The sequence below is a fragment of the Streptomyces sp. NRRL F-5755 genome (genome assembly GCF_001279365.1).
GTDB classification, from domain to species: domain Bacteria; phylum Actinomycetota; class Actinomycetes; order Streptomycetales; family Streptomycetaceae; genus Streptomyces; species Streptomyces rimosus.
This window is the reverse complement of record NZ_LGCW01000022.1, coordinates 1-57,671: the sequence shown is the minus strand read 5'-3', so window position 1 is coordinate 57,671 and position 57,671 is coordinate 1. Positions and strand designations below refer to the sequence as shown.

General features: G+C 74.6%; 21 protein-coding genes and 3 pseudogenes (1 of these 24 running past the window's edge). 5 read left to right on the top strand and 19 right to left on the bottom strand.

What is annotated here, in order from left to right:
• From ADK86_RS04390 to ADK86_RS04380, 3 genes are all read left to right on the top strand, one after another.
• Window positions 1-834: the 3' portion of a GNAT family N-acetyltransferase gene (locus ADK86_RS04390; protein WP_078951792.1), read on the top strand. 123 nt of this gene lie to the left of the window's left edge; only the last 834 of its 957 coding nucleotides appear in the window; its start codon lies beyond the left edge, outside the window; its stop codon occupies window positions 832-834.
• Window positions 835-944: 110 nt separating this feature from the next.
• Window positions 945-1,931: a BtrH N-terminal domain-containing protein gene (locus ADK86_RS04385; RefSeq protein ID WP_053695374.1), complete on the top strand. Its 987-nt coding sequence runs from the start codon at window positions 945-947 to the stop codon at window positions 1,929-1,931.
• A gap of 157 nt (window positions 1,932-2,088) precedes the next feature.
• Entirely contained in the window at window positions 2,089-3,006 is a 918-nt protein-coding gene (locus tag ADK86_RS04380; protein ID WP_053695373.1) for an RNA polymerase subunit sigma-70, read from the top strand.
• Window positions 3,007-3,030: 24 nt separating this feature from the next.
• On the opposite strand, the gene ADK86_RS04375 is transcribed toward ADK86_RS04380, so the two are convergent.
• Window positions 3,031-4,161 (bottom strand): prephenate dehydrogenase, encoded by a 1,131-nt coding sequence (locus tag ADK86_RS04375; RefSeq protein ID WP_053695372.1) that lies wholly within the window; start codon window positions 4,159-4,161, stop codon window positions 3,031-3,033.
• Window positions 4,158-5,567: a PLP-dependent aminotransferase family protein gene (locus tag ADK86_RS04370; RefSeq protein ID WP_053695371.1), complete on the bottom strand. Its 1,410-nt coding sequence runs from the start codon at window positions 5,565-5,567 to the stop codon at window positions 4,158-4,160. The genes ADK86_RS04375 and ADK86_RS04370 overlap by 4 nt, the downstream gene beginning before the upstream one ends.
• A 388-nt stretch (window positions 5,568-5,955) precedes the next feature.
• Between ADK86_RS04370 and hppD the strand changes: the two genes are divergently transcribed.
• Both hppD and ADK86_RS04360 read left to right on the top strand, forming a co-directional pair.
• Complete coding sequence (hppD, locus tag ADK86_RS04365) at window positions 5,956-7,053, top strand: 4-hydroxyphenylpyruvate dioxygenase (RefSeq protein WP_053695370.1); 1,098 nt, start codon at window positions 5,956-5,958, stop codon at window positions 7,051-7,053.
• Window positions 7,046-8,197 (top strand): alpha-hydroxy acid oxidase, encoded by a 1,152-nt coding sequence (locus tag ADK86_RS04360; RefSeq protein WP_053695369.1) that lies wholly within the window; start codon window positions 7,046-7,048, stop codon window positions 8,195-8,197. Before hppD ends, ADK86_RS04360 begins: the two co-directional genes overlap by 8 nt.
• Before the next feature lie 127 nt (window positions 8,198-8,324).
• Here ADK86_RS04360 and ADK86_RS04355 read toward each other — a convergent pair whose 3' ends face one another.
• The 17 genes and pseudogenes from ADK86_RS04355 to ADK86_RS45150 all read right to left on the bottom strand — a co-directional run.
• Window positions 8,325-8,546, bottom strand: coding sequence for a ferredoxin (locus ADK86_RS04355; protein WP_030641906.1), 222 nt, complete (start codon window positions 8,544-8,546; stop codon window positions 8,325-8,327).
• 46 nt (window positions 8,547-8,592) lie between these two features.
• Window positions 8,593-9,807: a cytochrome P450 gene (locus ADK86_RS04350; RefSeq protein WP_053695368.1), complete on the bottom strand. Its 1,215-nt coding sequence runs from the start codon at window positions 9,805-9,807 to the stop codon at window positions 8,593-8,595.
• A 14-nt stretch (window positions 9,808-9,821) separates the two neighbouring features.
• Window positions 9,822-11,012 (bottom strand): cytochrome P450, encoded by a 1,191-nt coding sequence (locus ADK86_RS04345; RefSeq protein WP_053695376.1) that lies wholly within the window; start codon window positions 11,010-11,012, stop codon window positions 9,822-9,824.
• 32 nt (window positions 11,013-11,044) lie between these two features.
• The gene (locus tag ADK86_RS04340) at window positions 11,045-12,577 is read right to left on the bottom strand and encodes a tryptophan 7-halogenase (protein ID WP_053695367.1); all 1,533 of its coding nucleotides are present in this window, start codon (window positions 12,575-12,577) and stop codon (window positions 11,045-11,047) included.
• Window positions 12,578-12,625: 48 nt separating this feature from the next.
• Window positions 12,626-13,912, bottom strand: coding sequence for a cation:proton antiporter (locus ADK86_RS04335; protein ID WP_053695366.1), 1,287 nt, complete (start codon window positions 13,910-13,912; stop codon window positions 12,626-12,628).
• 66 nt (window positions 13,913-13,978) lie between these two features.
• Window positions 13,979-14,203, bottom strand: coding sequence for an MbtH family protein (locus ADK86_RS04330; RefSeq protein ID WP_030676798.1), 225 nt, complete (start codon window positions 14,201-14,203; stop codon window positions 13,979-13,981).
• Window positions 14,200-18,237 carry a condensation domain-containing protein gene (locus tag ADK86_RS44220; protein WP_234345697.1) on the bottom strand — a complete coding sequence of 1,346 codons (4,038 nt, stop codon included), beginning with the start codon at window positions 18,235-18,237 and terminating at the stop codon, window positions 14,200-14,202. Before ADK86_RS44220 ends, ADK86_RS04330 begins: the two co-directional genes overlap by 4 nt.
• A gap of 73 nt (window positions 18,238-18,310) precedes the next feature.
• Window positions 18,311-20,734 (bottom strand): annotated as a pseudogene (locus ADK86_RS44215) (non-ribosomal peptide synthetase); the annotation flags it as partial.
• A 45-nt stretch (window positions 20,735-20,779) separates the two neighbouring features.
• Window positions 20,780-35,680, bottom strand: a complete 14,901-nt coding sequence (locus ADK86_RS04320) for a non-ribosomal peptide synthetase (RefSeq protein ID WP_078951791.1) — start codon at window positions 35,678-35,680, stop codon at window positions 20,780-20,782.
• A 71-nt stretch (window positions 35,681-35,751) separates the two neighbouring features.
• Window positions 35,752-40,404 carry a non-ribosomal peptide synthetase gene (locus ADK86_RS04315; RefSeq protein WP_199834348.1) on the bottom strand — a complete coding sequence of 1,551 codons (4,653 nt, stop codon included), beginning with the start codon at window positions 40,402-40,404 and terminating at the stop codon, window positions 35,752-35,754.
• Window positions 40,401-47,231 (bottom strand): non-ribosomal peptide synthetase, encoded by a 6,831-nt coding sequence (locus ADK86_RS04310; protein ID WP_078951789.1) that lies wholly within the window; start codon window positions 47,229-47,231, stop codon window positions 40,401-40,403. Before ADK86_RS04310 ends, ADK86_RS04315 begins: the two co-directional genes overlap by 4 nt.
• A 128-nt stretch (window positions 47,232-47,359) precedes the next feature.
• Window positions 47,360-49,744: pseudogene (locus tag ADK86_RS44200) on the bottom strand (AMP-binding protein); the annotation flags it as partial.
• 114 nt (window positions 49,745-49,858) lie between these two features.
• The gene (locus ADK86_RS04300; protein WP_053695362.1) at window positions 49,859-51,925 is read right to left on the bottom strand and encodes an ABC transporter ATP-binding protein; all 2,067 of its coding nucleotides are present in this window, start codon (window positions 51,923-51,925) and stop codon (window positions 49,859-49,861) included.
• 479 nt (window positions 51,926-52,404) lie between these two features.
• Window positions 52,405-53,400, bottom strand: a complete 996-nt coding sequence (locus ADK86_RS04295) for a ParB/RepB/Spo0J family partition protein (protein WP_030180450.1) — start codon at window positions 53,398-53,400, stop codon at window positions 52,405-52,407.
• 428 nt (window positions 53,401-53,828) lie between these two features.
• A pseudogene (locus ADK86_RS04290) lies at window positions 53,829-54,314 on the bottom strand (winged helix-turn-helix domain-containing protein); the annotation flags it as partial.
• Window positions 54,315-54,625: 311 nt separating this feature from the next.
• Window positions 54,626-55,681 (bottom strand): 3-deoxy-7-phosphoheptulonate synthase, encoded by a 1,056-nt coding sequence (aroF, locus tag ADK86_RS04285; protein ID WP_053695360.1) that lies wholly within the window; start codon window positions 55,679-55,681, stop codon window positions 54,626-54,628.
• Between the two features lie 422 nt (window positions 55,682-56,103).
• On the bottom strand, window positions 56,104-57,671 hold a 1,568-nt coding region (locus tag ADK86_RS45150), incomplete at its 5' end, for a LuxR family transcriptional regulator (RefSeq protein WP_267888783.1).

The following is a 57,671-nucleotide window of genomic DNA, read 5'->3' as shown; positions in this document are numbered from 1 at the left end:
ACCGTCCGGCCCGCCACGCTCGACGAGTGGCGCGAGGTGGCCGCGTGGGCCGCGGCCGAGAGCTGGAACCCGGGCCGCGCCGACGTGGACTGCTTCCACCCCACCGACCCGGACGGCTTCTTCGTCGGCCACCTGGACGGGCAGCTGGTCTCGTCGGTCTCCGTCGTCAACTACTCCGCCGAGTACGCGTTCCTGGGCTACTACCTGGTGCACCCGGACTTCCGCGGCCGTGGACTGGGGCTGGCCACGTGGCGCGCCGCCGTGGCGCACGCCGGGGACCGCACGATCGGCCTGGACGCGGTTCCGGCCCAGGAAGCCACGTACCGGCGCTCCGGTTTCACCACCGCGTACCGGACCACGCGCTACCGGGGCCGCCCCGTGCGCCCCGGCACGCCCGCGGCGCCGGTCGTGCCCGTCACCGCCGACCGGCTCGACGAGATCGCCGACTACGACCGGCAGTGCTTCCCGGCCGGGCGCCGCGCGTTCCTGGAGCGGTGGCTGACGGCCGCCGGTCATCACGCGTACGCGCAGATACGGGACGGCCGGGTGGCCGGGTACGGCGTGCTCCGGCCGGCCCAGGACGGCTACCGCCTCGGCCCCCTGTTCGCCGACACCTCGCGCGGCGCCGAGGCCGTCTTCGACGCCCTCACCTCGCATCTCGGCCCCGAGGACGAGGTGCACATCGACATCCCCGACCCGCACCACAGCGCGCGGTCCCTGGCCCTCTCGCGCGGCCTGGAGCCGGACTCGCACACGATGCGCATGTACACGGGCCCCGTCCCGCCGGCCCGCGTCGAGCACGGTTACGCCGTGACCAGCCTGGAACTGGGCTGACGTACGGGGACAACGCACGGGGCCGTGACCGAGACGGGTCACGGCCCCGTGCAGTTCCCCGGCGGGGGAGACTGAGGCCACGACCGGCCGCCCCGTCGAGAGGAATCCGCATGCCCACGGTAAGAGGCGTCGAAACACGCGGTGCTCGGCACTGCGAGACCGCGGCCCTGGGAGTCCTGCTGCGGCACGAAGGACTCGACCTGTCCGAGCCCATGCTCTTCGGCCTCGGCTCCGGCCTGTCCTTCATCTACTGGGACGCCACGTACCTGGACTTCCCCTTCCTCGGCGGCCGGGTCAAGCCCTTCGAGCTGACCGGGAACCTGGCCGCCCGGCTCGGCCTGGACCTCCAGGTCCGGGAGACCTCCTCGCCCCGCAAGGCGTGGGAGCACGTGACGGCGCCCATCGGCGCGGGCCGCCCCGTCGGGCTCCAGCTGGACAGCTACCACCTGGACTACTTCGGGACGAAGGTGCACTTCGGCGGCCATGTCGTCGCCCTCTACGGATACGACGACCACGACGCGTACCTGGTGGACACCGAGCAGCAGGGCGGAACGGTCTCCACCGGCCTGGACAGTCTCGCCAGGGCCCGGGCCGCCCGCGGCCCGATGACCGCCCGGCACCGGTCCTTCACCCTCACCGCTCCGGAGAACCGGCCCGCCCTGGAGGAGCAGCTCATCCCGGCGATCACCGCCTGCGCCGACGCCTTCCTCCACCCGCCCATCGCCAACCTGGGCCACCGGGGCATCGCGAAGGCGGCCAAGCTGGTACCCACCTGGCCGGGGCGCACCGAGGCCCCGCAGCGGGACCTGCCGCAGGCCGCCCTCCTGATGGAGAAGGGCGGCACCGGGGGCGCTCTCTTCCGCGCCTTCTACCGCGACTTCCTCGCCGAGTGTGCCGAGTTGCTCGGCGACGGCCGGCTGCGCACCGGCCACCGGCTGTACGCCGAGGCGGCCACGCTGTGGACGGAGACGGCGACGCTGATCGAGGAGGCCGGTACGTCGGGCGACGCGCAGCCGCTCGTACGGGCCGGATCGGTGCTCGCCGAGCTGTCGCGCATCGAGCGCGAGGCCATGGAGGCGCTGAGCCGCCTCGGGTGACTCGTGTGCGCACGCCCCGGCCCGGCGGGGCACCCTCCTGTCGAACTCCTCTTCACCATACTTGAGTTCTTCGAATTGGTGAGGAGTCAACCATCGTCAGTACTCTCGCTGGCGAAAGGTGATCACGTGCGGGCCGGGTGGGGCCCAGGAGGCGGCGATGAGTGGCGGAGAGGTGGTCGGCGGGCCGGGCGACGACGACGCGGCGGCGTTCTCACGGCTGGTGGCGCGGTACCGGCCGGAGTTGCAGGTGCACTGCTACCGGCTGCTGGGGTCGTTCGAGGAGTCCGGGCGGCTGGTGACGGAGACGCTGTCACGGGCGTGGCGCGAGCGGGAGAGCTTCGCCGGGCACGCGACGTTCCGCACCTGGCTGTACCGCGTCGCGACGCATGCGTGCCTGGACTTCCTGGCCGCCGCGCCCCGTAGCCCGCTGCCCCGGGAGGTCCGCGCCGGCGGGCCGGTTCCGGCGACCGCGCTGCCCTGGCTCCAGCCGTGTCCCGACACGCTGCTGGAGCAGGTGCCGGCCCAGAAGACGGGGTCGGACGAGATGGTGGCCAGGGAAACGATCAGCCTGGCGTTCATGGTGGCGCTGCAGTTGCTGCCGCCGCGGCAGCGGGTCGTGTTCGTCCTGCGGGAGGTGCTGGGGTGGCCGGCGCGCGAGACGGCCGCGGCGCTGGGCGTCAGCGTCGCGGCCGTGAACAGCGCGTTGCAACGGGCCCGGCCCGCGGTCAGGAAGCGCCTGCCGCGCCCCGGGGAGCCCGCGGCCCCGGAGCGCGACGACTGCGCCGTACTCCGGCTCTACACCGACGCGTTGGAGCGGGGCGACGCCGACGCGCTCGCCACCGTGGTGCGCGAAGACGCCCGGGCCGCACGCCGCCCCGACCCGCCGGACTGCCGCCGCCTCCCCACCCGCATGAACCACCAGCCCGCCGTCGCCCGCTACGCCCGCGGGCCGGGCGAGCGCGTGTACCGCGCCCACGGCCTGGAAGTCCTCCGCGTCGAGGGCGGGCACGTCGCCGGGATCACCGTGTTCGCGCCCGGTCTCTTCCCGGCCATGGGGCTGCCGCTCGCGCTGTGAGGACGGGTACGCCCGCAGCGTCGTTCACGCCGACGGCAGGCCCGCCGCGTGCGCCGCGTGGCCGTCGTCCTCCGCGTCCCAGCCTTCGGCGGTGACACGGGCCAGCAGGGGCCCGGCCACGGCGTCGGGTACCGCGAGGCGGACCGTCAGGTCGTCGCGCGGCGCGGTGCCGGGGCGTACCTCGGCGTCCTCGGGACCGATGCCCAGCTCCGCGGTGGCGCGCAGGAGACGGGAGAGTTCGCCGGGGCGGTCGGCGATCCGGACGCGTACGGAAGCGGAACGCGGCGGGTGGCCCGGGTGGCCGGTGGCGATCTCGTCCAGGCCGGAGATGCCCCGGTCGAGGAGGTCCACGAGGGTTTCCATGCTGCGCGCGCTGCGCCGTCCGGGTGGTCCGGCCAGGTCGCGCAGGGCGACGAGGAGTTCGCCGAGGTCGGCCTGGAGGTCGGTGAGGACTCCGGCGACGGCGCCCGCGTTGGCCTGGAGGATGTCGCTCCAGAGCCGGGAGTCGCCGCCCGCGATCCGGGTCACGTCGCGCAGCCCCTGGCCGGCCAGCCGCGGCGCCTGCGGCGTGCCGTGGCTCAGCCGGGCCGCCATCAGGCTGGCCACCACGTGCGGTACGTGGGAGGTCAGCGCCACCGCGTCGTCGTGTGCCCGGCTCTGCATCACCACGGGTACCGCCCCGCAGAGCCCGATCAGGGCGAGCGCGCGGTCCAGTGCCGTCCGCGAGGTCAGCCGGGACGGGGTGAGCACCCAGACGCGGTCCTGGAAGAGGTCCACGCGGGCCGCGAGGGGGCCGGAGCGCTCGCGGCCGGCCAGCGGGTGGCCGCCGATGTAGCGCGTCGGGTCGGGCGCCCCGGCCAGGACCGCCCGTTCCGGTTCGGCCTTCACGCTGGCCACGTCGGTGTAGGTGCTGGCCAGCCCGCGTGCCTGCTGCTGGGCGAGTACGGCGGCGACCTGGCTGGGCGGTACGGCGATCACGGCGAGGTCCACCGGCTCGGACGGCGGCCCCGGCACCCCCGCGCCCAGGGCCGCCGCGGTCCGTGCGGCGGCCTCGTCCCGGTCCAGGAGGTGGACCGTGACGCCCTGCCGGGCCGCCGCGAGCGCCAGGGACGTGCCGATCAGCCCGGTGCCGACGACGGCCAGGGAGCGGATCACCGGGCACCGCCCGGCGGCGGCCCGGCCGGTGCGGCGGGCGGGGTGGCGGCCCCGTCCGCCGCGCCTTCCTCGTGGGCCGTCGCGCCGCCGTTGGCCCGCAGCCGTTCGGTGAGGAGCGCGGCGAGCCGGTCGAGGCCCTTGTCGATCCGCTCCGGGGTCAGGGTGCTGATGGACAGCCGCAGCTGGCGGCACCGCGCGGACGCGCCGTAGAAGTGGTGCATCGGGGTGAACAGCACGCCGTGCTTGCGGGCCGCGTACTCCAGGAAGTCGTCGGTGACGACGAACGGCACGCTGAGCACCACGAAGAAGCCGCCGGTCGGCTCGTTCCAGGTGATGCCGGGGCAGTCGGCGAAGCGCCGGGCCAGGCCCGCCAGCACCTGGTTGAGATTGCGCCGGTAGACGGCCGTCTCCCGGCGGTTGGCCTCGACCATGCTGCATCCGTGGCTGAGCAGCTTGCCGCCGATGACCGCCTGGGCGATCGGCGAGGTGTTGACGGTGAGCATGCTCTTGATCTTCGAGAGTTCGTCGGCGAGCAGCCCGTCGCCGTTCGGGCCGCCGGTCACGCGCTGGTCGGCGACCACGTAACCGACCCGGGCCCCGGGGACGCCGGTCTTGGCGAACGAGCCGAGGTAGACGACGCGGCGGCCGCGGTCCAGGGACTTCAGCGTCGGTGGCCGTTCGGCGGAGGTGTGGAAGACGCCGTACGCGTTGTCCTCCAGCAGCAGCAGGTTCTCCCGCTCGGCGATCTCCAGCAGGCGGTGCCGGTCGGCCAGGTCCATGCTGGAGCCCACCGGGTTGGCGAAGTCGGGCGTCACGTAACAGGCGCGCACCCGCCGGCCCGCCGCCCGCGCGCTGCGCAGCTGGGCGACCAGGTCGTCCAGGTCGATGCCGTGCTCCCCGCTGTGCACGGGCAGTACGGGCATGTCGGCGAGGAGCGCGGCGCCGGTCAGGCCGACGTAGGTGGGCCGGGGCGCGAGCACCGCGTCGCGGCTGTCGGCGCGCAGCGCGCGCAGCAGGAGGAACATCGCCTCCTGGCAGCCGACCGTGACGACCACGGACCCGTCCACGGCATCGATGCCCTCGTCCACCGCCAGGCTCCGCGCGATCAGCCCGGCGATGATCCCTTTGGTCTCGCCGTACTGGAACAGGGTCCGCGCGATTTCCGCTTCCGTCATCTTCCGTTCGGTGCCCAGGTGGTCGCAGAAGACCTGGAGATATTGATGCACCTGGGCTGCGTCATAAAATCCTTCGTACGGCCGCCCGGCCGCGAAAGAGATCGCTTCCGGATATGTGTCGGCGATCTGATTCAGAAGATTCATGGACTCCATCGAGGCGTCGGCCAGCGATGCGTGCAGGGTCGCGCTATTCAGCTCGGCGGCGGCGATTTCCGGTCGCATGATTTCCATGGCTGCCTTCTGTCAGTCAGGAAGGGGCAGGGCACGCGTGTCCAGGGCCCGCGGGCCCGCGTGCCGCGCCCTCAGCATCCCCCAGGGCCGGATCGACGGCAATGGTCGTCCGGGGCGTACGAGGGGTCAAGATGATTGCGGGTCGGCCGTCCGGCGGAGCGTCAATTCTTGACAGGTGCGACGGCACTGGCACCGGTGTAATGTCTGGCAGCACCGTAATTGTTCGCCTTCCGCTGTCCGGCGGCAGTGGCGAACTCGCTGAAGAGGTCCGCGGATTAGGCCGGTGCCGCCCGTCGGCGTGGGTCTACGGCAGGTAATCCGTCCGCTCCGGTAGGCGAGCCGGCTCGATGAGCCATGCCCAGATCAATCCTTCAAACGGGGACTCTCCATGACAGTTTCAGATTCCACAGCGGCAACGGCTGCTGTCGGCGACCTCGCGATCGACTACATCGAGATGTACGTGGCCGACCTGGACGCGGCGGCGTTCGCCTGGGTCGACAAGTACGCGTTCACCGTCATCGGCACCGGCGGCTCCGCCGACCACCGCAGCATCGCCCTGCGGCACGGCACGATCACCCTGGTGCTCACCATGGCGACCTCCGACCGGCACCCGGCGTCGGTCTACGTCGTCGACCACGGCGACGGCGTCGCGGACATCGCGCTGCGCACCGCCGACGTCGAGGGGGCCTTCGCGCACGCGGTCGCGGGCGGCGCCGAGCCGCTGCGCCGGCCGGCCCGGCACGGCGGCCCCGGCGCGGCCGTCACGGCCACCGTCAGCGGTTTCGGCGACGTGGTGCACACGCTCGTGCAGCGCGCCCCGGAGGAGGGCCCGGGGCTGCCGGTCGGCTTCGTCGCGACGCTCCAGTCCCGGCAGCCGGTGCCCAGCGAGGTGGGCCTGCTCGAACTGGACCACATCGCGGTGTGCCTGAACAACGGCGACCTCGACGGGACCGTCGCGTACTACCGGCGCGCCCTCGGGTTCCAGGAGATCTTCGAGGAGCACATCGTCGTGGGCGCGCAGGCGATGGACTCCAAGGTCGTGCAGAGCCCCACCGGCCGGGTGACCCTGACGCTCATCGAGCCGGACACCACGGCCGACCCGGGCCAGATCGACGACTTCCTCAAGAGCCACCAGGGCGCGGGCGTCCAGCATCTCGCGTTCTCCTGTGATGACGCCGTGCACGCGGTGCGCACCCTGACCGGACGCGGCGTGGAGTTCCTCAGCTCCCCCGCCGCCTACTACGACCTGCTGGGCGCGCGCATCCAGCTCAGCCAGCACAGCCTGGAGGACCTGCGGTCCACCAGCCTGCTGGCGGACCAGGACCACGGCGGCCAGCTGTTCCAGATCTTCACCGCCTCCACCCACCCGCGCCGCACGATCTTCTACGAGATCATCGAGCGGCAGGGCGCGCAGACGTTCGGCAGCTCCAACATCAAGGCGCTGTACGAGGCCGTGGAGCTGGAGAAGAAGGGCCAGCGTGTCTGACCCGGCGCCCGGCGGCGAAGCGGCGGCGGCCGAGCTCCTGACCCTGGAGGACGTGGAGCGGGCCGCCGCCGCGGCGCTGCCCGCCGGGGTGCGGGACTTCGTCGCGGGCGGCAGCGGGCGCGAGTGCACCCTCGCCGCCAACCGGGCGGCGTTCGACCGGGTCTTCCTGCGGCCGCGGGTGCTGCGCGACGTGTCGCGGTGCTCGACCGCGGCCGAGCTGCTGGACCGGCCGGTGTCGATGCCGGTGGCGATCGCCCCGGTGGCCTACCAGCGCCTGGTGCACCCCGAGGGCGAACTGGCGGCGGCGCGTGCGGCGAAGGCCGCGGGCGTGCCGTTCACGGTGAGCACGCTGAGCACCGTGCCGGTGGAGGAGATCACCGCGCTCGGCGGCGACGTCTGGTTCCAGCTGTACTGGCTGCGGGAGCCCGGCCGGGCCCTGGAGCTGGTGCGGCGGGCGGAGGACGCAGGCTGTACGGCGCTGATGCTGACCGTGGACGTCCCGTGGATGGGGCGCCGACTGCGCGACGTCCGCAACGAGTTCACGCTGCCCGATCACGTACGGGCCGCCCACCTCGACGGCGGCGGCGCCTCGGCGGCCCACCACCGCACCGCCGGTGCCTCGGCGGTGGCGGTGCACACGGGCCGGGAGTTCTCCTCGTCGCTGTCCTGGTCGCAGGTGGCGGAACTGCGCGCGAGCACCCGGCTGCCGCTGCTGCTCAAAGGGGTGCTGGCGCCGGAGGACGCGGTGCGCGCCGTGGAGTTCGGCGTGGACGCGGTCGTGGTGTCCAACCATGGAGGTCGTCAGTTGGACAGTGCGCTGCCGAGCGTCGAGGCGCTGCCCGAGATCGCCGAGGCCGTCGGCGGCGACTGCCGGGTGCTGCTGGACAGCGGTGTCCGCTCCGGTACGGACGTGCTCAAGGCGCTGGCCCTGGGCGCGTCCGGGGTGCTGGTCGGGCGTCCGCCGGTGTGGGGCCTGGCCGTGGCAGGGGAGGACGGCGTACGCCGGGTGCTCGGCCTGCTGGCCGGCGAACTGGCCGACGCGCTGGGGCTGGCGGGCTGCGCCACGGTCGCGGACGCGCGGCGGCTGCGTACGGCACGGGGCGGGGCCGCGGCCGGCGAACGCCGCCGGGCGGTGGTCCCGTAGCCCGCCGTAACCCCGAAGGCGCCCGGCACGGCGAAAGCTCCTGGTGGCCGGGGTCCCGGAACATCCGGGCCCCGAACCGCCAGGAGCTTTTCCCTGTTCGCGGCCGACGCCGACAGCTGCCGCGCGGCTACGTACCCGGGCCGTCCGCCTCCCCCTCGTGCACCGAGATCGCGCCGGCCGGGCACCGCAGCGCCGCCGTCCGCACCTTCGCCGCCAGTTCCGCGGGCGGCGCCGGATCGGCGAGCACCACCGTGCCGTCCTCCTCCGACTGGTCGAAGACCGCGGGCACCAGCAGCGTGCACATGCCGGACGCCGCGCAGATCTCCGCGTCGACCCGTACCTCGACCATCGTCCCTCCTCGTCCGCGGGCGCCGCGCACCCTGGCCGGGCCGCCGTCACCAGGCGACCGGCAGGCGCTCCAGGCCGTACGCGATGGAATTCGTCTTGTGCGGCACCTGGTCGGCGGGCACGGCCAGCCGCAGGTCCGGGAACCTACGCCACAGCGCCAGGTAGGCGGTGCGCAGTTCCATCCGGCCGAGCGCGGCGCCGATGCAGTGGTGGATGCCGTGCCCGAAGGCGATGTGCGGCAGCGGCTCGCGGTTGACGTCGAACCGGTCGACGTCGGGGGCGAGCACCGGGTCGCGGTTGGCCATCGGGATCGAGCAGACGACCTCCTCCCCCGCCTTGATCAGCTGCCCGGCCACGACCACGTCCTCGACGGCGGTGCGCGGGGTCGGCGCGTGCGCCACGGACAGGAAGCGCAGCAGCTCGTCCACCACCCGGTCGACGTTGTTCTCGGGGTCCGCCAGCAGGACGGCGAGCTGGTCCGGGTGTTCCAGGAGGGCCAGCACGCCGAGGCTGATCATGCCGTTGACGTTGTCCAGGCCGGCCAGCACCATCAGGCCGCAGATGCCGAGCAGTTCCTCGTCGTCGAAGTTGTCGCCGTGGTCGCGGATGAGCTGGCCGATGAACCCCTCGTCGGGGTCCTTGCGCTGCCGTTTGACCAGCGCGCGCAGGTAGTTGGAGGTGTACGCCTGGGCCGCGGCGCGCTCCTTGCGGCTGCGGTCCTGCTCCAGCTGCCACTGGTGCTTGACCAGGAACTCGCGCCGGTCGTCGCGGGGCACGCCGAGCAGTTCGCACAGCACCGCGCCGGAGATCGGGCTCGCGTACAGCTCGACGAGGTCGGCGGGCCGCCCCTTGCGCTCCATGGCGTCCAGGCAGCGTTCGGCGATCGCCTCGGTCACCGGCTTGAGCCGCTGGATGCGGCGGACCGTGAACTCCGGCGTGAGCATCTTGCGCAGCCGGGTGTGCTCGGGCTGGTCGTAGTCCATGAGGTGGCCGGACATCTCCTGCGGGCGGTGCTTGCTCCCGCCGCGGATGGCCTGGGCGCGAAACCGTCGCTGGTTGCTGAAGCGGACGTGGTCGCCCATGACCTGGCGTACGGCCTCGTAGCCCAGGGCCATCCAGATGGGCTCGGGTGCGGCGCCGGGCGCCGGGGCCACCTCTTCCCGGACGAGGGCGCCCTGGGCGCGCTGCCGGCGGATGTCGTCCGACGGGCCGAAGCCCGCCCGGCGGGCGTGGTCGAACTGGTGCTGGGACTCGTCCGGCATTGCTGCCTCTCCTCCTACCATGTGACGGGCAACGATTCCAGGGCGTACTGGCGGGACCGGGCGGGCCGGAACCGGACCCGCTCGTGCGGTACGGCGAGCCGCAGGTCCGGGAAGCGGCGCAGCAGGGCCGGGAAGGCGATGCGCAGTTCCATCCGGGCCAGCGGGGCGCCGAGGCAGTGGTGGATGCCGTGGCCGAAGGCCATGTGGGTGGCCGGCTCGCGGGTGATGTCGAAGCGGTCGGCGGGCTCGCCGGGGGCCGGTACGCGGTTGGCGGCCAGCAGCGAACAGGCCACGCTCTGCCCGGCCTTGATGGTCCGGCCGCCGATCGTCACGTCCTCCAGTGCCGTACGGGGCGAGGCGGTGTGGATGACCGTGAGGTAGCGCAGCACTTCCTCGACCGCGCGGTCGGTCAGTTCGGGCTGTGCGCGCCACAGGGCGAGCTGGTCGGGGTGTTCCAGCAGCAGCAGGGTGCCCAGCCCCAGGATGCTGGCGACCTGTTCGAAGCCGGCGGCCATCACCGTCGCGCCGATGCCCGCCAGTTCCGCGTCGGAGACGGCCGCGCCCTGTTCGCGGACGAGGCTGCCGAGCATGTCGTCGCCGGGGTTGCGGCGGCGGCGCTCGGCGAGCTGGCCCATGTACGCCCAGTACGCCTTCCCGGCGGCCAGCTGCTGTTCCTGGCTGCGGCCCACGTCCCGGGTGATGTCCAGGTAGCGCGCCAGTTCCGTCTGGTCGTCGCGGGGGACGCCGAGCAGTTCGCAGCTGGCGAGGCCCGGGATCGGCCAGGCGAAGTAGCGTACGAGGTCGGCCGGGCGGCCGACGCGCTCCATGGTGTCCAGGCAGTCCTGGACGATCTCCTCGATGCGGGGCTCCAGCCGGCGCATCTTGCGCACCGTGTACTCCGGCGTGAGCAGCTTGCGCAGCCGGGTGTGGTCGGGCGGGTCGTACTGGAGCAGGTTCCCGGCCTGGACCAGGCTCTCGGCGTCCTCCTCGCTGTCGGCGGGCGGGCGGGTGCTGAACCGCTCCGCGTCGGCCAGCACCGCCCGCACCTCGGCGTGCCCGGTGGCCACCCAGCCCACCTGCTCGGAGGGACCGATCGTGACGTCGGTCTCGACCAGCGGCGTCTCCCTGGCCATCCGGACGAGTTCGGGTACCGGGTCGAAGCGGTCCCGCCGGTAGTGCGCGGGAATCTCGGGTGTCTCGGGCATCCGCTGATCCTCTTCCTCGTCGTCGTCCGTGGTCACCCGCTGCCGGCGGGGAGCCAGAACATGCCGTCCGGCGACGACACCAGCCCGCCGGGCAGCAGCGGCGTCTCGGGCTCGGCGTCCGCGCCGAGCAGCGCGCGCATCTGCACCTGGGAGCCCTCCCGCGTCACCTGGCTGACCACCGAGGACTTGAACAGCGGCAGCATGCTGCCGTCCTCGCTGTGCGCCAGCTGGTCGACCGCGCCGGCGAACTCCGCGGAGTCCGCCCGCAGGCGCTCCGCCATCGCGTCGGCGTCGATCAGCGCCGCCTCGCCCGAGGAGACCCCGCCGACCAGGTCGACGAACGCCTCCATCTCGGAACGCCGGTGGTGGGTGACCTTCTTGGCCCGCCAGAAATAGGACTGCTCGCTGTGGTGCATCTCGTAGAACGAGAGCAGGAACTCGTAGAAGACGCTGTACTCCCGCCGGTAGCGCGCCTCGAATTCCCGCAGCGCCACCGCTTCGTCCACGAGTCCCGCCAGGACACTGTTGATGCTACGCGCCGCGAGCAGTCCACTGTAGGTGGCCAGGTGCACGCCGGAGGAGAACACCGGGTCCACGAAGCACGCCGCGTCGCCGACCAGCAGCATTCCGGGCCGGGAGAAGGTCGTCTGGTGGTACGAGTAGTCCTTGCGCACCCGCAGCTGCCCGTACTGCCCGGTGGTCACCCGCCGCGCGTTCGCCAGGTATTCGCTGATCAGCGGGCACTCCGCGATCAGTGCCCGCAGCGCCTCCTCCTGGTCGCCCTGGATCTTCTCCGCCATCTCCCGGCGCACCACGGCGCCGACGCTGGTGAGGGTGGGGCTGAGCGGGATGTACCAGAACCAGCCGCTGTCGAAGGCGACCGAGAGGATGTTGCCGGAGTTGGGTTCGGGGAGCCGCTTGCCGCCCTCGAAGTAGCCGAAGAGGGCGAGGCTGCGGAAGAATTCGGAGTAGGTGCGCTGCCCGCCGACGCGCTGGAACAGTCGGCTCTTGTTGCCCGAGGCGTCGATGACGAACGTGCCGTACGCCTCGCGTTCGGCCCCGTCGGCGTCGGTGTAGCGCACGCCCCGTACCCGCTCCTCGTCCGCGATCACGTCCGCGGCCGCGCAGCCCTCGCGGACCTCGGCGCCGCAGCGGCCGGCGTGGCGCAGCAGGATCTCGTCGAACTTCGACCGCTCGACCTGGTACGCGTACGACGTGGGGCCCGCCATGTGCTCGGAGACCGAGAACGAGAAGGTCCAGGGCTCCGGTGTCGCGCCCCACCGGAAGGTGCCGCCCCGTTTGCGTGTGAACCCCGCGGCCGCCAGGTCGTCGGCCACGCCCGTCAGCCGGCACACCCCGTGCACGGTCGACGGCAGCAGCGACTCGCCTATCTGGTAGCGGGGGAAGAATTCCTTTTCCAGTATCAGGACGCGGTGTCCCTGCCGTGCCACGAGCGCGCCGAGCGTGGAACCGGCCGGACCGCCGCCGACGATCACCACGTCGTATGTCTCCGGGTTCGCCGGGTTCCCTGCGTTCGCTGAATTCGCCACGGCCCTCTCCCCCATTCCCGGCGGAATGCATCTGTGCATTGCGCACAGATATCCGTCCGCCTGCTATTCGATTGTTAATTTTCCCTGAGAACCCGTCAAGGCAGTCGGTTTGACAGCGGGTCCGGGTGTAGTGCGCCGGGCGATCAGCGACAGCAGCGGTCCGGTTGTGAAGGTGGTGATCAGGGCCATGAGGACCAGGACGGTGAACATTTCGCGGCCGATGATCCCGGCCTCCAGGCCCACGTTCAGGACGATCAGTTCCGTCAGACCGCGGGTGTTGACCAGCGCGGCCACCAGCGCCGACTGGTGCCGGTCCAGACGGCTCAGCCGGGCCGCCGCGTACGCCGGGACGATCTTGCCGGCGGTGGCGACGGCCACGATCAGTGCGAGCAGCAGGACGGAGTCGCCGTTCAGCGACCCGATGTTGAACGACAGCCCGGTGGTGACGAAGAACAGCGGCAGCAGCAGGCCGGCGCTCTGCTCCATGGGGCGCAGCACGTCGGCGTCCGGTACGCCGTCGCGGCGCGGCATGGCCAGACCGGCCAGCAGCCCGCCGAAGACCGGGTGCAGGCCGAGCGACGAGGTGACCCAGGCGCTGCCCAGGGCGAGGGCCAGCGCGATGGTGACCTGGTTGGCCATCAGGGCCCTGGAGCGGTGCAGCCACCACCCGAGGACCGGCCGCAGGACCAGGAACATGGCGGCCACGAACGCGGTGACCAGCAGCAGGGTCAGGGCCCAGTGGCGGCCCGGCGCGTGGCCGGTGCCGACGAGGGCCGCGGCCAGGACCAGCCAGGCGGCCACGTCCATGAATCCGGCGGCGGTGGTCGAGACGGTGCCGGCCGGGGTGCCCGCGAGGCCGCGTTCGCGGATGATGGCGACCAGGACCGGCAGGGCGGTGATCGCCACCGCCACCATCATGAACATCAGGAACGACTGGCCGCCGGCGTGCCGCGGGTCGACCGACGAGAAGGCGCCGGGCAGCAGCTGCACCGCCCCGGCGCCGAGTCCGGCGGGCGTCAGCAGCGCGGCCAGTGCGACCACGGCGGCCGCCCGGCCGCCCCGGCGCAGCTGCCGCGCGTCGATCTCGTAGCCCGCCACGAACATGAAGAGCACGATGGCGACCTGGGACAGCACCGACAGGAAGGGCAGCACTTCCTTCGGGAACAGGTGGGCGGTCGGATTGCCGGGGAGCCGGCCCAGCAGGGTCGGTCCCAGGGCGATGCCCGCCACGATCTGGCCGATGACGGCCGGCTGGCCGCACCGGCGGGCCGCGGCCCCCAGCAGCCAGGACACCACGACGATCAGTGCGACGTCGCCGATGACGACGGTCACCACGGTTTCGGTATTCACCTGGGCCTCCCACGCGAGGGCGGCCGGCGTCCCGGCCGCCCTCTTCCCTGCTTTTCTGCGCGGGTGTCAGGACCCGCCGGCGTTCCCGCTCATTTCGGCGATGAGGCTCTTCGGACGCATATCGGTCCAGTGCTCGTCGATGTAGTCGAGGCATTCCTGCCGGCCGGCCTCGCCGTGTACGGAGGTCCAGCCCTCGGGAATTTCCGCGAAGGCGGGCCAGAGCGAATGCTGTCCCTCGTCGTTGACGAGAACCAGGAAGGTGCCGTTCTCGTTGTCGAACGGATTGGTCATGACGGGTTCCTTTCCCCTGTCGGCCGCACGGCCTGGAGCCTTTCCGCGACGATGCGCCCGATCTGGGCCAAGGGCGCGGGCTGGAGCATGCTGTAGTGGTCGGTGTCGATGTCGTGGGTCTCGATGGTTCCTGCGATGAAGCGCCGCCAGTTGCCGACGGCGTCCCACGCCTGGGAGTTCTCCGGCCGGTCGGCGGTCGCGACGAAGACGTCGAGATCGCCGCCGAACCGGGGCGGTGTGTAGCCGAACGAGAGCCGGCCCGCGTTGATGGTGACCTCCCGGATGTTGGCCAGCAACTGGTCGTCCAGGCTGCCGCCCTCGCCGTCCTGCGGGCCCTGTTCGCCCAGTTCGCGGCGGAGCACCACGTCCTCGCTCTCGCGGGCGGCGGGCGTCTCGGTGAAGACCTCGCCGGTGTCGCCGTCGAGGTAGGTGTCGAGCAGCGCCAGCAGCGCCACGTGCTCCCCGCGGGCCTCCAGGGCGGTGGCGACCGCGTAGGCGACCGTGCCGCCGAAGGACCAGCCCAGCAGGTGGTACGGGCCGGCGGGCTGGACGCTGCGGATCTGCTCGACGTAGTCGGCCGCCATCTCCTCCATGGTCAGCGGCAGCGGCTCGGGTCCGGCCAGGCCGCGCGCCTGGAGTCCGTAGACCGGCTGGTCGGCGGGCAGGTGCGGGAGCAGGCCCCGGTAGCCCCAGCTCAGGCCCAGGCTGGGGTGGACGCAGAACAGCGGCGGCCGGCTGCCCTGCGACCGCAGCGGCAGCAGGACGTCCAGGTCGCCCCGGCCCGTGCCGCGGGCCGCGGACCTGCGCGGGCGTTCGCGGCTCGGGTCGGCCAGGGCGATCAGGCCGTCGCCGGTGCGCCGGGCCCGGTCGCCGGTGCGCAGCATCCGCGCGCCCGGCGGGCCGAAGGGGCTGGCGACGAACCGTTCGCCGGTACGGGCAGGGCTGCCGGTGTAGCCGCGGGCCGTCGCCGCGCCCGCCACGTACAGGTCGCCCGCGACCCCGGACGGCACCGGCCGCAGCAGCTCGTCGAGCACGTACGCGCGGGTGTTCGCCACCGGGCGGCCGGTGGGCAGCGCGGCCGGTGCGGACTCTCCGGCGGTGGTGCGGAGTTCGAGCCAGGGGCCGCCTGTCTCGGCGGTGCCGTGGGCGGTGACCAGGGTGACGTCCGGGTGCAGGGCGTGCCACTTCAGCAGGTCGTCGTCGGCCGCCGGCGTACCCGTCGACACCGCGAGAACTGCCACCGGCCGCTGCCCCTCCGGGAGTTCGGCGAGCGAGGGCAGCAGCGCGCGGGTGGTCACCAGCAGCTGCGGGTCATCGGACCCGGTGGGCGTACGGACGTCCTCCGGTGCTCCGAGCCGTACGCCGCCGCCGCTGCACAGCGCCGCGAGCAGCGGTGTGACCAGGGCCGCGACCGGCGCCCGGGTGTCCAGCAGCGTGGTGCCACCGGCCGCCGGGGCGGCCTGGGCGCGCTGTGCCGTGTGGTGGGCCAGTGTCCGGTGGTCGATGACCGCGGCGGTGCCGTCCGGTGCCGCGGTGTCGAGCACCAGGGCGGGGTGGGCGGGCAGCGGCGGGCGGAGCCCGGCCGTACTGCCGGCGGCCCCGTTGGGCGCGGCGGCCACCGGGTCGTCCAGCGGCACGGCCGGCACCGGCCCGTCGGCGGCCAGCCGTCCGGCCGTGGCCGTCGTGCAGACCAGGGCGGCGGGCCGGGACTCGCGCAGGATGACCTCGATCTCCTCCACCGGCCGGTTGGAGTCCACCGTGCGGCAGGCGGCCCCGGCCTTCAGGACGCCGGTCAGGGCGACGAGGAAGGCCGCGGTGAGCGGTTCCGCCACGGCCACCACGCTCTCCGGCCCGGCCCCCAGCTCGGTGAGCCGTCGGGCCAGCAGGCTGCTCGCGGCGTCCAGCGCGCCGTAGGTGAGCGCGCCGCTGCCGTCCATGGCGGCCACCGCGTCGGGGGTGCGGGCGGCCTGTTCGGCCAGCAGCTCGACGACGGTACGGTCCGGCACCTCGGCCGCCGTGCCGTTCCCGTCCGTCACCAGGCGGCGGAACTCGTCCTCGCCCAGCAGGATGTCCACCTGGCTCAGACGCAGCTCCGGGTCGTCCGCGAGCTGTTCCAGTACGCGCACCAGCCGGTCGCCGATGGCCTGGGCGGTGTCCCGGTCGAACAGGTCGGTGGCGTACCTCAGCTGCCCGTCGAGGCCGTCCGGGCCGCCGTCGGCGCCCTGCCGTTCGGTCAGGTGCAGCACCAGGTCCAGTTCGCCGGTGGCGGCGCCCACGTCCAGCCGTGCGGTGCGCAGGCCGGGCAGCTCCCACGGGTCCCACAGCTCGACCTTGCCCTCCTCGATCTCCAGGCCGACCTGGAAGACCGGGTGCCGGTCCACGGAGGGCGGCAGGGGCAGCGCGTCCACCAGGCGCTCGAACGGCACGTCGTGGTTGTCGCGCGCGCTCCGGTCCGCCTGCTGGGCGCGGCGCAGCAGTTCGAGGAAGCCGGGGTCGCCGGAGGTGTCGGTACGCAGGGGCAGCGGCCCGTCGAACGGGCCCACCAGCCCTTCGAGGCCGTCCTCGTCCCGGCGGGGCTGGACGGTGCCGACGGTGATGTCGGTGCTCCCGCCGAGCCGGGTGAGCAGCAGGGCCAGCGCGGCGTGTACGACCATGAACATGCTGGCCTCGCGGGGTTCCGCGGCCTCGGCCAGCTTGGCGTGGGCCGCGGCGTCCAGGCGCAGCGGCACGCTCGCCAGGCGCCGGGAGGGTAGCGCGGGCCGCGGCCGGTCGGCGGGCAGCACCGGCTCGTCGGCCAGGTCGGCGAGGGTGTCCTTCCAGAAGTTCAGCTGATCGCTGACCAGGCTCTCCGGTTCGTCGGCGCCGCGCAGCAGCTCCTGTTCCCAGCGGGCGTAGTCGGCGAACTGCAGGGCCAGCGGTGCCCGTTCGGGTGCCCGGCCTTCGGAGCGGGCGCCGTAGGCCGCCGCCAGGTCGCGGAAGAGCGGGTCGAGCGACTGCTCGTCGGCGGCGATCCGGTGCACGGTGACCATCAGCACGTGCTCGGTGTCCGACAGGGCGAACAGGTGCGGCGCCCAGGGCGCCTCGCCGGTCAGTTCGAAGGCGTGGGCGGCGTGCGCGGCCAGCAGGTCCGGCAGTTCCTCCTCGGTCGTCTCCGTCACCGGCAGCCGCGGGCGGGCGGCGTCATCGGTGGCGGGCATGATGTGCTGGCGCAGTGCGTTGCGGGCGCCGGAGAAGGTGGTCCGCAGGATCTCGTGGCGGGCCGCGACGTCGCCGAGCGCCGCTTCCAGGGCAGCCCGGTCCAGGTCGCCCGTCAGGCGCAGCGCGGCCGGGAACTGGAACGCGGCGCCGCTGTCGTGCAGCCGGGTCATCAGCCAGGTGCGCAGCTGGGCGACGGTGGCGGGCGCCTCGCCGTCGTGGTCGGCGGGGGTCAGCACCGGGCGGGCCTTGGTGGCGAGCGTACGGGCCACCCCCGCCGCGGTCGGGGCGCTGAAGAACTGCCGCAGGTTCAGCGCCGCGTCGAACTCCTCCCGGATGCGGCCGATCAGCCGCATCGCCAGGCCGGATTCCCCGCCCAGCTCGAAGAAGTCGTCGTCGGCGCCGACCTGTTCGAGCTTGAGCACGTCGGCGAAGAGGCCGCAGAGCTTCTCCTCGGTCTCGTTCTGCGGGGCCCGCCGGGCGACCCGCTCGGCGAAGTCCGGCGCGGGCAGGGCCTTGTGGTCGACCTTGCCGTTGGCGGTGACGGGCAGCGTGCCCATCACCATCACCGCGGCCGGCAGCATGTAGCCGGGCAGGATCTTGGCGGCGTGCTCGCGGACCTCGTCGGCGTCCACCTCCTGGCCGTCCGGTACGACATAGCCGACCAGCAGCCGTTCGCCGGGGCGGTCCTCGCGGGCGGCGACCACGGCCTGGCCGACGCCGGGGTGCGCGGCCAGCGCCGCCTCGACCTCGCCGAGCTCCACCCGGAACCCGCGGATCTTGACCTGGTCGTCGGCCCGGCCGGCGAACAGCAGCGCGCCGTCCTCCGTCCAGCGCACCAGGTCGCCGGTGCGGTACGGGCGCGAACGGGCAGGCCACGAAGCGTTCCGCGGTCAGCCCCGCGCGGCCCAGGTAGCCCCGGGCCAGCCCGGTGCCGGCCACGTACAGCTCGCCCGGTGTGCCGGCCGGGACCGGCTGGAGGAACGCGTCCAGGACGTAGACCTGCCGGTTGGACAGCGGTCGGCCGATCGGCAGCACCGCGGCCGGGTCCTCGCCCGCCCGGGTCAGGTGCCAGGTCGCGCACAGCGTGGTCTCGGTGGGTCCGTACAGATGGCGTACGGCGGTGTCGGGGCAGGCCGCGCGCACCCGCGCGACGGCCGCGGCGGGCACCACGTCACCGCCGGTCAGCACCTCGCGCAGGCCGCGCAGGCACTCCGGCGCCTCCTCGGCCACCACGCGGAACGTGCCGGCCGTCAGGTGCACCGCGCTCACCCCGGCGGCCACCGCGGCGCGGATGTCCTGCGCGTCCACCGCGCCGGGCGCCGCGACCACCACGCGGCCGCCGGAGGCCAGCGGCACCCACACCTCGAACAGCGAGGCGTCGAAGGCGTGCGGCGCGTGCATCAGCACCGCGTCGCGCGGGCCGACCGACCAGCCCAGGTCGCCGACCAGCCCGGCCACGCTGCCGTGCGGCACCGCCACGCCCTTCGGCTGCCCGGTGGAGCCCGAGGTGTACATCACGTACGCGAGGTCCTCCGCTGCCACGCGTACGGGTACGAGGGCGTCGGCCGGGGCCACCGCGACGGCGGCCCGTACCCGGGCGTCGTCCAGCACGACCAGCTCCACGGCGGCGTCGACCGGCACCGCGTCGCGGGTGGCCGCCGTGCACACCACCGCCGACGGGCCGGAGTCGGCCAGCAGGAACGCGACCCGCTCGGCCGGGTAGCCGGGGTCGACCGGGACGTAGGCGGCGCCGGTCTTCCACACCGCCAGGAGGGTCACGAGGAGGTCCGCCGAGCGGTCCATCAGCACCGCGACCCGGTCGCCCCGCTGCACGCCGCGGCCGGCGAGGTAGGCGGCCAGCCGGTCCGACTCGCGGGTGAGTTCGGCGTACGACAGGGAGCGCCGCGGGTCGCTGACCGCGACCGCGCCCGGCACCTGCGCCGCCTGCCCGGCGATCAGCTCCGGCACCGTGGCGCCCGGGGCCTTGGCCGCGGTGGCGTTCCACCCGGCCAGGACGAGGTCGCGCTCCGGCTCCTCCAGGACGCCGATGCGGCCCACCGGCACCGTGGGGTCGGCGGCCAGCTGCGCCAGCACGCGGACCACCCGCTGCCCGATCCGCCGGGTCGCCGCCTCGCCGAACAGGTCGGGCCGGGCGGACAGCCGCAGGCTGATGCGGTCGCCGGGGAACACGCCGAGGGTGATGGGGTAGTGCGCCGCGTTGCGGGAGAGTCCGGCGGGCTCCAGCGTGAGGGCCTGCGGGTCGTCCGGCGCGGCGGGCGGGCGCGGGAAGCTCTCGTAGACGACGAGGGTGTCGAAGGACGCGCCGGGCCCGGCGAGCTGCTGTACCTCCGACAGGCCCAGGTGCTGGTGCGGGAGCAGTGCCGACTGGCGTTCCTGGAGGTCGGTGAGGAGGTCGATGGCGGGCTGCCCGCCGTCGAGCCGTACCCGTACGGGCAGGGTGTTGATGAACAGGCCGACCATGGACTCCACGTGCGGCAGGTCGTGCGGGCGGCCCGCGACGGTGGCGCCGAAAACCACGTCGGTGCGGCCGGCCAGCCGGGCGAGGACCAGCGCCCAGGCGCCCTGGAAGAGGGTGTTGAGCGTCAGCCCGTGGCGGCGGGCCAGGTCGACCAGATCGCGGGAGGGGCCTTCGGGGATGTCGATCAGGACGTCCTCGGGGACCACCGAGGCGCGGGTCCGGTCCGCCGGGACGACCAGCGTCGGTTCCTCGGCCCCGGCCAGTTCGGCCCGCCACGCCTCGCGGGCCGCGTCCTTGTCCTGGCGGCCCAGCCAGGCCAGGTAGTCGCGGTACGAGGCGGTCGGCGGCAGCGCGCCGCCGTGGCCGCCGTCCGCGTACGCCGCGGAGAGTTCGGCGAGCACGATCGGCATCGACCAGCCGTCCATCAGGATGTGGTGGCTGGTGACGACCATCCGGTGCCGGCCGTCCCCGAGGCGGATCAGCAGCACGCGCAGCAGCGGCGCGGTGGCGAGGTCGAAGCGGCGGGCCCGCTCGGCCGCGGCCAGCCGCTCCGCCTCGTCCTCCGCGTCGTCGGGCGCGAGGTGCGTAAGGTCGGTCTCCTGCCACGGCAGTTCCACCTCGCGGGCGATGACCTGCACCATGCGGGCCCCGCTGACCCGGCGGAAGCAGGCGCGCAGCGCCGCGTGCCGGGCGATCAGGGTCTCCCACGCCGCGCGCAGCCGGCCCGCGTCCAAGGGGCCGTTGACGGCGTGCGCGGACTGCACCGTGTAGACGTCCGGTCCCTCCTCGTCGAAGGTGGCGTGGAAGAGCAGCCCCTCTTGCAGTGGTGACAGCGGCCACACGTCCTCGACCATGGATCGGGTCATCGCTTTCTCCTCACAACGCCTCGTGGTGGGTCGTTAGCGCTTGTCGTCGGTGAACCCGGCCTCCAGCTCGTCGATCTGCTGCTGGGCGAGATCGAGGAGCCCGAAGTCGGAGGGGGTGTGGCCGCCCGCCGCCGGGTCGGTGGTGTGCACGGCCAGGCCGGACAGCAGGTCCAGCCATGCCCGGCCGATACGCTCGGCCGCCGCCGCGTCCGCGTGCGCGGGCAGGCCGAGCGCGAGGGTCAGTTCCGGCTCGTCGTGGGTGCCCCGGAGGACCGTGCTCGCGGACCCGGCGGGCAGGCCGGGCCGGGGCGTGCCGTCGGCCGCGGCGCCGGCCGGCTGCCAGGGTCCGTCCGCCGGTCCGGTGCGGGACCGGTCCCGGTGGGTGTAGGAGATGCGCGGTTCCGGCAGGGCGTCCGGGACCGCACCGGCTCCGGGGCGGGCGCGCAGCTGTTCCTTGACGGCCTTCACCAACGTACCGGCCGCCGGGCCGCCCGCCCAAGCCCCGTCCAAATCGGTGCCGGACAGGTCCAGGCGTACGGGCCTGAGGGCGGTGAACCGGCCGACGGTGCGGGCCAGTTCACCGCTGTCCCGGCCGTCCTGCTCGACCGCCACCACGACGGACGCACCGCTCCCGTCGCGCGCGACGGCGCCCGCCAGGGCGGCGAGCAGCACTTCGTGGGGCTCGCAGTGGTAGAGGGGCAGGGTTCGGTGGAGGAGGGTGACGGCGGTGTCGCGGGGTACGGTCCACGACCGGTGCGCCATAGCGCCCAAGTCCGTTACGACCGCCGGGCTCTCGCCGGTCAGTTCTTCGGCCCACCGCCGGAAGGACGTGCCTACAGGCGCGAGTTCCGGTACGGCACCGGAGGCCACGGCCGCGCAGGCCGCCGCGAGGTCGCCGACGACGATCCGCCAGGATGCCTCGTCCACGGCCAAGTGGTGGGCCACGAGCGCCAGTCGACCGACGCGTTCGGGTCCGGCGTCCAGCCACACGGCCCGGAGCACGGGACCCGCGGCCGGGTCCAGCTGCTCCGCCGTCTCCCGTCCGGCGCGGTCCGCGACGGTGTCCAGGTCGTCGTCGGAGATGCCCGTGGCGTCGACGCGGGTGAGCACCGAGGCGGCGTCGACCGTGCCGCGTTCACCGGCCACCAGCACCGGTCCGGCGTCGTCGTCCGTCACCACGCGGGACCGCAGCATGTCGTGCGTGTCCAATACGGCGGCGAGCCCGGCGGTCAGCGTGCGCGCCTCCAGACCGGCCGGCACGGTCACGGTGATCCACTCGGCGAGGCCCCGGTCGAAGGCGTGCCCGCCCAGCGCCCGCATCGCGGGGGTGGCCGCGACCGGGCCCGTACCGACGTTCCCGGCCGCCCGTGCGCGGTCCGCCGCCCGGTCCGCCTCCACCGTCTCCGCCAGGCGCTCGGGCGTCGACTGCTCGAAGACCTGGCGCGGCGTCAGGTCCAGTCCGGCGCGGCGGGCCCGGGAGGCCAGCTGCATCGACATCACGGAGTCGCCGCCCACCTGGAAGAAGTCGTCGTCGATACCCACCCGTTCGAGGCCGAGCACCTCGGCGAACAGGGTGCACAGCGTCTCCTCCACCGGGGTGCGCGGGGCGCGCCCGGAGACCTGCCCGGCGAAGTCGGGCGCGGGCAGCGCCCGGCGGTCGACCTTGCCGTTCGGGGTGAGCGGCAGCCGGTCCAGCGGCACCAGGGCCGCGGGGACCATGTACTCGGGCAGCCGCTCGGCGACGTGTGCGCGCAGGGCGGCCAGCAGCGCGCCGGTGTCGCGGCCCGCGGCCGGCGCGTTGGTCCACGCCGTCAGCGGCGCCTCCGGATCGGCGGTGCCTCCGGCCGGTACGTAGGTGTCCACCGGCGCGGCCCCGTCGGCCAGTTCGGCGCGGACGAACGTGAGGTCCAGGTGCTCCGGCGTACCGGCGGACCAGGTGGCCCCCACCCAGTAGCCCAGGCTCTCCCCCAGCTCGTGGAACGCCTCGACGTCGGGCCCGTCGGGGGCCGTGACCGGCACCCCGGCCGGGTCCCCGCCGTCCTGGACGGCGCGGGCGAGCGCCGCCTCGTACGCGACCCGGGTGTTGGGCACGCCGGTGACGCGCAGCCGGTCGGGCCGCTCACCGTCCAGGTGCCGCCGCAGCGCGGCGAGGCCGCCGTCGCGGTCCGCCCATTCGTGCTCCGGCGCGCCGTCGAGGGTGAGCACGGCGGCTCCCCGCTTGTGCAGCGTCACGTCGTAGCGGTAACGGGTCAGCTCGTTGTGGTGCCGGCCGCGCTTGAGCCGGATGTCCACGCCCGCGGCGTCCGGCAGCCGGTCGCCCAGCGCCGTGAAGAACTCCGGGTCGACGAGGAGTTCCTTCTCCAGGACGACGCCGCGCTCCACGGCCCGCCGCAGGGCGGCCGGGTCGCCGTCGTCCCCGGCGCGGTGTACGTGCACGGCGGTGGTCAGGGCGCGCAGCAGCCGTACGTTGCGCACGTCGCCGACGAACAGCGCGCCGCCCGGGGCCAGCAGCCGTACGGCCAGCTCCACGACCTCCCGGAGGTAGTCCGCGTTGGGGAAGTACTGCGCGACCGAGTTCACAACGATCGTGTCGAAGTACCCGGCGGGCAGGCCGTCCGCCTCATGGGCGGCCTGGGTGCGCAGTTCGACCCGTCCGGCCAGCCCGGGGTCGCGGCCGACGTGCCGCCGCAGTTCCTCGATCGCCGGCGCGGAGAAGTCGGTGCCCCAGTAGGTCTCGCAGTCGGGCGCGAGCCGGGAGAGGAGGAGGCCGGTGCCGACACCGAGCTCCAGCACCCGGCGCGGGCGCAGCGCGCGGATGCGCTCGACGGTCCGGGACCGCCACTCGCGCATCTGCTCCAGCGGGATGGGCTGCCCGTCGTAGCTGCTGTTCCAGCCGGCGAAGTTCTCGCCCAGCACGTCGGACTCGGGGTGGGCGTGCAGGGTGTCGTACAGGTCCTGCCACTCGCCGACCTGCTCCTGTTCGAGCCGCTCGTCCCGGCCTTCGGTGGCCGTGTCCGCGACCACGTAGCCGACCAGGCGGCGGTCGCCGGGGCGGTCCTCGCGGGCCACCACGACGGCCTGGGCGACGGCCGGGTGGGTGGCGAGCGCGGCCTCCACCTCGCCCGGCTCGACCCGGTAGCCGCGCACCTTGACCTGGGCGTCGGCCCGGCCGACGAAGACCAGCTCGCCGTCGGCTGTCCAGCGCGCCACGTCCCCGGTGCGGTACATCGGCTCCCCGGGCACGAACGGGCAGGCCACGAAGCGTTCCGCGGTCAGCCCGGCGCGGCCCAGGTAGCCGCGGGCGAGGTTGACGCCGGTGACGTACAGCTCACCGGCCACGTCCGGCGGCACCGGCTGGAGGAAGGCGTCGAGCACATACGCACGGGAGTTGGCGACCGGCCGCCCGATCGGTACCGGGTCGGCGTCCGGTGCCAGCGGCGCGCTCATCGCCGCGCAGACCGTGGTCTCGGTCGGCCCGTACGCGTTGACCATCCGCCGTCCGGCGGCCCAGCGGGCGGGCAGGCCGGGCGGGCAGGCTTCGCCCGCCACGGTCAGTGTCTCCAGCGTCGCGGGCAGTTCCTCGGCCACCGCCAGCACGCTCGGCGGGACGGTGGCGTGGGTGATGTCCCAGCGGCGCAGCGCAGCGCCCAGCGACACGCGGGGCGGCAGGCCCTCCGGGCCCGGGACCACCGAGGCGGCGCCGGACAGCAGGGCCATGCACAGTTCGGAGACGGCCGCGTCGAAGCTCAGCGACGCCATCTGGAGGACCCGCGACCGCGGTGTCACCGCGAACCGTTCGATCTGGGCCTGCGCCAGGTTGCCCAGGCCCGCGTGCGACACGACGACGCCCTTGGGCCGCCCGGTGGAGCCGGAGGTGTAGGTGACGTAGGCGGCGTGGGCGGTGCGCAGGGGCGCGGTCCGTTCGGCGTCGGTCAGGGGGCCGCCCGGCAGTGCTGCCACTTCGGCCGCCACCGCCGTGTCGTCCAGGACCACCACGCGCCCGCCGAACCCGTCCGGGACGACGTGCCGGGTCGCGGTCGTGCACACCACCGCCGACGGCGCGGCGTCCGCGAGGACGTACGCCACGCGCTCCGCCGGATGGTCCGGGTCGACGGGTACGAACGCGCCGCCCGCCATGGAGACGGCCAGCACGGCGGTCACCATGGCCGCCGACCGTTGCACGGCCACCGCGACGCGCTCCTCGGGACCGACGCCGAGACCGGCCAGGTGGCGGGCCAACTGCCCTGCCTGGTGGGAGAGTTCGCCATAGGCCAAAGTGCCGGTGTCGGTCACCAGCGCCGCCGCGTCCCGGGACCGTGCGGCCTGGGCGGCGAACAGCTCCGGCAGCGGCGCGTCCGGGGCGGGCACCGCCGTGCGGTTCCAGCGGTCCTCGACCCGCTCCCGTTCGTCCTCGCCGAGCAGCCGGATGCGGCCGACCGGCGTGCCCGGGTCCGCCACCACCTGTTCCAGGGCGCGGACGAGCGCAGCCTGCATGCGTTCGGCGCGTTCGCGCGGGAAGACGTCGGGCCGGTAGATGAAGTCGCCCTGGGTGCGCTCGCCGGGTGCAACGATCCAGGTCAGCGGGTAGTGGCCGCGGTCCTCGGGGACCCCGGCCGGGCGTACGGCGAGGGAGTCCGGGTCGGCCGGCGGCTCGGGCGGCTGCGGGTAGTTCTCGTAGACGACGAGGGTGTCGAAGGTCGCGCCGGGTCCGGCGAGGTGCTGGATCTCCGGGAGCCCGATGTGTTGATGGGCGAGGAGCGCGGTGCGGCGCCGCTGGATGTCGGTGAGCAGCTCGGCGACCGGCTGCGCGCCGTCCAGGTGGACCCGTACCGGCAGGGTGTTGATGAACAGGCCGATCATCGACTCGACGCCGGGCAGCTCCGGCGGGCGGCCGGCGACGGTGGTGCCGAAGACCACGTCGGGGCGCCCGGTCAGCCGGGCGAGCAGCAGCGCCCACATGCCCTGGAGGACGGTGTTCGTGGTCAGCCCGAGGCCGCGGGTCAGCTCGGTCAGGCCCCGGGTGAGGTCGTCGGACAGCTCGAAGCGGATGCGTTCCGGTACGGCGGGGGCGCGGACCAGTTCGGCCGGGACCACGCTGGTCGGCTCGTCCACCCCGGCCAGTTCGGCGCGCCAGGCGTCCCGTGCGGCCGCCTTGTCCTGGCGGTCCAGCCAGGCCAGGTACTCGCGGTAGGAGGTGGCGGGCGGCAGCGTGCGGTCGTGGCCGCCCGCCGCGTACACCTGCGCCATCTCGTTGATCAGCACCGGCAGGGACCAGCCGTCCTTGACGATGTGGTGGCTGGTCAGCACGAGCACGTGCCGCCGCTCGCCGAGCCGGACCAGCAGCAGCCGCAGCAGCGGCGCCACCGACAGGTCGAGCCGGTGCTCGCGGTCGCCGTCGGCGAGTGCCTGGAGGGCGTCCGGTACGGCGTCCTCGGCCAGGCCGGACAGGTCCGCCTCGCGCCACGGCAGCGGCACGTCACGCGCGATGACCTGCACCGTCTCACCCGACGCACGCGGGTGGAAGCTCGCCCGCAGGGACGGGTGGCGCACCAGCAGCGTCTGCCAGGTGGCGCGCAGCCGGGCCACGTCGAGCGGTCCGGTCAGCTCCATCATCCGCTGGCCCTCGTAGATGTCCGGGCCGTCCTCGTCGAAGGCGGCGTGGAACAGCAGCCCTTCCTGGAGGGGCGACAGCGGCCAGATGTCCGTCAGGGACGGTACGGCGGCCTCCAGTTCCTCCACGGTGTCCTGGGTGAGGGCCAGGAGGGAGAAGTCGGAGGGGGTGTGGCCGCCCGCGCCGGGGCCTTCGGTGTGGGTGGCCAGGCCGTCGAGCATCGCCAGCCAGTCCTGGCCGAGCCGTTCCGCGGCGGTCTCGTCGAGGAGATCGCCGGGCCAGCTGAGGGTCAGGGTCAGCGCGGGCCCGTCGGGTCCGTCCTGGACGACCGCGCCCGCTTCCAGGGCGTGCCGGGCGGGCATGCCCGGGTCCACGGACCCGCCGAGCGCCGTTTCCCCGGCCATCTGCCACGGCGCCACCGCGTCCGTCTCCGCGCCCGCGGTGAAGCGGCCGAGATAGTTGAAGGCGATCTGCGGGGCCGGGAGGGCGGCCAGTGCCGGGCCGGTCTCGGGGTTGAGGTGGCGCAGCAGTTCGTACCCGAGGCCGTCACCCGGCACCGCGCGGGCCTGCTCCTTGACGCTCTTGAGCAGCGCCCCGGCGGCGGGGCCGCCCGCACGGGCCTGCGCCAGGTCGAGACCGGCCAGCCGCAGCCGCAGCGGGTGGGTGCTGGTGAACCAGCCGACCGTACGGGACAGATCCGCGTCCGCCAGCGGCTCGCGACCGTGCCCTTCGATGTCCAGCAGGACTGCACCGGTGTCCTGGCCGCGCTCGTCCTGCTGCCGGGTCACGGCGGCGGCCAGCGCGGCCAACAGCACGTCGTGGACGCCGCAGTGGAAGGCGGCCGGGGTCCGGGCGGCGAGGACGGCGGACGCGGAGCGCGGCACGGTCCAGGTGCGGCGGCGTACGGTTCCCGCGGTGTCCCGCGCCGGGTCGAGGGCCCGCTCGCCGATCAGCGGGGCGGGGCCGTCCAGCAGGGCGGTCCACTGCTCCAGTTCCGCGGTGCGCGCGGGGTCCGCCGCCTGGGCGGCCAGCAGGGCCGACCACTGCGGGAAGGACGTGCCGACCGGGTCGAGGTCCGGTTCCCGGTCCGCCGCCACCGCTTCGCAGGCGGCTTGCAGGTCGGGTACGAGGACGCGCCAGGAGACGCCGTCGACGACCAGGTGGTGGACGGCGAGGACCAGCCGGCCGGTCCGTCCGGGACCGGCGTCCAGCCACACCGCCTGTACGAGGACGCCGTCGGCGGGCGCCAGGCGTTCCACGGCGTCCCGCGCGGCCTGGTCGGCCAGCACGTCCAGGCCGTCGTCCGGTACGTCGGTGGCGTCGACGCGGCTGACCAGCGCGGCGGCGTCCACCGCGCCGCGCGCGGGCACATGCAGCGCCGGCTCCGGCCCGTCGTCCGTCACCCGGGCCCGCAGCATGGCGTGGGTGTCCAGTACGGCGGCCAGCCCGGCGGCGAGTACGTCCTCGCCCAGTCCGGCGGGCGCGCCCAGGACCGCCCACTGCGCGAACGCGGGCCGGGTCGCGGCCGGTACGCCCAGCGCCCGTACCACTGGAGTCCAGGCGACCTCGCCCGCCGTGTCGTCCGGCGCGTCCTGCGACGCTCCGTCGCCGCCCTCGGCCGTCTCGGCGACCTCGGCCAGCCGCTCGGGGGTCTTCTCCTCGAAGACCTGCCACGGCGTGACGACGATTCCGGCGCGCCGGGCGCGCGAGACCAGTTGCAGCGACATGATCGAGTCGCCGCCCAGCTCGAAGAAGCTGTCCTCGACGCCCACCTGGTCCACGCCCAGCACCTCGGCGAACAGGGCGCACAGCGTCTCTTCGGCCGCGTTGCGCGGTGCCCGCCCCCCTGCCCGCGCGGCGAAGTCGGGGGCGGGCAGCGCGGCCCGGTCCACCTTGCCGTTGGCGGTCACCGGGAGCGCGTCCAGCACCACCACGGCGGCCGGGACCAGGTAGTCCGGCAGCAGCCCGGCGACGTGGCCGCGGACCGCCTCGCCGTCCACGGCCGCCGCGTCCGGCACCACGTACCCGATCAGGCGGCGTTCGCCCGGCCGGTCCTCGCGGGCCACCACCACGGCCTGGGCGACCGCCGGGTGCCCGGTCAGCGCCGCTTCCACCTCGCCCGGCTCCACCCGGTAGCCGCGCACCTTGACCTGGGTGTCCGCCCGCCCGGCGAAGACGAGTTCACCGTCGTCGGTCCAGTGCGCCAGGTCGCCGGTGCGGTACATCCTCCCCCCGCCTTCGGCCGGGGGGACCCCCGTGCCGGGCGCGAAGGGGCAGGCGACGAAGCGTTCGGCCGTCGCCCCGGAGCGGTCGAGGTAGCCGCGCGCCAGGCCCGTCCCGGCGAGGTACAGCTCGCCGTCCACGCCGGGCGGTACGGGCTGGAGGAACGCGTCCAGGACGTACACCCGGCGGTTGGGCAGCGGGCGGCCGATGGGCAGCACGTCCGCCACGGCCTCGTCCGGCCGCAGCCGGTGCCAGGTGGCGCACAGCGTGGTCTCGGTCGGCCCGTACAGGTGCCGGACCGTCACGTCCGGGCAGGCGTCCCGTACGCGGGCGACGGACGCCGCCGGGACCACATCGCCGCCGGTCAGCACTTCGCGCAGCCCGGCGAAGCAGTCGGGGGCCTCCTCGGCGGTCACCCGGAACAGGCCCGCCGTGAGGTGGACGGCCGTCACCCCCGCCGCCACCGCCTCGCGGACGCGCCCGGCGTCGACCGTGCCGGGGGCGGCCACCACGACGCGCGCGCCGGTGGCCAGCGGCACCCAGATCTCGTACAGCGAGGCGTCGAAGACATGCGGCGCGTGCATCAGCACCGCGTCGTCCGGGCCGAGGGACCAGCCCCGCTCCCCGGCCAGCGCGGCCACGCTGCCGTGCGGCACGGCGACGCCCTTCGGGGTGCCCGTCGAGCCGGAGGTGTACATGACGTACGCCAAGTCGTCAGCGCCTACGGCCACTTGCGGCACGGCGCCCCCGGCCCCCACCTCGTCCAGGACCACCGTGCGCCCGGCCGCGTCCGCCGGTACCACCGGCCGCGTGGCCTCGGTGCACAGCACGGCCGCCGGACCGGAGTCCGCCAGCAGGAACGCGATCCGCTCCGCCGGGTAACCCGGGTCCACCGGCACATACGCGGCCCCGGCCTGCCACACGCCGAGCAGCGCAGCGATCAGATCGGCCGACCGCTCCATCACGACGGCGACGCGGTCGCCGCGCCCCACGCCCAGGCCGTGCAGATGCGCCGCGATACGGCGCGCCTCGGTGTCCAACCGTGCATATTCGACAGTTCGTCGCCCGTCCACCACGGCCACCGCGTCGCCCGCCCGCGCCACCTGCGCGGCGAACAGCTCCGGCACCGTCGCGCCGGCCGGCTGCCCGGCCGCCGTGGTGTTCCATTCCCCGACGACCCGGGCGTGTTCCGGCGCGCCCAGCACACCGATCCGGCCGGCCGGCGCCTCGGGATCCGCCACGATCTGCTCCAGGACGCGCACGACCCGCTCCCCCAGCCGCCGGGCCTCGCGCCGGTCGAACAGGTCGGGGCGGTACGTGACGTAGACGCGCAGCCGGTCGCCGGGGACGACGCCCACGGCCAGCGGGTAGTGGGTGCCCGCCACGATGTCGGACTGGCTGATCGTCACCTCGTCGCCGGACCGCACGGCGCCGGACAGGGTGGCGGTGGTGCGCGGGTAGTTCTCGAACATCAGCATCGTGTCGAAGACCGCGCCGGGCCCGGCCAGGCCCTGGACCTCGGAGAGCCCGAGGTGCTGGTGCGCCATCAGCGCGGACTGGCGCTCCTGGAGTCCGGCGAGCAGGCGCAGCACGGGCTGCGCGCCGTCGAGAGTGACCCGTACCGGCTGGGTGTTGATGAACAGGCCGACCATCGACTCGACATCGGGCAGCTCCGGCGGGCGGCCGGAGACGGTGCCGCCGAACACCACGTCGGTACGCCCGGCCAGGCGCGCCAGCACCATCGCCCAGGCGCCCTGCACCACGGTGTTGACGGTCAGGCCGTGGCGGCGGGCCAGTTCGGTGAGGGCCCGGGTGCCGTCCTCGGACAGTTCGGCGGAGCCCGTTTCGGGGGCTGCCGGTGCCCGGCCCTGGTCGGTGGTGCGGGCCACCAGCGTCGATTCCTCGGCGCCGGCGAGTTCCGCCCGCCAGGCGGCCCGCGCGGCGTCCCGGTCCTGGCGCTCCAGCCAGGCCAGGTAGTCGCGGTAGGAGGCGGTGCGCCTGAGCCCCGCGCCGTCGCCGCCCGCCGCGTAGGCCGCGCCGAGTTCGTCCAGGACGACCGGCATCGACCAGCCGTCCAGCAGGATGTGGTGGCTGGTCACCACCAGGCAGTGCCGGTCCGCGGCGAGGCGGACGAGCAGCAGCCGCAGCAGCGGGGCCGCCGCGAGGTCGAAGCGGTGGGCGCGCTCGTTCGCGGCCAGCTCGTCCAGCGCGGCCTGCCGCTCGTCCTGCGGCAGCGCCGATACGTCCGCCTCGGCCCACGGCAGGGTCACGTCCCGCGCGACGACCTGCACGGTGTCGCCGGATTCCCGCTGGTGGAAGCTGGCGCGCAGGGCGTCGTGCCGGGCCAGCAGCGCTTCCCAGGAGGCGCGCAGGCGGGCGGCGTCCAGCGGCCCGTTCAGATCCAGCAGCCGCTGGGTCTCGTAGACGTCCGGGCCCTCCTCTTCGAAGGCCGCGTGGAACAGCAGCCCTTCCTGGAGGGGCGACAGCGGCCAGATGTCCGTCAGCGACGGCACGGCGGCCTCCAGCGCCGTCACGCTGTCCTGGGTGAGGTCCAGCAGCGGGAAGTCGCCGGGGGTGTGCCCGCCCGCGCCGGGGGCGTCGGCGTGCGTGGCCAGGCCGCCGAGGAGGTCCAGCCAGGCGTCGCCGAGCCGGGCCACCGCGGTCTCGTCGAGGAGGGCGGCGGGCCAGCTCAGCGCGAGGTCCAGCACCGGCCCGTGCGGGGTGTCGCGGACGACCGCGCTCGCCTCCAGGGCGTGCCGGGCGGGCAGGTCGGGCGCGGCCGTACCGCCGACCGCGGCCGTACCGGCCGGCTGCCACGCGGCCACGGAGCCGCCGTCCGCCCCGCCGGTGAAGCGGCCGAGGTAGTTGAAGCCGAGCTGCGGGGCCGCAAGAGCGTCCAGCGCGGGGCCGGTCTCCGGGTTGAGGTGGCGCAGCAGCTCGTACCCGAGGCCGTCGCCGGGCACCGCGCGCGCCTGCTCCTTGACGGTCTTGAGCAGCGCGCCGGCCGCGGGCCCGCCGGTCAGCGCCTGCGGCAGGTCGATGCCGGTGAGGTCCAGGCGGACGGGGTGGACGCTGGTGAACCAGCCCACCGTGCGCGTCAGATCCGTACCGTCGAGCGGTTCGCGGCCGTGGCCCTCGATGTCCACCAGGAGCCCGGCGCCCGCCTCCGGACGCCAGTGCGCGACCGCGCCCGCCAGCGTGGCCAGCAGCACGTCGTGCGCGCCGCAGTGGAAGGCGGCCGGTGCCCGGTTCAGTACGGTGGCCGCCGCCGCGCCGGTGACCGTCCACGACCGGCGGCGCAGGGTCGCCGCGGTGTCGGTGGCCGGGTCGGGGGCGCGGGTGCCGAGCTGGGGCCCGGCGGTGTCGAGCAGGGCGGTCCAGTCCGCCAGTTCCGCCGTACGGGACGCGTCGGTCGCCTGGGTGACGAGGAGGTCCGCCCACCGGCGGAAGGACGTGCCGACCGGGTCCGGCTCGGGCGCCTGTCCCGCCGTCACGGCCTCGCAGGCGGCGCGCAGGTCGGGCGCGAGGATGCGCCAGGACACGCCGTCCACGACGAGGTGGTGGACGACGAGGGCGAGCCGTCCGGTCCGCTCCGGCCCGGCGTCCACCCACACGGCCCGGACCATCTCGCCCGCGGCCGGGTCCAGCCGTGCGGCGGCGTCGCTCGCCGCGCGCTCGGCGATGCCGTCCAGTTCGTCGTCCGGTGCTTCTGTGGCGTCGGTACGGGTGACGAGCGCGGCGGCGTCCACCGCGCCGCGGCCGGGCACGTCGAACACCGGCCCCGCCGCGCCGTCGCGCACCCGGGCGCGCAGCATGTCGTGGGTGTCCAGGACGGCGGCCAGACCGGCGGTCAGCGCGTCCGGCCCCAGTCCGGCCGGTGCGCCGAGGACCATCCACTGGGCGAACCCGGGGCGGGCCGCCCGCTCCCCCAGCGCCCGCATGACCGGCGTCCACGGCACCTCGCCGATGCCCACGTCGGACGCCGCACGCGCGGCCGCGTCGGTACGGGTCGCGACGGCCGCCAGCCGCTCCACGGTCCGGTGGTCGAAGACCTGACGCGGCGTCAGCACCAGTCCGGCGCGACGGGCCCGCGACACCAGCTGCATCGAGCCGATCGAGTCACCGCCCAGCGCGAAGAACCCGTCGTCGATGCCCACCCGGTCGAGCCCGAGCACCTCGGCGAACAGGCCGCACAGCGTCTCCTCGGCCTCGGTGCGCGGCGCCCGCCCGGAGACCCGCCCCGCGAAGTCGGGGGCGGGCAGCGCCGCGCGGTCCACCTTGCCGTTGACCGTCACCGGCAGCTCGGGCAGGACCAGGACGGCCGCGGGCACCATGTAGTCCGGCAGCACCTTGGCGACGTGCTCGCGGATCTGCTCCGCGTCCGCCTCCTGCCCGTCCGGTACGACATAGCCGACCAGCCGCCGTTCACCGGGGCCGTCCGCGCGCGCCACCACCACGGCCTGCCCGACCGCCGGGTGGGCGGCCAGCGCGGCTTCCACCTCGCCCAGCTCCACGCGGAAGCCGCGCACCTTGACCTGCTCGTCGGCCCGCCCGACGAAGACCAGTTCCCCGTCGCGCGTCCAGCGCACCAGGTCGCCGGTCCGGTACATCCTCCCCCGGCCTTCGGCCCCCATGCCGGGCGCGAACGGGCACGCCACGAAGCGCTCGGCGCTGAGCCCGGCGCGCTGCCAGTAGCCCTGCGCCAGCCCGGTTCCGGCGACGTACAGTTCGCCGGTCACGCCCGGCGGCACGGGCTGGAGGAACGCGTCCAGTACGTACACCTGCCGGTTGCCCAGCGGGCGGCCGACCGGCAGCTCGGGGCCCGCCGCGTCGCCGGGGCGCAGCAGGTGCCAGGTGGCGCACAGCGTCACCTCGGTGGGCCCGTACAGATGCCGTACGGCCAGGCCGGGGCACGCCTCCCGGACGCGCGCGACGGACGCCGCCGGAACCACGTCACCGCCGGTCAGCACCTCCCGCAGCCCCGCGAAGCACTCCGGCGCCTCCTCCGCCACCACCCGGAACAGCCCGGCCGTGACGTGCACCGCCGACACCCCGGCGGCCACGGCCTCGCGTATCCGCTGCGCGTCCACCGCGCCCGGCCGCGCCACCTCGACCCGGCCGCCGGCGACCAGCGGAACCCAGATCTCGAAGAGCGACACGTCGAAGGCGTGCGGCGCGTGCAGGAGCACCGCGTCGTCCGGCCCGGCGGCCCAGCCGCGATCGCCGGTCAGCGCGGCGACGCTGCCGTGCGGCACGGCCACGCCCTTCGGGGTGCCGGTGGAGCCGGAGGTGTACATCACGTACGCCAAGTCACCTGCCGCCACGGGCACTTGCAGCGTCGAGTCCGGCAGCTCCACCGCGTCCAGCACCACCAGCGGCACGGCCGTGTCCACCGGAACCGCCGACCGTGTCGCCTCGCCGCACACCACGGCGGACGGCCGCGAGTCGTCCAGCATGAACGCGATCCGCTCCGCCGGATATCCGGCGTCCACCGGTACGTACGCGGCCCCGGCCTGCCAGACGCCGAGCAGCGCCACCACCAGATCGGCGGACCGCTCCAGCACCACCGCGACCCGATCGCCACGGCCCACACCCAAGCCGTGCAGATACGCGGTCAGGCGGCCCGCCTCGGCATCCAACTGCGCGTATGTAAGCCGCCGTTGGCCGTCCGATACCGCCACGGCGTCCGGCGCCGACGCCACCCGCCGCGCGATCAGCTCCGGCACCGACGGTCCCGCGACCTCCGTGGCCGTCACGTTCCAGCCCTCCACGACCCGGTGCCGCTCGTCCCCGCCCAGCACGCCGATCCGGCCCACCGGCGCCGACGGGTCGGCCACCATCTGCTCCAGCACCCGTACCAGCCGGCCGAAGACGGCCTCGGCGGTGGGGCGGTCGAAGAGGTCCGGGCGATAGTCGAGCTTGCAGAGCATCCGGTCGCCCGGCACGACGACCAGGGTGAAGGGGTAGTGGGAGGTCTCCCGGCCTTCGAGGAAGCGCAGGGTGAAGGCGTCGGGACCGGTCGTTCCGACGGGCGCCGCCGGGTAGTTCTCGAACACCACGAGCGTGTCGAAGACCGCGCCGGGCCCGGCCAGCTTCTGGATCTCGCCCAGGCCCAGGTGCTGGTGGGACATGAGGGCGGTCTGCCGCTCCTGGATGCCGGCGAGGAGGCGGTGCAGCGGCTGCGCGCCGTCCAGCGGTACGCGGACCGGCAGCGTGTTGATGAACAGGCCCACCATCGACTCGACGCCGGGCAGTTCGTCGGGGCGCCCGGCCACGGTCGCGCCGAACACCACGTCGTCACGCCCGGCCAGCCGCGCCAGGACCAGCGCCCAGGCGCCCTGCACGACGGTGTTCACCGTCAGGCCGCGGGCGCGGGCCAGCCCGACCAGGCCGCGTGTCAGGTCCTCGGGGATCTCGCTGATCAGGCTCTCGGGGACGACGGGCAGCCGGGCCGGGTCGGCCGGTGCGACGAGGGTCGGCTCGTCGTTGCCGGCCAGCTCCGCCCGCCACGCCTGCCGGGCGGCGTCCTTGTCCTGCCGGTTCAGCCAGGCCAGGTAGTCGCGGTAGCGGGCCGCGCGGGGCAGCCCGCGGGCGTCGCCGCCCGCCGCGTACACCGTGGTCAGCTCGCCCAGCAGCACCGGCATCGACCAGCCGTCCATCAGGACGTGGTGGGAGGTGATGACCAGCCGGTGCCGCTCACCGCCCAGGCGGATCAGCAGCAGGCGCAGCAGCGGCGGCACCGCCGGGTCGAACCGCTCGGCCCGCTCCTCGGCTGCCAGCCGCTCCGCCTCGGCGAGGGCTTCGGCCCCGCCGAGGCCGGACACATCGGCCTCCCGCCACGGCAGTGTCACCTCGCGCGCGACCACCTGCACCGCGTCGCCCGACTTGCGGCGCCGGAAGCCCGCCCGCAGCACCGGGTGCCGGGCCACCAGCGCCTGCCAGGAGGCACGCAGCAGATCGGCGTCCAGCGGTCCGTCCAGTGCCAGCGTCCGCTGCCCCTGGTAGACGTCCGGGCCCTCCTCGTCGAAGGAGGCGTGGAACAGCAGCCCTTCCTGCAGCGGCGAGAGCGGCCACACGTCCTCGACAAGAGATCGGGTCATCGCTTACTCCTCAACACGACGTGCGTTCAGCGGACTACGAGGTGCTGACCACGGCGGGCCATGGTCCCCGGCTACGGGTGGTCGTCGGCGAAACCTGCTTCGAACTCCTCGACCTCGTCCTGGCCGAGGTCCAGCAGGGGGAAGTCGGAGGCGGTGTGCCCGCCGGCGGCCGGGTCGGCGGTGTGGGCGGCCAGGCCGTCCAGCAGGTCCAGCCAGCGCCGGCCCAGCCGTTCGACGGCGGTGTCCGCCCACAGGCCGGCGGGTCCGGCGAGGGTGAGGGCCAGTTCGGGTCCGTCCGGGGTGTCCCGGACGTAGGCCCCCGCCTCCAGGGCGTGCGGGGCGGGTGTGCGCGGGTCGGCGGAGCTGCCGACGACCGTGGTGCCGGCCGGCTGCCAGGCGTCCCCCGTCGCCCCGGCGCGGCCGGCCCCCGCGAACCTGCCCAGGTAATTGAACCCGATGTGGGCGTCCGGGAGGGTGTCCAACTCCGGTGCGGTCGCGGGGTTCAGGTGGCGCAGCAGGGCGTGGCCGAGGCCGTCGCCGGGTATCGCACGCGCCTGTTCCTTGACCCGTTTCAGCAGCTCACCGGCTGCCGGGCCGCCTTGTGCCGCCCCGTCCAGATCCACGCCGGAGACGTCCAGGCGGACCGGGTGGACGCCGGTGAACCAGCCCACCGTCCGGGACGGATCGGCCCCGTCGACCGGTTCGCGGCCGTGCCCCTCGATGTCCACGACGAGCGCGGCGGCGGGCCGCCCGGACGCCACCGCGCCCGCCAGCGTCGCCAGCAGCACTTCGTGGACGCCGCAGTGGAACATCGCGGGGGTGTCCCCGACCAGCGTGGCCGCCGTCGCACCGGGCAGCGCCCAGGTGTGCCGGTGCATGCCGGTCAAGGTGTCCTGATCGGGGTCCAGGGGCCGCCCGCCCAGCGGCGGGGCGATGTCCTCGAACAGGCCCTTCCACTGCGGCAGTTCGGCCACCCGGCGCTCCTCGGCCGCCTGCGCCGCGAGGGCCCCCGCCCACTGCCGGAAGGAGACGCCGACGGGCTCCGGCTCCGGTACGCGCCCGGCCGCCGCCGCTTCGCAGGCGGCCCGCAGGTCCGGGAGCAGGATGCGCCAGGACACGCCGTCCACGACGAGGTGGTGGATCACCAGGGCCAGCCGCCCGGCCCGCCCCGGCCCGGCATCCAGCCATACGGCCCGCACCAGCACGCCCGCCCCGGTGTCCAGCCACTTCGTCTCCTCCCTGGCGGCCCGCTCGGCGAGGCCGTCCAGGTCACCGGCCGGTACGTCCGTGACCTCGATACGGGTGACCAGCCCGGCCGCGTCCACCGCGCCGCGCGCGGACACCACCAGGCGCGGGCCGCCCCCGGCACGCTCCACACGGGCCCGCAGCATGTCGTGGGTGTCCAGGACGGCGGCCAGCCCGGCGGTGAGCACGTCCGGCCGCAGGCCCGCGGGCGTGGTGACGATCATCCACTGCGCGAACTCGCGGCTCAGCGCGTACTCCCCGAGCGCCAGCATGCCCGGTGTCCAGGCCACCTCCCCCACGCCCGCGTCCGGGGCCGCGCGCACCGCGTCGGCGAGCCGGGCCACGGCGGCCAGCGCGCCCGGTGTCTCCTGCTCGAACACGTCCTGGGCGCTGAACAGCACCCCTTCACGGCGGGCGCGGGCCGCGAGCTGCATCGACATGATCGAGTCGCCGCCGCGCGCGAAGAAGCTGTCCTCCGGGCCCACTTCGTCCAGGCCCAGCAGCTCGGCGAAGAGCGCGCACAGGATGTCCTCCGCCACCGTGTGCGGCGCGCGGCCCGCCGCCTTCCCGGCGAAGCCGGGCGCGGGCAGGGCCTTGCGGTCCACCTTGCCGTTGGCCGTCACCGGCAGCTCGGGCAGGACCAGCACGGCCGCGGGCACCATGTAGTCCGGCAGCACCTTGGCGACGTGCTCGCGGATGCGGTCGGCGTCCGCGTCAGCGGCCCGCCCGTCCGGTACGACGTAGCCGACCAGCCGCCGTTCCCCGGGCCGGTCCTCGCGGGCCACGACGGCGGCCTGGGCCACGCCCGGAGCGGTGGCGAGCACGGTCTCGATCTCGCCCGGCTCGATCCGGTAGCCACGGATCTTGACCTGTGCGTCGGCCCGCCCGGCGAAGACCAGCTCGCCGCCGTCGGTCCAGCGCGCCAGGTCGCCCGTCCGGTACATCCTCCCCCAGCCTTCGGCCGGGGGGACCCCCGTGCCGGGCGCGAAGGGGTCGGCCGTGAAGCGCTCGGCCGTCGGCCCCGGACGGTCGAGGTAGCCGCGCGCCAGGCCCGCCCCGGCGAGGTACAGCTCCCCGGTCACATCCGGCGGTACGGGCTGGAGGAACGCGTCCAGCACGTACACCCGGCGGTTGGGCAGCGGACGCCCGATGGGCAGGACATCTCCCACGGCCTCGTCCGGCCGCAGCCGGTGCCAGGTGGCGCTCAGCGTGGTCTCGGTGGGCCCGTACAGATGCCGTACGGCGAGGTCGGGGCACGCCTCCCGGACGCGCGCGACGGACGCCGCCGGGACCACGTCGCCGCCGGTCAGCACCTCGCGCAGCCCCTTGAAGGACTCCGGCGCCTCCTCCGCGACCACCCGGAACGAACCGGCGGTCAGGTGCACCGCCGTCACGCCCGCCGCCACCGCCTCCCGCACCCGCTGCGCATCCACCACACCGCTCCCGGCCACGACCACCCGGGCGCCGGAGACGAGCGGCACCCATATCTCGAAGAGGGAGGCGTCGAAGGCGTGCGGCGCGTGCAGGAGCACCGCGTCGGACGGGCCGAGGGACCAGTCCCGCTCCCCGGCCAGCGCGGCCACACTGCCGTGCGGCACGGCCACGCCCTTCGGGATGCCGGTGGAGCCGGAGGTGTACATCACGTACGCCAAGTCGCCTGCCGATATGGGCACTTGGGCCGCCTCGGGCACGCCCCCCACCTCGTCCAGCACCACCAGCGGACCCGCCGTGTCCACCGGAACCGCCGCACGCGTCCCCGCACCGCACACCACGGCCACCGGCCGCGAGTCGCCCAGCATGAACGCGATCCGCTCCGCCGGATATCCCGCGTCCACCGGCACGTACGCGGCCCCCGCCTTCCATACGCCGAGCAGCGCCACCACCAGATCGGCGGACCGCTCCAGCACCACCGCGACCCGGTCACCCCGGCCCACACCCAGGCCGCCCAGGTACGCGGCCAGGCGGCCCGCCCGCGCGTCCAACTCCGCATAGGTGAGCCGCCGTTGGCCGTCCACCACGGCCACGGCATCCGGCGCCGACGCCACCCGCCGTGCGAACAGCTCCGGCACCGACGTCCCCGCCATCTCCCCGGCCGTCGCGTTCCACTCCTCCACGACCAGATGCCGTTCGTCCGCCCCCAGGACGCCGATCCGGCCCACCGGCGCCGACGGGTCGGCGACCACCTGTTCCAGCACCCGCACCAGCCGTCCGGTCAGGGCGCGGGCCAGTTCGGGGGTGACCAGGTCGGGGCGGTAGGAGACCTCCACTTCCAGGCGGTCGCCGGGGAGGATGCCCAGGGTCAGCGGGTAGTGGGTGGCCTGGCGCAGGGCCAGGGTCGTGAAGGAGAGCGTGCCGGGCCCGCCCGGGGCGGCGGCAGGGCGCGGGTAGTTCTCGTACACCACCAGCGTGTCGAAGCCCGCGCCGGGGCCGGCGTGCTTCTGGATCTCGGCGAGGCCCAGGTGCTGGTGCGGCAGCAGCGCGGACCGGCGCGCCTGGACGTCCTTGAGCAGGTCCAGTACGGGCTGTGCGGCGTCGAGGCGTACGCGTACCGGCACGGTGTTGATGAAGAGGCCGACCATCGACTCGACGCCGGGCAGCTCCGGCGGGCGGCCGGCCACCGTCGTGCCGTACACCACGTCGTCGCGTCCGGACAGCCGGGCCAGCAGCAGCGCCCAGGCGCCCTGCACCACGGTGTTGGCCGTCAGGCCGTGGCGGCGGGCCAGGTCGGTGATCGCGCGGGTGAGCGCGGCGGGCAGCTCCGCCTCGGCCTTGTCGGGCAGGGCCGGGGCGCGGGCCGGGTCCGCGGGGGCGACGAGCGTCGGCTCGCCGTCCCCGGCCAGTTCGGCGTGCCAGGCGGCCCGTGCGGCGTCCTTGTCCTGCCGGGCCAGCCAGGCGAGGTAGTCGCGGTAGGAGCGGGTGCGGGGCAGCCCCGAGGCGTCGCCGCCCGCCGTGTACACCGCGGTCGCCTCGTCGAAGAGGATCGGCATCGACCAGCCGTCCAGCAGGATGTGGTGGGCTGTCAGGACCATGACGTGCCGGTCGGGGCCGAGGCGGACGAGCAGCAGCCGCAGCAGCGGCGCCACGCCCAGGTCGAAGCGTTCCGCGCACTCCTCGGCGGCGAGCCGGCGGACCTCGGCGAGTGCTCCGGCCTCCGGCAGGTGCGAGAGGTCGGTCTCGCGCCAGGGCAGGGCGGCCTCGCGGCTGATGAGCTGGACGGCCTCGCCGGACCTGCGGCGGTGGAAGCTGGCGCGGAGTGCCGCGTGGCGGGCGAGCAGGGCCTGCCACGCGGCGCGCCAGCGGGCCGGGTCCAGCGGGCCGTCGATCGTCAGGGTGCGCTGGATGACGTAGACGTCGGGCCCCTGCGTGTCGAAACCGGCGTGGAAGAGCATGCCCTCCTGCAGCGGGGACAGCGGCCACACCTCGGCCAGTGCCGAGCCTTTGCCGGACGCCGGTCCCATGGCCGGTGGTGAGGTCTTCACAGCGACAGTCCCCCTTCGAGCCGTGCTGCTATCGCTTCGAACTCCTCGACCTCGTCCTGGCCGAGATCCAGGAGCGGGAAGTCGGAGGGCGTGTGGCCGCCCGCCTCCGGCGCGGCCGTGTGGGCGGCCAGGCCGCCGAGCAGGTCCCGCCACAGGTGGCCCAGGCGCGCCGCGGCCTCGTCGCCGAGGACACCGGCCGGGCCGCCGACCGTGAGCGTCAGTTCGGGTCCGTGCGGTGTGTCGCGGACGACCGCGCCCGCCTCCACGGCGTGCGGCGCGGGCATGTCCGGGTCGTCCGATCCGCCGAGCGCGGTGCGGCCCGCCGCCTCCCACGGCCCGGCCGTGCCCGCGCCCGCGGGGAACCGGCCGAGGTAGTTGAAGCCGATCCGCGGGGCCGGCAGGGCCGCCAGTACGGGGCCGGTCTGCGGGTTGAGGTGGCGCAGCAGCCCGTGGCCGAGGCCGTCGCCGGGCACCGCGCGTACCTGTTCCTTGACGGCCTTGAGCAGCGCCCCGGCCGCGGGGCCGCCCGCCGGGACCTGGTCGAGGTCCACGCCGGACAGGTCGAGCCGTACGGGATGCACGCTGGTGAACCAGCCGACCGTACGGGACAGATCGGCCCCGGCGACCGGGTGCCGTCCGTGTCCCTCGACGTTCACCAGCACCCCGGCCGCCGTGTCCGGCCGCCAGCGCGCGACCGCGCCCGCCAGTGCCGCGAGCAGTACCTCGTGGATGCCGCAGTGGAAGACCACGGGTGTGCGTACGGCCAGGACCGCCGCCTGCTCACGGGGCACCTCCCACGTGTGGTGGCGCACGGTCGCCGAGGTGTCCGTGTCGGGGTCGAGGGCGCGGGTGCCGAGCACCGGGTCGGGCCCTTCGAGTACGGCGGTCCAGTACGGCAGTTCCGCGACCCGCTGTGGCTGTGTGGCCTGGGCTGCGAGCAGCGCGGCCCACTGCCGGAAGGAGGTGCCCACGGGGTCGAGGTCCGTCTCGCGCCCGTCCGCCGCGGCTTCGCAGGCGGCCCGCAGGTCCGGCACCAGGATGCGCCAGGACACGCCGTCCACCGCGAGGTGATGCACGGCCAGCGCCAGCCGGCCGGTCCGGTGCGGTCCGGCGTCCAGCCACACCGCCCGGACCAGGACGCCGGCGGCCGGGTCGAGCTGGGCGACCGCGTCCTCGGCGGCCCGTTCCGCGAGGCCGTCGAGATCGGCCTCGGGGACCCGGGTCGCGTCCACCGTGGTCACCAGGCGCTCCGCGTCGACCGAGCCCCGGCCGCCGACGGTCAGCACCGGACCGCCCGGCCGCTCCACCACCCGGGCGCGCAGCATGGCGTGGGTGTCCAGGACGGCGGCCAGTCCGGCGGCCAGCACGTCGCGGCCCAGCCCGGCCGGGGCGCCCAGAACCGTCCACTGGGCGAACCGGCCGCCCGCGATCCGCTCGCCCAGCAGCCGCATCACCGGCGTCCACGGCACCTCGCCGGCCCCCGAACCCGCGGTGTCCGCGCCGGGCCCGGCCGCGGCCGGCTCCGCCACCTCGGCGAGCCGTTCCGGCGTCTGCTCGTCGAAGACCTGCCGGGAGGTCACCAGCAGCCCGGCGCGGCGGGCCCGCGACACCAGCTGGAGCGACATGATCGAGTCGCCGCCCAGCTCGAAGAAGCTGTCCTCCGCGCCGACCCGTTCCAGGCCCAGCAGTTCGGCGAACAGCGCGCACAGCACCGCCTCGGCGGGGGTACGCGGCTCGCGCCCGCCGGCCTGTCCGGCGAAGTCGGGCGCGGGCAGCGCCGCGCGGTCCAGCTTCCCGTTGGGCGACATCGGCAGTTCGCCGAGGACGAGCACGGCCGCCGGGACCATGTGGTCCGGCAGCGTCGCGGCGACATGGGCGCGCACGGACCGTTCGTCCAGATCCGGCCCGGCGGACACGACGTAGCCGACCAGGCGGCGTTCGCCGGGCCGGTCCTCGCGGACCACCACCGCCGCCTCCGCGACCGCGGGGTGGGCGGTCAGCGCGGCCTCGATCTCGCCCGGTTCGACGCGGAAGCCGCGCACCTTGACCTGGGCGTCCGCCCGCCCGGCGAAGACCAGGTCACCGTCGGCGGTCCACCGGGCCAGGTCCCCGGTCCGGTACATCCTCCCCCAGCCTTCGGCCGGGGGGACCCCCATGCCGGACGCGAACGGGTTCGCGACGAACCGCGCCGCGCTCAGCGCCGGGCGCCCCAGGTAGCCGCGCGCCAGGTTCACCCCGGCCACGTACAGCTCGCCCTGTACGCCCGGGGGCACCGGCTGGAGGAAGGCGTCCAGGACGTACGCCTGTGTGTTGACGATCGGGCGGCCGATCGCCGGTGCGCTGTCCCCGTCGAGGGGCGCGGTCACCGTGGAGGTGACGGTGGCCTCCGTGACGCCGTACTCGTTGAACAGCTCCCGCCCGGCGGACCACCGGCGGCGCACCTCGTCGGTCATCGGCTCACCGCCGGTGACCAGCACCCGCAGCCGGGACAGGCCGTCGGACGGCAGCTGCGGCAGGAACGCGGCGGGCAGCACCACATGGGTGGCCCCGCGCTCGCGCAGCAGGTCGGCCAGGTCCTCGCCGAACGTCTGCTGCCCGGCCGGTGCCAGCACCAGCCGCGCGCCCGCGCACAGCACCGGCCAGATGTCGCCCATCGACACGTCGAAGCTGGGCGAGACGAGCTGGGCCAGGCGGCTGCCGGTGCCGATGCGGTAGCGCGCGACGCGGTCCGCGACGAGGTTGGCGAGGCCGCGGTGGGCGACGAGAACGCCCTTGGGCACACCGGTCGACCCGGACGTGTAGATCACGTATGCCGCGTTGTCCACGCCCAGCGGCGCGGGGCGTTCGGCATCGGACAGGGAACCGCCCGCGCGGCGCGCCACGGCCGCGGCCACCGCCGGGTCGTCCAGGACGACCGTGCTGCCGCCCGCGCCGTCCGGCAGCGCGCCGCGGGTCCGCGTGGTGCACAGCACCACCGCGGGCTCCGCGTCCCGCAGCACGAACGCGACGCGCTCGGCCGGGTACTCGGGGTCCACCGGTACGTAGACTCCGCCCGCCATGGCCACCGCCAGCACGGCGGTGACCATCGCCACCGACCGCTCGACGACGACCGCCACCCGGCACTCCGGCCCCACCCCGTGCTCGACGAGGTGCCGGGCCAGCTGCCCCGCTTCGTACTCCAACTCCGCGTAGGTAAGGCTTCGTTGGGCGTCTTCCACGGCGACGGCTTCCGGCGTCCGCGCGGCCTGCGCGCGGAACAGCTCCGGCATCGTCGTGGCCGCCACCGGCGTGTCCGTACGGTTGAAGCCCTTCACGACGGTGGCGTGTTCGTCCGCGTCCAGGACGCCCACCCGGCCCACCGGCAGCGTGCAGTCCCGCATCAGCTGCTCGAAGATCCGCACCAGCCGCGCGACGAGCCTTTCGGCGAGGTCCGCCGCGACCTGGCCGCGGCGGTGCGCCACATGGACGCGCAGCCGCTCGCCCGGGACGACGCCGAGGGTCAGCGGGTAGTGCGTGGCCTCGCGCGTGCCCAGGACCTCGAAGGCCAGCGCGTCCGGGTCGCCCGGCGCGGCCACCGCGCGCGGGTAGTTCTCGTGCACGACGAGGGTGTCGAAGACGGCGCCGGGCCCCGCGAGGTGCTGGATCTCCGGCAGGCCCAGATGCTGGTGGGCGACCAGCGCGGACTGGCGCTCCTGGAGGTCGCGCAGCAGGCCGAGCACCGGCTGGGCCGCGTCCAGGCGTACCCGTACCGGCACCGTGTTGATCAGCAGGCCGACCATCGACTCCATGCCGGGCAGCTCCGGCGGGCGGCCCGCGACGGTGGCGCCGAACACCACGTCCGTACGGCCCGCCAGCCGGGCCAGCACCAGCGCCCAGGCGCCCTGCAGCAGCGTGTTGACCGTCAGGTCGTGGCGGCGCGCCAGCTCCGACAGGCCGCGGGTGGTCCGTTCGGGAAGGTCGGTGATCAGGTGCCCGGCGTCCACCGGCCCCCGGTCCACCGCGCCCGGGGCGATCAGCGTCGGCTCCCCCGTACCGGCGAACTCGGCGCTCCAGGCGGCGCGCGCGGCGTCCTTGTCCTGGCGGGCCCGCCAGGCGAGGTAGCCGCGGTAGGAGGTGGCCGGGGCGAGGGCGGAGGCGTCGCCGCCCGCCGCGTAGACCTCGGCCAGCTCGGACAGCAGGACCGGCATCGACCAGCCGTCCATCAGGATGTGGTGGCTGATGACGATGAGCCGGTGGCGGCCGGCGCCGAGGCGGATCAGCAGCAGCCGCAGCAGCGGTGCCCGCGTCATGTCGAAGCGGCGTTCCTGTTCGCGGGTGGCCAGTTCCTCGATGCCGGACAGGGCGTCGGCCTCGGTCAGGCCCGAGAGGTCGATCTCCTTCCAGGGCAGCCGTACGTCGCGGGAGACGACCTGGACGGCCTCGCCCGTCGCGCGCCGGTGGAAGCTGGCCCGCAGCGCGTCGTGCCGGGCCAGCAGCGCTTCCCAGGAGGCGCGCAGGCGGGTGACGTCCAGCGGCCCGGTCAGCTCCAGCATCCACTGGGTCTCGTAGACGTCCGGCCCCTCCTCGTCGAAGGAGGACTGGAACAGCAGCCCTTCCTGGAGGGACGACAGCGGCCAGATGTCGGCCGGCCGCGGCACGGCGGCCTCCAGCTCCGCGACGCCGTCCTGGGTGAGGTCGAGCAGCGGGAAGTCGGACGGGGTGTGGCCGCCCGATCCGGGCCGCGCCGCGTGGGCGGCCAGGCCGCCCAGCATTTCCACCCACCGGCGGCCGAGCCGCTGCGCCGCGGCGTCGGTCCGGCGGTCCTCCGCCTGGTGGTGCCAGGTGAGCGCGAGGGTCAGCGTGGGCCCGTCGGCGGTCCGGCCGATCGTGGCCTCGGCGTGCAGGGCGTACGGGGACGGCTCGCCACCGGCCGGTACGGCGCCCGATTCCACACCCTCGGCCGGGCTGCCCGAGCTGCGGAACGCGATCCGGGCGCCGGGCAGGTCCGACAGTGCGCGGGCCGCCTGCGGGTTGCGGTGCCGCAGCAGGCCGTAGCCCAAGCCGTCGCCGGGCACCGACCGCACCTGTTCCTTTACGGACTTCAGCAGCGCCCCGGCGGCCGGGCCGCCCGCGCGGACCTCGTCCAGGGCCGTGCCGGACACATCCAGCCGGACCGGGTGCACGCCGGTGAACCGGCCCACCGTACGGGACAGGTCCGCGCCTTCGACCGCTCCGGCGCCACGCCGTCCGTCCGTCTCGATGTCGAGCAGCACGCCGGTCCCGGCACCCGTGCGCCCGTACGCGACCGCGGCGGCCAGCGCGGCCAGCAGCACGTCGTCGGCGGTGCAGTGGAACGCGGCGGGCGCCCGGCCGAGCAGCGCTGCCGCTTGCTGCGGCGGCATCGTCCAGGCCATGCGGCGTTCCGCACCCGGCGTCCGTATGCCTGCCGGTTCGAAGTCCGGCAGGTCGCCGAGCCCGGCCCCGCCCTCCAACATCGCACGCCAGTCGTCCAGTTCGGCGGCGCGTTGCTCCTGTGCCGCCTGCGCGGCCAGCCGTCCCGCCCATTCCCTGAACGAGGTGCCCACCGGGCCGAGCACCGGCTGCCGCCCCTGCGCCACAGCCTCGCACGCGGACCGGAAGTCGTGGACGAGGACGCCCCAGGAGGCCGGGTCCACCACCGCGTGGTGGGCCGCGAGCACCAGGCGGCCGGGCCGCGCGGGGCCCGTGTCCAGCCACACCACCTGGAGGTTCGTCCCGGCCGCCGGGGCGAGTCGCGCCACCGCCTCGCGGGCCGCCCGCCCGGCGGCCCGGTCGAGGTCCGCCGGGGCCACGGTTTCCCGGGTGACCAGCGCAGCCGCGTCCACCGTCCCCCAGCCGGGCACGAGCAGAGACGCCCCGGTGTCACCGGCGACGGTCCGCGCGCGCAGCACGGCGTGGGTGTCCAGTACGGCGGCGACGGCAGCCGGCAGCGTGTCCGGCCGCAGGCCGTCCGGCGCTTCCAGTACCACCCAGCGCGCGAAGCGCCCGCCCCACGCAGCGGTCTGCGGCGTCCAGGGCACCTCGCCGGTCTCCGTCTCCGTACGCGGCGGTTCGACCGCCGAGGGGGCCAGCCGCGCCAGCCCCTCCGGGGTCCGCTCGTCGAAGATCTGCTCCGTGGTGAGCACCAGCCCGGCGCGGCGGGCCCGCGAGGCGAGCTGCACCGCCATGATCGAGTCGCCGCCCAGCTCGAAGAAGCTGTCCTCGGGACCGACTCGGTCCAGGCCGAGCACCTGCGCGAACAGCGCGCACAGGGCTTCCTCCGCGGCGCCGCGCGGCTCCCGGCCGCTGCCGCGCCCGGCGAACTCCGGGGCGGGCAGCGCCTTGTGGTCGACCTTGCCGTTCACGGTCAGCGGCAGCCCGTCCAGCGGCACGAACGCCGACGGCACCATGTACTCCGGCAGCCGCCCGCCCACGAACTCGCGCAGCGCGGCGAGCAGCGCGCCGGTGTCGTGGCCCGCGCCCGCGCTGCCGCCGGACTCCCCGGTGAGCAGTGCGGGAGCGCTGTCCGCCGCGGTCCGCTCCCGCCCGCCCGGCTCGTCGCGGAACGGCTGCCCGTCACGCGCCGGGTGTCCGTCACGCGCCGGGTGTCCGTCGCGGGCCGGTTCCGGCGCCTGCGCGACGACGTACGCGACCAGGCGGCGTTCGCCCGGCCGGTCCTCGCGGGCCACCACCACGGCCTCGCCGACCGCCGGGTGGGCCGCCAGCGCCGCCTCGATCTCCCCCGGCTCGATACGGAAGCCGCGCACCTTGACCTGCGCGTCCGCCCGGCCGACGAAGACCAGCTCGCCGTCGTCGGTCCAGCGCGCCATGTCGCCGGTGCGGTACCGGGCGCGAACGGGCAGGCCACGAAGCGTTCCGCGGTCAGCCCCGCGCGGCCCAGGTAGCCCCGGGCCAGCCCGGTGCCGGCCACGTACAGCTCGCCCGTCACGCCCGGGGGCACGGGCTGGAGGAACGCGTCCAGGACGTACACCTGCCGGTTGTCCAGCGGGCGGCCGACCGGCAGCACGTCCGGCACCGGGACGCCCGGCCGCAGCCGGTGCCAGGTGGCGCACAGCGCGGCCTCGGTCGGCCCGTACATATGGCGTACGGCCACCTCGGGGCACGCCTCCCGCACCCGCGCCACCGCCGCGGCCGGGACCACGTCGCCGCCGGTCAGCACCTCGCGCAGTCCCGCGAAGCACTCCGGCGACTCCTCCGCCACCACCCGGAACGACCCCGCCGTCAGATGTACCGCCGTGACCCCCGCCGCCACGGCCGCACGGATACGCGGCCCATCCACCACGCCCTGCCCGTCCACCACCACGCGCGCGCCCGAGACCAGCGGCACCCACACCTCGTACAGCGACGCGTCGAAGGCGTGCGGTGCGTGCATCAGCACCGCGTCGCCCGCGCCGACCGACCAGTCCCGCTGCCCGACGAGCCCGGCGACGCTGCCGTGCGGCATCGACACGCCCTTGGGCACCCCGGTCGAGCCGGAGGTGTACATCACATACGCCAGGTCCTCGGGGCCGATCCGGACCGCCGGGCCCTCGGCCGGGCACCCGGCCACGGCCGCCCGCACCCGCGGGTCGTCCAGCACCACGAGCGGCCCCGGCACGCCGGGCGGCACCGCGGCCCGGGTGCCGCGGGTGCACAGCACGGCCGCCGGCGCGGAGTCGGCCAGCATGACGGCCACCCGCTCCGCCGGGTACGCCGCGTCCACCGGTACGTACGCCGCGCCCGCCTTCCAGACGCCGAGCAGCACCGCCGGCAGTCCGGCCGAGCGCTCCATCAGCACGGCGACGCGGCTGCCGCGGGTCACCCCGAGGCCGCTGAGGTAGGCCGCCAGGCGGCCCGCTTCGGCATCCAACTGGCCGTAGGTGAAGGAAGTTTCGTCATCGGACACGGCCATGGCGCCGGGGCGGCGCGCGGCCTGGCGGGCGACCAGCTCCGGCACCGACGTGCCCGGCTCCTCGGCGCCCGTGGCATTCCACCCCTCCACGACCAGCCCGTGTTCCGGCGCGCCCAGCACGCCGAACCGGCCGACGGGCGCCTCGGGCTCGGCCGCCGCCTGCTCCAGCAGCCGCACGAAGGCCCGCTGGCCCGCACCGGCCCACTCCTGGTCGTACAGCGCGGGGTCGGCTTCGAGGACGACACTCGTCCCGGCGTCGTCCGGCAGTTCGCGCACCACCACGGAGAACGCCTCCACGGGGGCGCCCGGCAGATCGTGGAGCGTGCCGGGGACCTCACCGAAGCGCAGGCCGGTACCGATCGCCGGGACGGCCACCGACGGGCCGAAGTTGCGCCCGCCGCCCGGCCTGTCCAGCTCCGCGTGCAGGCGCTCGCCCCGGTAGCGCCGGTGCTCCAGCAGCCCGTCGATCTCGCGCTGCGCCGCGCGGGCCAGCTCCGCCAGGCTGTCGCCGGGCGCCGCGGGCAGCCGCAGCGGCAGCACGTTGGCGGTGGCGCAGGGCGTGCGCCGGGCCGCGCTGCCCGTACGGCCGTCGACCGGGAAGCTCAGCAGCGCCTCGTCCGCCCCGGTCGTGCGGCACACGAAGGTGGCCAGTGCCGCGACGACGAGCGCGCCCCGGCTCGTGCCCGTACGGTCGGCGGCCGTCCGCAGTGCCTCCCGGCCCGCGTCGGACAGCCGCCCGGACGCGTGGGGGTGGGCGTCGCGGGAGGCGGAGCGGTGGCCGGGCACGGTGGCCGGCTCCGGGCGGTCCGTGAAGTGCTCGTGCCAGTAACGGCGATCGGCCGCGCACTGCGGCGACTCCCGGTAGGCCGCCTCCTGCTCCCACAGCTCCCGCAGCGGGGCGTGACCGGGAGGGCTGTACGGCTCGCCGCGCAGGATCGCCGTGTAGAGAGCCGCGACGCGGCGGGCCAGCAGCGTGCTCCCGTAGTGGTCCACCAGCAGCTGGTGGTGGCGCTGGTACCAGATGTACCGGTCGGGGGCCAGCTTGAAGAGGATGTACGACGACAGACCCGTCAGGCCGTCCTCGGCGGGGTCGGCCGGGTGGCGGCCGTCCGCGCGCATCAACGCCCGCGCCGCTTCCCATGGTTCGCCCTCGGCGCCGAGATCGACGATCCGCAGGGCGCTGTCGCCCACGGCCTCGCCGATCGCCTGCGCCGGGACCCCGCCGTCCCACGTGAACCGCAGGCGCAGCGCCTCCGTCTCGGTGACGGCCTGCCGCAGCGCCCGCCGGAAGACGTCGGTGTCCAGCGGGCCCAGGACGTCGGCGTACTGCCTGATGTCGTACGGCCGGGGCGGGTTCTCCGCGCGCTGGGCCAGCCACGTCCCCTCCTGGCAATCGGTCAGGGGCGCAGTGAACTGTGCCTGGCCTTCCATGTCTCCCCCTTCGACGGCAAACCGTTGCTCGCTCTGCCTGCCGCGCCACCGCTGCGGTGGTCCGCTGCGGTGGCGCGGTCTTCCCCGTGTACGCGGCCGCCGGGCGGCCGGAGGTCAGCGGCCGCCGGGGCCCTGACCGTTGGTGTGCCACACGCCGCCGCCCGGAGCGCCTCCGCCGTCGGGCCCGTCCCCGTCGAAGAAGACCATGTGTCCCGGGCCCCCCGGCGCCATCTGCGGCGCGGGCTCGCGCTCCGCCACGGGCTCGGGCACGGCCGGTTCCGGCCCGCCGCCCGCGGCCTGCCGGGCGAACTGCGTGTGGTACAGCTCCGCGTAGAGCCCGCCGGCCGCCAGCAGCTCGTCGTGCGTACCCCGCTCGCGGATACGGCCCTCGTCGAAGACCAGGATCTGGTCGGCCTCGCGGATGGTGGACAGCCGGTGGGCGATGACGACGGACGTACGGCCGCGCAGCGCCGTCTTCAGGGCCCGCTGGATGGCCGCCTCGGACTCCGAGTCCAGGTGCGCGGTGGCCTCGTCCAGCACCACGATCGAGGGCGCCTTCAGCAGCAGCCGGGCCAGCGCGAGGCGCTGCTTCTCGCCGCCGGAGAGCCGGTAGCCGCGGTCGCCGGCCACGGTGTCGAGGCCGCTGGGCAGCGAGCTGATGGTGTCCCAGATCTGCGCGGCCCGGCACGCCTCGATCAGCTCCTCCTCGGTGGCGCCGGGGCGGGCGTAGGTCAGGTTGTTGCGGATGGTGTCGTGGAAGAGGTGGGCGTCCTGCGACACCACGCCGACGGTGCGGCGCAGCGAGTCGAGGGTGATGTCGCGCAGGTCCTGCCCGGCGATGCGGACGCTGCCCGCCGTCGGGTCGTACAGCCGCGAGACCAGGTGCGTGGCGGTGGTCTTGCCGACGCCGGACGGGCCGACCAGGGCGGTCAGCTTGCCGGACGGCACCGTGAAGCTGACGTCGTGCAGCACCTCGGGCGTCTCCTTGGCGCGCTCGTCGGCGGGCAGCGCGTTCGACTCCAGGGACGCAAGCGAGACCTCGCTCGCCGGCGGGTAGCGGAAGGACACGCCCTCGAAGGCGACCTCGGGGGCCGCCGCGCCGTCCGGCGCGGGCAGGTCGACGGCGCCCTCCCGCTCGGTGATCAGCGGCTTGAGGTCGAGCAGTTCGAAGATCCGGTCGAAGCTGACCATGGCGGTGTGCGCGTCGCCCTGCACGCTGGAGAGCTGGGTGATCGGCCCGTACAGCCGCGCCAGCAGGGCGGCCAGTGCCACCAGCGTGCCGACCTGGAAGGTCCCGTTGATCACCAGGGCGCCGCCGAGGCCGTAGACCAGCGCGGTGACCACGGCGGCCAGCAGCGTCATGATGATGACCGTCAGTCGGCTCAGCACGGTCCAGGTGACGCCGACCTCGCGCACCTTGCCCGCGCGCTTCGCGAACAGGTCCGCCTCCTCGCGGGGGCGGCCGAAGAGCTTGGAGAGCATCGCGCCCGCGACGTTGAAGCGCTCGCCGATGGTGGCGCCCATCTCCGCGTTCATCTGCATCTGTTCACGGGAGTAGCGGGTCAGCCGCCGGCCGACCAGCGCGCCGGGAATCATGAACAGCGGCAGGATCAGCAGCGCGATCAGGCTGACCAGCCACGACAGGTAGAACATGCTGCCCAGCACCAGGACCAGCGTGAACACGCTGGACAGCGAGCCCAGGAGGGTGCCGAGCGCGTGCTGCGCGCCCACCACGTCCGTGTTGAGGCGGCTGACCAGGGACCCGGTCTGGGTCCGGGTGAAGAAGGCCAGCGGCTGGCGCTGTACGTGGGCGAACGCCTGGACCCGCAGGTCGTAGCTGACGCCCTGGCTGATCCGGCCCGAGTACCAGCTCTGGGCGAGCTGGAGCAGCGCGTCGAGCACGGCGAGGCCCGCGACGACGAGGGAGACGACGGTCAGCGTCGAGGTGTCCTTCTGCAGGATGCCGACGTCGACGATCTCCTTCAGCAGCAGCGGGGTCGAGACGATGATGAGCGAATCGAGCAGCGTCAGCACCAGCAGCAGGGCCGATTCGCGGGAATGCGGTTTCGCGTACGACAGGATGCGGCGGAGCGTTCCCGGCCGGAGCCGCTGCGCAGCCGTGGAATTGCCCGGGTCGTCGTACGTCGCCAGCATGATGCCCGAGCCTTGACCGGCAAACATATCAGCGGAGACCTCCTGGGTCGGGATTCCTGGTACCTGATTCCTGGTCATTCGGCCGACCGCATGCGAAGGGCGGCGCCACAAGGGCACCTGTTCCGTGGTGTCGGCAAGCTTTCGTCAGGACCGGCCGGCCGCTTCGCGGTGGCGGTCTTTTTCCCCGAAGGGGTGCGCCGTTGCGACGATACCCATGTCGTCTCCCACCAGCCAGGCCGATATGCCCGGGGCGGCGCACGGGGTTTCACACCGTTACTGGATTTCTCTCCCGCATACCCAAGGAATTCCGAGGCGGATCACCGGTCCGCACCGCACCGATTCACCGGCGAATTGCTCGGGTTCGGCGGCCGGGCGGCCCGGCGGGCACCGCTCTCGCGGGCACCCGCCGGTACCGACCGTACGCGCTTTTCCACCGCGGCCGGTTGGACGGTGCGGAGTCCGTCCAACCGGTCGCTTTCCTCACTTGGACACGGCCCGGTCGTCTGTCACACGGTTTCGACGACGTTCCGCTCGGCCCGCTGGGCGAAATCCGCCCAGATATCCGCACACTCACGGGCCAGTTGGGCGATGATGCCGCTGCAGTGCGGAGGAATGTTTGCCATGATGTCGTCCCACTCCTCCGCGCTGATCGTGTGAATGCTCAGCAGCCGCAGCAGCGTGCGCCCCGTCTCGCTGAACCGCAGGGCCGGGTCGACCTTCAGGCGGCGTACCACCACCGTCCGGTCCTGCGCCGGCAGCCGGGCGGGGACCGCGGCGGCGTCGCCGTCGCGGGGGCCGCTGTGCCCGGTGGGCTCCTGCTCCCGGGACGTACGGGCCGGCCGGCCCCGCCCTTTGAGCAGCGGCTCCTCGCCCCGGCGCAGCCGGTTTCGGACATCGCGCGCCGTCTCGGGCGAGATCCCGGACGCCCGCGCGATCTGCCGCAGCGACAGGCCGGGGTTCTCGGCGATGAGGTTGCCGGCGAGCCGGCGGCCCTCGGCGCCGTTCAGCGGCCGGAAGCGGCCGTCCTGGCCGATCCTGCCGCGCCCCGCGGCGGCGGCGCCGGACACCCGGCGGCGGATCTCCGCGACGGTGCCCGGTGCGATGCCGGTGACCGAGGCGATCATCCGGTCCGACCACAACGGGTGGCTGCGGATGATGCGTTCGGCCGCGCTCTTGCGGTCCGCCATGGACAGCGGAAGGCCGTGCGTGATGTTCGATTCGACGGCGAGGACGAAGGCGTCGGCCTCGTCGCCGTCGAAGAATCTCACCGCGATCTTGTCGTCACCGCGGCGTTGTGCTGCTCGTAATCGGTGTACTCCGTCGATCACCCGCATCGTCGCGCGGTGCGCGATGATGGGCGGCAGCGGCGCCTGTGCCACCGCCAGCATCTCGACGTGCTCCGTATCTTCCCCGGATATGCGCGGAGAGCCGGCCACCGACAGTGAATCGATCTCCACTTCGACGACCGTCTGCATATCCACGTGCGCCTGCCCAGGTTCCACTCCAGGCTCCTCGCGTTGTGATTCCCCCGTGCGCAAGCTCGCGCTGGCGCACCCTAACGACTTACGGCAGGCCCGTGCATCGGCGATGTCCGCCGGAGAGAGACATCACCGGGCCGTTCAGGCGTAGAACCCACCCCCGCTTCTCTTCCTTCTTCTGCAACTCCCGGCGGGGGAGGAGGGTTCCCGCACCGCAGGATCGCAGGAAACTCGCGACGCGAAGCGGAACACATATGCAAACAAACCATCTTCCCCCATACAGATACATACTCTAACAGTGCCTTTATCTACGGGGCACCCCTACCTGACGTAGCTGAACCTGCAATGTCGCATTCCGCGCGGTATCGGGAACGGCGCATTCCCGAAGATCCCCTGCCGCCGAAGAATATGTGCATTCACCACCTGGGTCATTCGCTCCGCCGGGAACGCGGGGCACCCGCCGCCCGCCCCTCCCGTCCCCGCTCCGTGCGGACCCAGCCGCCCGCGCCCCGCTCCGCCGCCCTGGACGCCGGCGCCGCGTACGACCACCCGTGACGGCGCATCATCTTGCGCACCCCCTGGATCGTGTACGTGACGTGGAAGCGGCGCGCGATCACGGTCTGGATGCGCTCCAGCGTCCAGCGCCGGTCCGGCCAGCCGTATGCCGCGGGCCCCCTGGCGAGTTCCGCCTCCAGCTGGCGGAACTGGGCCGGGCTCAGCCGCGGCCGGGACGCCGGCCCCTTCGAGCCCAGGGCCCGTGCCCCGTCGCTCCGCCAGGACTTGCGCCACCGCTGCACCGACCGCACGCTCACCCGCAGATCCCTGGCGATCACCGCGTTGCTCTCGCCCCGCGCGAACCGCTCGACCGCCTGCAGCCGCAGCCGTTCGCGGAACTCCCGCCGCTCGGCGGTCAGTCCGCCGCCCTGTGCGTATCGCATCTCTCCGACATACCGCAAGATTCGCGATGCGTCAGCCTGGCCCGACATCACCGGTTCAGCGCCGGTACCCCTATCGCGGGCCGTCCGGTGCACCGGGGAACACCCGTCCCCCGGCGCCCCACCCGTCCGGCCGCACGTACGGAAGTTGGCCTGTACCAAGCGGCCGGACGGTGGGTCGTGTGCGCTTTCGTCCGAGCGCCCGTCGGGGTACCCCTACCGACGGCGCACGCCCGGCCGGTGCCGGAGCCCCAGCGCGCCGCCCGCACCTCCGCGCGCCCCGCACCCTCGAAGCGCTCGACGCGGCAGCCGCGTCAGGGGGCGGTGATCCCCGCCGGGGTCCGCGGCGCCGGCTGTGTGAGCGACCGGCCCATCAGCGGCGACAGGACGGTGGCCGTCTTGGCGATCTCCTGCATGTCGGCGTCGAGCAGCGCCTGGTCGCCGTCGCACAGCGCCGACTCCGGCGCCGGGTGTACGTCGATCATCACGCCGTCCGCGCCCACCGCCAGCGCGGCGCGCATCAAGGGCAGCACCAGCTCGCGCCGGCCGCCCGAGTGCGACGGGTCCACGATCACCGGCAGGTGCGACAGCCGCTGGACCACCGGCACCGCGCTGATGTCCAGCGTGTTGCGGGTGCGCGTCTCGAACGTGCGGATACCGCGCTCGCACAGCACGATGTCCAGGTTCCCGCGCTGCGCGATGTACTCGGCGGCCATCAGCCACTCGTCGATGGTCGCGCCGAACCCGCGTTTGAGCAGCACCGGCCGGCCCGCCGAACCCACCGCCTGCAGCAGCGCGAAGTTCTGCATGTTACGGGTGCCGATCTGGAGCATGTCCGCGTAGGAGGCGACCAGTTCGACGCTGCCGGGGTCGATGACCTCGGTGACCACCGGAAGCCCGGTCTCCTCGCGCACGTCGGCGAGGATGCGCAGCCCCGCCTCGCCCAGACCCTGGTAGGCGTACGGCGAGGTCCGCGGCTTGTACGCGCCGCCGCGCAGCAGCGAGGCCCCCGCGGCACGGGCCATCCGCGCCGCGGTGAGCGTCTGCTCCGGCGACTCGACGGCACACGGCCCCGCGATCACGGACAGGGTGTCGGGCCCGATCGGCACACCGCCGACCCGGACGACCGACCGGGCGGGGTGGTGCTCCCGACTGACGAGCTTGTGCGGCACGGAGATCCGTACGACGTCCAGGACCCCCTTGCGGCTGCGCAGGTTGAGCGCCTCGAACTCGTCCACGTCCCCGACGAGCCCGACGATCGTACGGGTCACCCCCCGGCTGACGAAGGCATCACCGCCCGCCGCGCGCACCAGTCCGACGACGGCGTCGACATCCTCCTGCGTGGCCCCCGGGGCCATCACCACCACCATGAGGGTTCCTCCCGTTGAGTGGGCCGGCACCGGCCGGCCGGATGTGGTTGCGAGAAACCGGCGCACGCCCGCACCGCCGTGCGCCGGTCCGTCTGCTGGAGCTCCCCGGGGCCGTCCGGCCGTACCGCGGCGCCCGTGCGCGCACCCCCGCCGAGCCGCCGCGATGCACGACAACTGCGGCTGTTTTCAAGGGAGTTCGCGGAATATGGTATTGCGGTCAATCATTCCACAGGTGGAGGTCGGGGTGTCCAACCGCGCAACATCGGGGGGGCGGGGGCGGGGCGGAGCTGGGCCGAGTGTGAGTACGTACCGGCTGCGGGTCCGTACCGGCTGGGGCGCTGGGCGGACCCGTACCGGCCGAGGGCGCACCCCCGCCAGCCGGGGCCAACGGATCACGCCCCGCTCTCCCGGCCGGCTCCCGGCTAACCGGCCCGCAGACAGTCCCGCGATAAGCCGTCGCCGCACCCGGCCGGCCCGGTTCCCTCCTCGGCGTCCAGGTTCAGCCGGGTCGCCAGGTCCGTACGGCGCTGCACGCCCAGCTTCCGGTAGGCCCGGGTCAGGTGCTGCTCCACCGTGCTGATCGTGATGAACAGCGCCCCGGCTATCTGCCGGTTGGTGTACCCGCGTGCCGCGAGCGTCGCGACGCGCAGTTCCGCGCCGCTCAGCCCGGTGGCCGAACGCCCCGCCCCGGGCCGCTCGGACCGCTCGGGCGGGCAGGCGCTCGCCGCGCCGACCGGCGACGCCTTCAGGACGGGCGCCTTGATGCCGCACTCCCGCATCAGCTGCTGCGCCTTGCGCGCCGCCACCCGGGCCCGGCCGTCCTCGTTGCTGTCCCAGTAGCTGTACGACAGTTCCGCCATCGCGTACGCCAGCTCCAGCCGGTGGCCGCTGCGCTGGAGGATGTCCAGGGCCTCGGCGAGGAGCCGCGGGCGGTCCGCACGCTCGGCCAGCGCCGCCAGCACCCGCAGCGCGACCCCGCGCGTCCACGGCGGCCGGGGGCCGGGACGGGTCAGTTCCTCCTCCAGGAGGGACCGGGCGCGGCGGTCGTCCCCCAGGGAGACGTACACCTGCGCGGCGTCGGACCGCCACGGCACCAGCGCGGACAGATCGAGACGCCAGCGCGCCATCAGGTCCCCGCACCGGTGGAAGTCCTCCAGCGCGGCGTACGGGCGGCCCGCGGCGACGTGGTAGTGGCCGCGCGCCCAGAGGTACAACAGCCCGCCGGGCGTCCGGAACGCCGCGTCGGGCACGGGAATCCTCAGGTGCGCCGCGGCCTCGTCCAGCCGCCCCATGGCGGCCTTCGCGTACAGCAGCGCGGCAACCGGGGCCGCGACGGCCGCCCCCCACCCTTCGGGCGGGACGACGGTCAGCGCGGTGTGCGCCGACTCCTCCGCCGCGGCCAGCTCGCCGAGTCTGATCTCGGTGTACGCCTTGGCCGTGGCGAACAGCGACTGCCACATCGGCGCCCGCCGCTCGCGCGCCTCCGCCAGCAGGATGTCGCACCACCGGGAAGCCTCCGGCAGCCCGTCGGCGACGATGAGCGCGACCAGGGCCGCCAGCCCTGCCGCCGGGGTCCGGTCCTCCGGCCGGGTCTCCTGGAGAATCCGTTCCGCACGGACGACCGCGTCCTCGGCCGCGCCCTGGTCCAGTACGGAAGCCATCAGGGCAAGGGCCCGCTGCTGCGTACCGCACCCGGCCACCACACGCGAGATCCGGCCGCCGGCCCCCGCGCCCCCGTACGGCCCCGGGGCCACCGCGGCCCCACACCGGGCGGCCACCCCGGGGTACCCATAGGCGAACCAGAGCCTGGCCGATTCCAGCACCTGCCGCTCCCCCGCCCCACCAACTCCCCACCGCCCAGAAGCCACAGCCCCCTCCCCAACCTCCCCCACCTCCCCCCTCCCCCCCAGCCCCTCCCCTTCCCCCAGGCCCTCCACCACCCGATGCACCTCCAGCGCCTCAACCGTACTGCCGAACCACAGCAGATGAC

Excerpts from the sequence above, each read along its gene's own strand:
- aroF (WP_053695360.1), bottom strand. The coding sequence starts at position 55,681 with ATGGTGGTGGTGATGGCCCCGGGGGCCACGCAGGAGGATGTCGACGCC.
- ADK86_RS04310 (WP_078951789.1), bottom strand. The coding sequence starts at position 47,231 with ATGGCGCGCTGGACCGACGACGGCGAGCTGGTCTTCGTCGGCCGGGCG.
- ADK86_RS04355 (WP_030641906.1), bottom strand. The coding sequence starts at position 8,546 with ATGGTCGAGGTACGGGTCGACGCGGAGATCTGCGCGGCGTCCGGCATG.
- ADK86_RS04330 (WP_030676798.1), bottom strand. The coding sequence starts at position 14,203 with ATGACCAATCCGTTCGACAACGAGAACGGCACCTTCCTGGTTCTCGTC.
- ADK86_RS04370 (WP_053695371.1), bottom strand. The coding sequence starts at position 5,567 with ATGGAAATCATGCGACCGGAAATCGCCGCCGCCGAGCTGAATAGCGCG.
- ADK86_RS04385 (WP_053695374.1), top strand. The coding sequence starts at position 945 with ATGCCCACGGTAAGAGGCGTCGAAACACGCGGTGCTCGGCACTGCGAG.
- ADK86_RS04345 (WP_053695376.1), bottom strand. The coding sequence starts at position 11,012 with ATGCCCGAGACACCCGAGATTCCCGCGCACTACCGGCGGGACCGCTTC.
- ADK86_RS04320 (WP_078951791.1), bottom strand. The coding sequence starts at position 35,680 with ATGACCCGATCTCTTGTCGAGGACGTGTGGCCGCTCTCGCCGCTGCAG.
- ADK86_RS04350 (WP_053695368.1), bottom strand. The coding sequence starts at position 9,807 with ATGCCGGACGAGTCCCAGCACCAGTTCGACCACGCCCGCCGGGCGGGC.
- hppD (WP_053695370.1), top strand. The coding sequence starts at position 5,956 with ATGACAGTTTCAGATTCCACAGCGGCAACGGCTGCTGTCGGCGACCTC.
- ADK86_RS04300 (WP_053695362.1), bottom strand. The coding sequence starts at position 51,925 with ATGTTTGCCGGTCAAGGCTCGGGCATCATGCTGGCGACGTACGACGAC.
- ADK86_RS04340 (WP_053695367.1), bottom strand. The coding sequence starts at position 12,577 with ATGGGGGAGAGGGCCGTGGCGAATTCAGCGAACGCAGGGAACCCGGCG.
- ADK86_RS04380 (WP_053695373.1), top strand. The coding sequence starts at position 2,089 with ATGAGTGGCGGAGAGGTGGTCGGCGGGCCGGGCGACGACGACGCGGCG.